General features: G+C 59.9%; 51 protein-coding genes and 1 tRNA gene (2 of these 52 running past the window's edge). 25 read left to right on the top strand and 27 right to left on the bottom strand.

Translation table 11 applies throughout. From position 1 onward, the window contains the following. From RE428_RS01305 to RE428_RS01295, 3 genes are all read right to left on the bottom strand, one after another. On the bottom strand, positions 1-682 hold the 5' portion of the coding sequence (locus RE428_RS01305) for an alpha/beta fold hydrolase (protein WP_004579351.1). Its footprint begins 236 nt before the window's first position; the window shows 682 of its 918 coding nt (coding positions 1-682); it begins with the start codon at positions 680-682; the stop codon falls past the left edge of the window. Between the two features lie 106 nt (positions 683-788). Next, complete coding sequence (locus RE428_RS01300) at positions 789-2,507, bottom strand: ExeM/NucH family extracellular endonuclease (protein ID WP_169334048.1); 1,719 nt, start codon at positions 2,505-2,507, stop codon at positions 789-791. A 609-nt stretch (positions 2,508-3,116) separates the two neighbouring features. Next, the gene (locus tag RE428_RS01295) at positions 3,117-3,983 is read right to left on the bottom strand and encodes a helix-turn-helix transcriptional regulator (protein WP_004579354.1); all 867 of its coding nucleotides are present in this window, start codon (positions 3,981-3,983) and stop codon (positions 3,117-3,119) included. Positions 3,984-4,379: 396 nt separating this feature from the next. Between RE428_RS01295 and RE428_RS01290 the strand changes: the two genes are divergently transcribed. Next, complete coding sequence (locus RE428_RS01290; RefSeq protein ID WP_004579355.1) at positions 4,380-5,678, top strand: MFS transporter; 1,299 nt, start codon at positions 4,380-4,382, stop codon at positions 5,676-5,678. Positions 5,679-5,708: 30 nt separating this feature from the next. Here RE428_RS01290 and RE428_RS01285 read toward each other — a convergent pair whose 3' ends face one another. Then, a complete protein-coding gene (locus tag RE428_RS01285; protein WP_264673093.1) occupies positions 5,709-5,930 on the bottom strand; it encodes a DUF3565 domain-containing protein in 222 nt (73 codons plus the stop codon). A 135-nt stretch (positions 5,931-6,065) separates the two neighbouring features. Here RE428_RS01285 and RE428_RS01280 point away from each other — a divergent pair, with 135 nt between their 5' ends. Continuing rightward, positions 6,066-6,497 carry a MarR family transcriptional regulator gene (locus tag RE428_RS01280; protein WP_004579357.1) on the top strand — a complete coding sequence of 144 codons (432 nt, stop codon included), beginning with the start codon at positions 6,066-6,068 and terminating at the stop codon, positions 6,495-6,497. Positions 6,498-6,527: 30 nt separating this feature from the next. Further along, a complete protein-coding gene (locus tag RE428_RS01275) occupies positions 6,528-7,946 on the top strand; it encodes an MDR family MFS transporter (RefSeq protein ID WP_040882306.1) in 1,419 nt (472 codons plus the stop codon). Here the strand turns inward: RE428_RS01275 and fhuB are convergent. The 4 genes from fhuB to RE428_RS01255 are packed head-to-tail and all read right to left on the bottom strand — an operon-like array spanning position 7,924 to position 12,456. After that, the gene (gene fhuB / locus RE428_RS01270; RefSeq protein WP_004579359.1) at positions 7,924-9,951 is read right to left on the bottom strand and encodes a Fe(3+)-hydroxamate ABC transporter permease FhuB; all 2,028 of its coding nucleotides are present in this window, start codon (positions 9,949-9,951) and stop codon (positions 7,924-7,926) included. The genes RE428_RS01275 and fhuB overlap by 23 nt on opposite strands. Beyond that, a complete protein-coding gene (locus RE428_RS01265) occupies positions 9,948-10,865 on the bottom strand; it encodes an ABC transporter substrate-binding protein (protein ID WP_004579360.1) in 918 nt (305 codons plus the stop codon). The genes fhuB and RE428_RS01265 overlap by 4 nt, the downstream gene beginning before the upstream one ends. A 15-nt stretch (positions 10,866-10,880) precedes the next feature. After that, positions 10,881-11,648, bottom strand: coding sequence for an ABC transporter ATP-binding protein (locus tag RE428_RS01260; RefSeq protein WP_004579361.1), 768 nt, complete (start codon positions 11,646-11,648; stop codon positions 10,881-10,883). Continuing rightward, complete coding sequence (locus RE428_RS01255) at positions 11,641-12,456, bottom strand: siderophore ferric iron reductase (RefSeq protein WP_081614540.1); 816 nt, start codon at positions 12,454-12,456, stop codon at positions 11,641-11,643. Before RE428_RS01255 ends, RE428_RS01260 begins: the two co-directional genes overlap by 8 nt. A gap of 323 nt (positions 12,457-12,779) precedes the next feature. Here RE428_RS01255 and RE428_RS01250 point away from each other — a divergent pair, with 323 nt between their 5' ends. The 5 genes from RE428_RS01250 to RE428_RS01230 all read left to right on the top strand — a co-directional run bounded on the left by RE428_RS01250 (position 12,780) and on the right by RE428_RS01230 (position 17,995). Further along, a complete protein-coding gene (locus RE428_RS01250) occupies positions 12,780-13,361 on the top strand; it encodes a TMEM165/GDT1 family protein (RefSeq protein ID WP_004579364.1) in 582 nt (193 codons plus the stop codon). 379 nt (positions 13,362-13,740) lie between these two features. Further along, positions 13,741-14,700 carry a L,D-transpeptidase family protein gene (locus tag RE428_RS01245; protein ID WP_004579365.1) on the top strand — a complete coding sequence of 320 codons (960 nt, stop codon included), beginning with the start codon at positions 13,741-13,743 and terminating at the stop codon, positions 14,698-14,700. Positions 14,701-14,778: 78 nt separating this feature from the next. Next, positions 14,779-15,531 carry an SDR family oxidoreductase gene (locus RE428_RS01240; RefSeq protein WP_004579366.1) on the top strand — a complete coding sequence of 251 codons (753 nt, stop codon included), beginning with the start codon at positions 14,779-14,781 and terminating at the stop codon, positions 15,529-15,531. A gap of 141 nt (positions 15,532-15,672) precedes the next feature. Further along, on the top strand, positions 15,673-17,142 hold the full coding sequence (locus RE428_RS01235) for an NfeD family protein (RefSeq protein WP_004579367.1): 1,470 nt from the start codon (positions 15,673-15,675) through the stop codon (positions 17,140-17,142). 49 nt (positions 17,143-17,191) lie between these two features. Then, positions 17,192-17,995: a slipin family protein gene (locus tag RE428_RS01230; protein WP_004579368.1), complete on the top strand. Its 804-nt coding sequence runs from the start codon at positions 17,192-17,194 to the stop codon at positions 17,993-17,995. Positions 17,996-18,099: 104 nt separating this feature from the next. On the opposite strand, the gene RE428_RS01225 is transcribed toward RE428_RS01230, so the two are convergent. The 5 genes from RE428_RS01225 to RE428_RS01205 form a co-directional block, all read right to left on the bottom strand. After that, on the bottom strand, positions 18,100-18,384 hold the full coding sequence (locus RE428_RS01225) for an Lpp/OprI family alanine-zipper lipoprotein (protein WP_004579369.1): 285 nt from the start codon (positions 18,382-18,384) through the stop codon (positions 18,100-18,102). Between the two features lie 204 nt (positions 18,385-18,588). After that, positions 18,589-19,134, bottom strand: coding sequence for a L,D-transpeptidase family protein (locus RE428_RS01220; protein ID WP_051079751.1), 546 nt, complete (start codon positions 19,132-19,134; stop codon positions 18,589-18,591). A gap of 109 nt (positions 19,135-19,243) precedes the next feature. Then, positions 19,244-20,251, bottom strand: coding sequence for a CobW family GTP-binding protein (locus RE428_RS01215; protein WP_004579371.1), 1,008 nt, complete (start codon positions 20,249-20,251; stop codon positions 19,244-19,246). Positions 20,252-20,352: 101 nt separating this feature from the next. After that, positions 20,353-22,080, bottom strand: a complete 1,728-nt coding sequence (locus tag RE428_RS01210; protein WP_004579372.1) for a potassium/proton antiporter — start codon at positions 22,078-22,080, stop codon at positions 20,353-20,355. Between the two features lie 80 nt (positions 22,081-22,160). Beyond that, positions 22,161-24,542 (bottom strand): sensor domain-containing diguanylate cyclase, encoded by a 2,382-nt coding sequence (locus RE428_RS01205; RefSeq protein WP_004579373.1) that lies wholly within the window; start codon positions 24,540-24,542, stop codon positions 22,161-22,163. Positions 24,543-24,647: 105 nt separating this feature from the next. Between RE428_RS01205 and RE428_RS01200 the strand changes: the two genes are divergently transcribed. From RE428_RS01200 to RE428_RS01170, 7 genes are all read left to right on the top strand, one after another. Further along, positions 24,648-24,721: transfer RNA gene (locus RE428_RS01200), tRNA-Gly, on the top strand. A gap of 359 nt (positions 24,722-25,080) precedes the next feature. Next, complete coding sequence (locus RE428_RS01195; protein WP_004579374.1) at positions 25,081-26,193, top strand: oxamate carbamoyltransferase subunit AllG family protein; 1,113 nt, start codon at positions 25,081-25,083, stop codon at positions 26,191-26,193. 202 nt (positions 26,194-26,395) lie between these two features. Continuing rightward, complete coding sequence (locus RE428_RS01190) at positions 26,396-27,547, top strand: ABC transporter substrate-binding protein (RefSeq protein ID WP_004579375.1); 1,152 nt, start codon at positions 26,396-26,398, stop codon at positions 27,545-27,547. Positions 27,548-27,623: 76 nt separating this feature from the next. Beyond that, positions 27,624-28,496 carry a branched-chain amino acid ABC transporter permease gene (locus tag RE428_RS01185; RefSeq protein ID WP_004579376.1) on the top strand — a complete coding sequence of 291 codons (873 nt, stop codon included), beginning with the start codon at positions 27,624-27,626 and terminating at the stop codon, positions 28,494-28,496. 1 nt (position 28,497) lies between these two features. Continuing rightward, the gene (locus RE428_RS01180) at positions 28,498-29,544 is read left to right on the top strand and encodes a branched-chain amino acid ABC transporter permease (protein WP_004579377.1); all 1,047 of its coding nucleotides are present in this window, start codon (positions 28,498-28,500) and stop codon (positions 29,542-29,544) included. After that, positions 29,541-30,350, top strand: coding sequence for an ABC transporter ATP-binding protein (locus RE428_RS01175; protein WP_004579378.1), 810 nt, complete (start codon positions 29,541-29,543; stop codon positions 30,348-30,350). The genes RE428_RS01180 and RE428_RS01175 overlap by 4 nt, the downstream gene beginning before the upstream one ends. Next, a complete protein-coding gene (locus RE428_RS01170; RefSeq protein WP_004579379.1) occupies positions 30,337-31,056 on the top strand; it encodes an ABC transporter ATP-binding protein in 720 nt (239 codons plus the stop codon). Before RE428_RS01175 ends, RE428_RS01170 begins: the two co-directional genes overlap by 14 nt. A 35-nt stretch (positions 31,057-31,091) precedes the next feature. Here RE428_RS01170 and RE428_RS01165 read toward each other — a convergent pair whose 3' ends face one another. From RE428_RS01165 to RE428_RS01150, 4 genes are all read right to left on the bottom strand, one after another. Next, positions 31,092-31,592, bottom strand: coding sequence for a MarR family winged helix-turn-helix transcriptional regulator (locus tag RE428_RS01165; protein ID WP_004579380.1), 501 nt, complete (start codon positions 31,590-31,592; stop codon positions 31,092-31,094). Between the two features lie 98 nt (positions 31,593-31,690). Beyond that, positions 31,691-32,827 carry a xanthine dehydrogenase family Fe-S subunit gene (locus tag RE428_RS01160; RefSeq protein WP_004579381.1) on the bottom strand — a complete coding sequence of 379 codons (1,137 nt, stop codon included), beginning with the start codon at positions 32,825-32,827 and terminating at the stop codon, positions 31,691-31,693. After that, positions 32,817-33,629: an FAD binding domain-containing protein gene (locus tag RE428_RS01155; RefSeq protein ID WP_004579382.1), complete on the bottom strand. Its 813-nt coding sequence runs from the start codon at positions 33,627-33,629 to the stop codon at positions 32,817-32,819. The genes RE428_RS01160 and RE428_RS01155 overlap by 11 nt, the downstream gene beginning before the upstream one ends. After that, positions 33,626-36,028 carry a xanthine dehydrogenase family protein molybdopterin-binding subunit gene (locus RE428_RS01150; protein WP_004579383.1) on the bottom strand — a complete coding sequence of 801 codons (2,403 nt, stop codon included), beginning with the start codon at positions 36,026-36,028 and terminating at the stop codon, positions 33,626-33,628. Before RE428_RS01150 ends, RE428_RS01155 begins: the two co-directional genes overlap by 4 nt. A gap of 234 nt (positions 36,029-36,262) precedes the next feature. Here RE428_RS01150 and RE428_RS01145 point away from each other — a divergent pair, with 234 nt between their 5' ends. Continuing rightward, positions 36,263-37,525, top strand: a complete 1,263-nt coding sequence (locus RE428_RS01145; RefSeq protein ID WP_004579384.1) for an amidohydrolase/deacetylase family metallohydrolase — start codon at positions 36,263-36,265, stop codon at positions 37,523-37,525. 102 nt (positions 37,526-37,627) lie between these two features. On the opposite strand, the gene RE428_RS01140 is transcribed toward RE428_RS01145, so the two are convergent. Then, positions 37,628-38,554, bottom strand: coding sequence for a sterol desaturase family protein (locus RE428_RS01140; protein ID WP_004579385.1), 927 nt, complete (start codon positions 38,552-38,554; stop codon positions 37,628-37,630). Positions 38,555-38,647: 93 nt separating this feature from the next. Continuing rightward, positions 38,648-39,955, bottom strand: coding sequence for an NAD(P)/FAD-dependent oxidoreductase (locus tag RE428_RS01135; protein ID WP_004579386.1), 1,308 nt, complete (start codon positions 39,953-39,955; stop codon positions 38,648-38,650). A gap of 377 nt (positions 39,956-40,332) precedes the next feature. Between RE428_RS01135 and RE428_RS01130 the strand changes: the two genes are divergently transcribed. Then, positions 40,333-40,956, top strand: coding sequence for a YbhB/YbcL family Raf kinase inhibitor-like protein (locus tag RE428_RS01130; RefSeq protein WP_004579387.1), 624 nt, complete (start codon positions 40,333-40,335; stop codon positions 40,954-40,956). A 134-nt stretch (positions 40,957-41,090) separates the two neighbouring features. Here the strand turns inward: RE428_RS01130 and RE428_RS01125 are convergent, their stop codons facing one another. The 4 genes from RE428_RS01125 to RE428_RS01110 all read right to left on the bottom strand — a co-directional run bounded on the left by RE428_RS01125 (position 41,091) and on the right by RE428_RS01110 (position 45,287). Continuing rightward, positions 41,091-41,801 (bottom strand): amino acid ABC transporter ATP-binding protein, encoded by a 711-nt coding sequence (locus RE428_RS01125; protein ID WP_227500263.1) that lies wholly within the window; start codon positions 41,799-41,801, stop codon positions 41,091-41,093. A 96-nt stretch (positions 41,802-41,897) separates the two neighbouring features. Next, positions 41,898-42,983, bottom strand: a complete 1,086-nt coding sequence (locus RE428_RS01120; RefSeq protein WP_004579389.1) for an amino acid ABC transporter permease — start codon at positions 42,981-42,983, stop codon at positions 41,898-41,900. Next, positions 42,983-44,170 carry an amino acid ABC transporter permease gene (locus tag RE428_RS01115; protein ID WP_004579390.1) on the bottom strand — a complete coding sequence of 396 codons (1,188 nt, stop codon included), beginning with the start codon at positions 44,168-44,170 and terminating at the stop codon, positions 42,983-42,985. Before RE428_RS01115 ends, RE428_RS01120 begins: the two co-directional genes overlap by 1 nt. A gap of 91 nt (positions 44,171-44,261) precedes the next feature. Then, the gene (locus tag RE428_RS01110; RefSeq protein WP_004579391.1) at positions 44,262-45,287 is read right to left on the bottom strand and encodes an amino acid ABC transporter substrate-binding protein; all 1,026 of its coding nucleotides are present in this window, start codon (positions 45,285-45,287) and stop codon (positions 44,262-44,264) included. A gap of 690 nt (positions 45,288-45,977) precedes the next feature. Between RE428_RS01110 and RE428_RS01105 the strand changes: the two genes are divergently transcribed. From RE428_RS01105 to RE428_RS01075, 7 genes are all read left to right on the top strand, one after another. Next, positions 45,978-46,940 carry a radical SAM protein gene (locus RE428_RS01105; RefSeq protein WP_004579392.1) on the top strand — a complete coding sequence of 321 codons (963 nt, stop codon included), beginning with the start codon at positions 45,978-45,980 and terminating at the stop codon, positions 46,938-46,940. Between the two features lie 60 nt (positions 46,941-47,000). Beyond that, positions 47,001-48,404 (top strand): sodium:solute symporter family transporter, encoded by a 1,404-nt coding sequence (locus RE428_RS01100; RefSeq protein ID WP_004579393.1) that lies wholly within the window; start codon positions 47,001-47,003, stop codon positions 48,402-48,404. Positions 48,405-48,406: 2 nt separating this feature from the next. After that, positions 48,407-49,360, top strand: a complete 954-nt coding sequence (locus tag RE428_RS01095) for a hypothetical protein (RefSeq protein ID WP_040882311.1) — start codon at positions 48,407-48,409, stop codon at positions 49,358-49,360. 235 nt (positions 49,361-49,595) lie between these two features. Then, positions 49,596-50,117, top strand: coding sequence for a diaminobutyrate acetyltransferase (gene ectA / locus RE428_RS01090; protein ID WP_004579395.1), 522 nt, complete (start codon positions 49,596-49,598; stop codon positions 50,115-50,117). A 136-nt stretch (positions 50,118-50,253) separates the two neighbouring features. Further along, a complete protein-coding gene (ectB, locus tag RE428_RS01085) occupies positions 50,254-51,522 on the top strand; it encodes a diaminobutyrate--2-oxoglutarate transaminase (protein WP_004579396.1) in 1,269 nt (422 codons plus the stop codon). Positions 51,523-51,660: 138 nt separating this feature from the next. After that, a complete protein-coding gene (locus RE428_RS01080) occupies positions 51,661-53,103 on the top strand; it encodes an aspartate kinase (protein ID WP_004579397.1) in 1,443 nt (480 codons plus the stop codon). Positions 53,104-53,485: 382 nt separating this feature from the next. Then, positions 53,486-54,583 carry a sigma-70 family RNA polymerase sigma factor gene (locus tag RE428_RS01075; protein WP_004579398.1) on the top strand — a complete coding sequence of 366 codons (1,098 nt, stop codon included), beginning with the start codon at positions 53,486-53,488 and terminating at the stop codon, positions 54,581-54,583. Between the two features lie 39 nt (positions 54,584-54,622). Here RE428_RS01075 and RE428_RS01070 read toward each other — a convergent pair whose 3' ends face one another. The 4 genes from RE428_RS01070 to pdxH form a co-directional block, all read right to left on the bottom strand. Continuing rightward, positions 54,623-55,090, bottom strand: coding sequence for a DUF3429 domain-containing protein (locus tag RE428_RS01070; protein WP_004579399.1), 468 nt, complete (start codon positions 55,088-55,090; stop codon positions 54,623-54,625). Further along, positions 55,087-55,392: a DUF6482 family protein gene (locus tag RE428_RS01065; protein WP_004579400.1), complete on the bottom strand. Its 306-nt coding sequence runs from the start codon at positions 55,390-55,392 to the stop codon at positions 55,087-55,089. The genes RE428_RS01070 and RE428_RS01065 overlap by 4 nt, the downstream gene beginning before the upstream one ends. Positions 55,393-55,546: 154 nt before the next feature. Next, the gene (locus RE428_RS01060; protein WP_004579401.1) at positions 55,547-56,158 is read right to left on the bottom strand and encodes a DNA-3-methyladenine glycosylase I; all 612 of its coding nucleotides are present in this window, start codon (positions 56,156-56,158) and stop codon (positions 55,547-55,549) included. Positions 56,159-56,269: 111 nt separating this feature from the next. Then, positions 56,270-56,905 carry a pyridoxamine 5'-phosphate oxidase gene (gene pdxH, locus RE428_RS01055; RefSeq protein ID WP_004579402.1) on the bottom strand — a complete coding sequence of 212 codons (636 nt, stop codon included), beginning with the start codon at positions 56,903-56,905 and terminating at the stop codon, positions 56,270-56,272. A gap of 502 nt (positions 56,906-57,407) precedes the next feature. On the opposite strand from pdxH, the gene proV reads away from it, so the two are divergent. Next, positions 57,408-57,671, top strand: the 5' end (the start) of a protein-coding gene (gene proV / locus RE428_RS01050) for a glycine betaine/L-proline ABC transporter ATP-binding protein ProV (RefSeq protein ID WP_004579403.1). Its footprint extends 927 nt past the window's final position; the window shows 264 of its 1,191 coding nt (coding positions 1-264); it begins with the start codon at positions 57,408-57,410; its stop codon lies off the right edge, out of view.

Below are 57,671 nucleotides of genomic sequence, written 5' to 3'. Positions count from 1 at the left end.
CCATATCAGAGAAGACATGGCGATTCTGCCCCGCCCGGCGCAGTAGATCCACCCCCAGCAAGCCGGTCATGGCCATACCGCTCAAGGTCGGCTTGCCACTACCCACGTTGTTGAACATCCGGTAGACCCCGGACCAGTCCTCGGGAATAAGGATACTACTGTCGAACACCGGCGGCCGGTTGAGGTCTACCCGTTCATGGGCCGGGATACCGGCGCTATTCATCACGGTCAGGCTGACGGCTCGTTCGCCCATCCTCCCGGCCATTAGCGTGGCAACGGCGGCGCCCATGGAGCTACCCACCAGGTGCACCTGCCCCAGCCCCGCGGCGCCCAGCCATTGGACCATGCGCTCGGCCTGGTCCCGGTAGCGGTAGCTGGCTCCCACCCGGTAGTCACTCTCGCCGAAACCGGGAATATCTACCGCCACCACATGCTGGTCCTTGGTAAAGAGGGGCAACCATGCGCTCCAGTTTTCCTTCATCGCCGCCAGACCGTGAAGGAGCACAACGGATGGTTTGTGGGACTGTCGCCGCCCCCGTTCCAGCCAGACGATACGGTGCTCGTCCACCATCACCGAATGTCGCCGGGCCCGCTGCAGCCAGCGATGGCCGGTGCGGGCTACGGGCCAGGGATTGGGAAGGCGGTTCTGGACGGTGGTAACAATGGGAGTAGCGGCGGACATCGGCAGGACCTCTTGCTGGACGGACGTCAGGGTTCCTTTGAGTCTAACCGGAAAAGCCATTCGGAAAATGGCCGGGTCGTCAATCGACCTCGGCCCATCTGGCAAATCAGCGTCGATCCATGCGCACATCCAGGTACACCGGATCGTGGTCGGAGGATCGCCAGGGACCCGGCCCATACAGGCGATCGGCGCGGCCCGGCGGATGGAATTCCAGGTTGTAGTCCAGCACAGAAGGTTCGTCGGCGTTAATGTGCCATACCCCACCGTCGACCACACGTGATTGGAGATGCTCGTCGACGAGGATGTAATCCAGCACGCCACGCACGCCATCGAACCGGTAGGTGTGCTGACCATCGCCCGTTAATGGTGTCGGCCGCTGGAAGCCTCCACCGGCGAGCAGGGCCAGCGGCCGCTCGCCCACATAGGTATTCAAGTCGCCAACAACCAAGGCGCCTGAGAGGCCCTCCGGTTTTGGCAGTGTTTCAAGCCAGGCCAGCAATTCCCTCGCCGAGCGTTCGCGCACCGGCGCATAACAACCTTCGTCGTCAACGCGGTTCTCTCCCCGTGCATTGCGACACGAACGGGATTTGAAATGATTGACCACGACGCGAATACGATCTTCATTGCCCCTTAACCGGAAGTCCTGGGCAGCCGGCGCGCGGCTGTAGCGGGCGAAAACACCACTCGCGAGCACGGCAGCAGCGCCAGCAGGCTGCGCCCTGTCGTGGCGATAGATCAGGCCTACGCGGATGGCGTCGGTGCCTGCTTCAGGCTGGCGAATATAACGCCATTCGGCACCAAGCGAGCGCGTCAGTTCGGCAATGGCACTATTCTCGCCACTACCGTCGTTTTCCAGCTCCATGAGGCCAACGATGTCTGCCTTTAAACCATGGATCGCGGCGACCAGCTTCTGACGCTGACGTCTTAATTCATGGCCGGTATCCGCGCCGCGGGCCGTGGGGAAGCCATCGCCTTCACCATCGCCGTTGAAAAAGTTCAGGGCATTGAAGGCAGCCACCCGGACCGCGCCTGCCTTCGGCGGTTCAGGTGCGACAGGGCGTTCGTTCGCATCCAGCACCGAGGGCCAGGTTTCAGGCTGTATACGCCAACGATCATACCGGTAATCCAGCACACCCCTTACCGGCTCCAGGCGGCTACCGGTCCTCAGGCTGTTATCAGCGCTCAGGCCCGGCCGAGGCAAGGGAAGAGTTGCCGGGTTCTGCACCAGGCGGCGGTCATCCAGCAGGATCCGGTCCGGCGAACCCATGGTGTCGGGGTTGCGGCGACTGCGGACAGGATCGTCCGCCGCCAGCTCCACTACGCCGTAACGGCCAAGGTCATGGGTGTCGATCACGGTCGGAGCCTCGTCAAATACAACCCGCATGCCTTCAAGCGGTTCCAGGGTCGGCAAGGGAAAGCTGAGCGCAATCGGCTGCGGCGCTGGTGCTCGACCACATACCTTCAGGCGCCCCCGGGCCGCTATTTCGGTCAGTCCGTGATATTCCTTGATCAGCCCCCTGACACGGACATGGTCGCCAACATCACCGCTGCCATCATCTGAGAAGACAAACAAACCTTCGGATGTGGCGGCATCACGATCAGCATCCCCAGGCAAGGATTGCAGGTAGAAACCGGCCAACCCGTCGGGGCCGCCTGCCTCCAGCGTAATCACGCCCTCCACAGCCAGTGTCTGGCCCTGCACCGGCGAGCGATCACCGTCTCCCTGGATCGCCGAAATCCTCGTGTAGGGCGCGCCGCACCCATTCGCAGCAGCAAAGGACACCCGCCCCCCGACCAGCCCCACTAGGATCAGCAACCACGCCAACGCTTTTCGCCGGCGAGTGAGCTTGTATAGTGAATGACGGGAGAGGGAGCCCGAGCGTGGGCTTGTAGCACGCCCGCCTCCGCTCGCTCGTCCATGTCCGGCACGCCTATATGCCAAGCGCCGATAAAACAAAAATTGGGATGCAATGAACACGTCGATTCTGTTGATTCTGGCCGGTGTCGGTTTGATTATGGGGATCATGATCTTACAGCACCGGCGCCGTCGTCGCTCGATGCAGGCCTTATGCAGGGAAGGCTTCCAACCCGGGCAGCTTTCGTATCTTTCGTGCGCGTCAGATCCGGACAGTGGAGGTTATCGGCCAAGAACTTGAATCGGCAAAATACCGTTATACGGTCGTCGTCCATCTGGATGATGCGGATTGCCAAGGTATCGGACTGGCGATCCATAATCGCCGCGCAAAGGCAGACCGGTGGGCGGAGGACATCAGGAAGTGGCGGGAAGCCCACCGGGACGAGGCGGGCCACTGATCGAGGCCTACCCTCCCGGCAAAGCGTTTCTCGTACACCAAGAAAGTACTTTTTAACAAGAAAATACTCTCGACAACAAAGCACTCCCAACAAAAAGTACTCTCAACAAGAAAGTACTCTGTTAGGACAACCAGGTACGTAGTTCGTCCCGGTTGGCGAGCTCCAACTGCTGAACCAACGGATCGCTGTGGGGTGTATCGCCACACAAGCCCGCCAGGGTGAGCATATAGCGCACCAGAGCAGCACGCGTCTCGATTCGCAGGTTGCCGTCAATCATGGCGTAATCGTTGGCAATAATGGATTGCTGCGCCTCGGTCAGCCGCTGGTCCGGCCGCAGCACGATAGCTACCCGCGTATTCCAGGCTTCATCATTGCGCGCCTTGTGGCGACTACGCTCAGGCAGCACCTGGGGCGTACCGCGGAACCGGCTGAGCATGAAGTCCCGGTACTCGCCATGGCGGTCGCACCAGGCCCGAACATGCCAGCGTTGGCCGCTGTAGATCAGGGTATGGGGTTCAAGCACCCGACGTTCGCCTTCCGGTTTGGTCAGCGAGAAATACTCCGCTTCAAGCCGCCGGCCCTGACGGGTGGCCAACACGATCGGCCGGACAATATCCGGTTCAGCCAATCGGCGCGGTACGTGGAGGATTTCGGTGTTGGGTAAACCAAGGTCCAGGGACTCGAAGGTCTCACTCAGGGCGTGATCGCGACCAAGCACTTCAAGGTACTCGTCAGACCGTCCCTGGGTCACTGTCGGCTGAAACCTGTCAGCCGGAACATAACCCTTCAAGTGCCGGTCATACTCGAGGTTACCCGGGGCTACCTCGCGCAGGTAGGTATTGATATCTTTTGATGCCTGCTGCCGACCAATCCCGAACGCGTGGCAGATGTGATTGGTGGTCAGCCGCCCTTCCCATAAGGCGATGATTTCAATCAACCGGTAACGTAATAAGAGATCCCAGCGAATAGGCCAATCCGTTTTTTTCATGATATGCCGCTCTTCATAAACTGATTGGATTCCGATCAATCCCTGATCAGAGCTGATTATGCTATCAGCTTCCCAATGGGCCGCGTGTTACGGCACATTAATGTAAAATAACGTCAAACACTGCACATGTAGTTTGTCGGTTTCCAGATAAATCCACCACTTACATTCAGGTAACGTCGACCCTTCGGTAAGTGCGTAATCGCCCACACGCCGCGCCAATGCTGTAATTCGGGATTGCCCCGGCATGCTCCTTTAGTGGCTGCTATGGTGTGAGAGAACCCTCTTTGGCGATGCTTTGGGGGCGCACTCTTTAGCAGTTTTAACGTTCCCTGTGGTTTTTAACGTTTTCTGTGGCTCTAACGTTCCCTAATCGCTTTAACATTCCGGAGCTGATGTATGACCCGCATGGTGACCTCTCTCTCTGCACTCATACTAAGTACGATCCTGCTGGTCGCTGGCAATGCCTTCCTGATGACACTGCTGGGTGTCCGCCTGGGCCTCGAAGCCATCGATCCGGCAACGATCGGTCGGGTGCTGGTGTGCTATTCCATCGGTTTCGTCGTCGGTACGCTCACGGTCGGTCGCGTTATCGAACGCGTCGGGCACATCCGCGCCTTCGCCGTGTTTTCGGCATTAGCGGCGGTCGCTGCGCTGCTGTACCCGATGGCGGTATCGATGACCTTCTGGGCAATCCTGCGCGCCCTGTCGGGCCTGGCCATGGCGGGTGTGCTGCTGGTGATCGAAAGCTGGTTCAGCAGCCGCGCCACCAATGCCAACCGTGGCACGCTATTCGCGGTCTACCAGATCGTCTTCTTCATTTCCGTGGCCGGTGGGCAGCTCATCATTAACCTGGGCGACCCGGCGGCTTTCCAGCTCTACACCGTCGCCGGCATCCTGTTGGCGCTGTCCCTGGTGCCGCTGTCGTTGACCAAGATGGAGGCGCCCCATATCGAGCAGGTCGAACGCCTGTCGATATTCAAGCTGCTGCAGGAAGCCACGACCGGCGTGGCTGGCACATTCATCTGCGGCGTGCTGATCGGGTCCTTCTATGCCCTGGGCCCGGTATACGCCACCCTGATCGGCCTTGACGTTGCCCAGACCTCTCTATTCATGGCCATCGCAATCATTGCCGCCATGCTGTTGGCATGGCCGATGGGCATCGTCTGCGATCGTTTCGATCGACGGCGGGTACTGTTCACCGTATCTGTGGCCGCAGGCGTTGCAGCTATGGCGGCCGCTTTCATTGGCGTTGACCTGCCGCTGGCCCTGATTACGGCGGTAGGCCTGTTTACCGGTCTTTCCGCTGCGCTCTATCCCATTGCCGTGGCCATCGCCAACGACCGCATGCCGCAGTCTCGTATCGTCGCGGCCAGTGCCACGCTGCTGCTCAGCTACGGACTGGGGAGCGTGCTCGGACCACTGGTCATGGGCGAACTGATCGGGCTGGTCGGACCCATGGGCCTGTTCCTCGGCAGCGCCGGCTTCCTGGGGCTGCTGGCGCTCGTGACCGCGTACTACATCATTACGACCGAAGATATCCCGGTGGACGAGCAGGAGCACTTCGTGACCACCATGCCTGAAGCCATGCCGGTACTGGCTGAAATGGATCCACGTAACGAGGATTTTCACGCGTCATCGGTGGAAGTGGAGCAGGAAGAAGAGGAACCGCCGAAGAAAACCGGCACGGATAATTAGACGCTCGCCTGGAAGAGCCCGTAGCAGGCATTAGCCCACGGGCTCGCCGCGATCGCACTTCAGGCAGTCCAGATACTGTCCCAGCCGCCCCTTCCGGCCGGCCGCCGTCGTGACCCAGGGCCGGTTGACGAAGGGCGGCCGATGACGCACGTGCTGACCGTGACCACACGCCAGACGAGCCACCCAGTCGCCCTCAGAATCCTTGTAGAATCCGCTAATTGGCTGTTCCATAACCACCATGATGCGCATCATGCCGCTCTCGGTTTTCCCTCATATTTATTTTGTTCCTGTATCTGTTTTCATTACAACAGTTAGCAAACTATTATAAACCGTAGCTCTGGATGACTTCCCAGAGTGACACCACCTTTACTTGCTGGGAGCACTCCAATGAGAGATCAGTTTCCTTTTGCCGTTGCCCGGGTCACCCGGCGTTGGCGCAAACTCCTGGATGAACGTCTCAAGGACCTCGGTGTAACACAGGCGCGTTGGACCACTATGGTCTACCTGCAACGCGGCGGCGAAGGGCTCACCCAGCGCGAACTCGCCAACCTGATGGCTATCGAGAACCCCACCCTGGTCCGCCTGCTCGACAGCCTCGAAGGCCAAGGCCTGATAGAACGCCGCCCTTGCAGCAAGGACCGTCGTGCACGCCGCCTTCATCTGACACCGGCCGGCGAAGCGTTTATGGAAGACCTCAATAGCCGCGCCGACAAGCTGCGCGAGGAAATGCTGGAAGGCGTGAACGAAAACGACCTGGCAGTCGCCATGAACGTCTTCAATCGCATCATGATTAACGGGGATCAGCTGCAGAAGCTCTGATTTTCGTCGGCCCGCCCACCGGAGGTTCTCCTGAGCGACTTCAGCCTGCAGGCCCTGCAAGCCCGATACGGACCTAAATGGCGTTGGCTGGCGGTGGGTACGGTCATGCTGGGCACCATGGCTACGGTGCTCAGCGCCACCATCATTAATGTGGCGCTGCCGGATATCATGCGGGATTTCGGTATCGGCCAGGGCCAGGCCCACTGGATGGTCACCGGCTTTATCGCCGCCATGACCACCACCATGCTTACCACCGGTTGGTTACTCGACCATTTCGGCCTTCGCCGCTCCCTGGCGGCGGCCATGCTGATCTTCACCCTGATAGCCATCGCCGGCGGTTTTGCGCCCGGGCCTGAATGGCTGATCCTCGCCCGCATCGGCATGGGTGCCGTGGCCGGCCTTATGCAACCCATGGCCATGTACCTGGTATTCAGGGTCTTCCCCAAGGAGAAACGGGGCCAGGCCATGGGCATTTACGGCATGGGGGTCATTCTCGCACCCGCCCTGGGGCCGGTTATCGGCGGATTCATCGTCGATCAGCTTAGCTGGCGCTACGTGATGTTCGCTCCCGCGCCAGTAACCCTGCTAGGCATCTATATGGTGTACCGCTTCCTGCCCTGGCCGGTATCACGCCCTGAGCCCTACCGTTTCGACTTCATCGGCCTGGCACTGCTCGCCACGTTCATCGGCACCAGCCTGGACGCCCTCAATGCACTGCAGCACGCTGAAGGCCAGGGCCTGCGCATCGCCATCGGCGGCAGTGCAGCGGTCATCTCGCTGGCCCTGTTTATCCTGCGTCAGCGGCGTACCGACCATCCTCTGCTGCACCTGGGTTTATTGCTGCGTCCAGAATTTTTCAGTGCTTGCCTCGGGGCCATTGCCCTGGGCCTGGCACTGTTCGGGTCCACCTACCTGATCCCCCTCTTCGTGCAGTCCGCGCTACATTACTCGGCGACCGAGGCGGGGCTGCTCATGCTCCCCGCCGGCATCGCCCTGGGTGTCACCTTCCCGATTGCCGGACGGATGGCCGACCGACGGCCGGCGCGCCTGATGATCATGGGTGGCATCCTGATCTTTGCGCTATCGACATCGCTGTTCGCCCTATCAGACGTGGGACTCAGCTTTGTCTGGCTGGCGCTGTGGGCCGTCATCGGCCGGATTGGTCTGGGCCTGATCATGCCGGCCCTGTCGACCGGCGCGTTAAACCCGCTCGAAGCCCATGAACTCGGCTACGGCTCCAGCATCATAAACTTTACCCGTCAGCTGGGCGGGGCTTTCGGAGTGAATATCGTCGCGCTCACCATCGAATACGGCGACCATTCAAATGGCCAGCCCACCATCGACGCTTTCCATACCGCGTGGTGGCTGGTAACCGTATTCGTGCTGGTCGCACTCTGGCCTATACGACGCATTGGTCGGACCGGCGCTACCCCAGACGCCGCCGTGTGAGCAGGAAGATGAAGTAGCTGCCGCCCAGAATGGCCGCAATCGTGCCTGCGGGCATCTGCTTGGGATACAGAATCGCCCAGCCCAGCCAGTCGGAGAAGATCATCAGCACCATACCCGCCAGCGGTGCCAACCAGAGTTGGGGCCAGACTTTCCGTGCGCCCATCAGTGTTGCGACATGAGGCGCCAGTAGGCCGACGAACGCTACCGGCCCCATTACCGCCGTCACCAGGGCACAGAGTGCGCAGGCCAGGATCAGCAGCACCAGCCGTGCCCGCCCCGTATCCAGCCCGCGCGCCATGGCGATGTGATCGCCGGCGGAGATCAGCGTCAGCCAGCGCGCGGTGGACAACGCCAGCAGGAACAATACGGCGGTACCGCCGGCAAACCAGAGCGCCTTGGCATCCGACACGCGATAGGTCGATCCGGAGAGCCAGCCCAGGATGGTATACGCCTGGTCGCTTCCCTTGGCCAGCACGAAGTGAACGACGGCCTCGATCAGCGCCCCCAGGGAAATACCAACCAGGATCATGATCCCCGGCGCGTAGTGGGTCCGCCGTCCCAGTAGCAGCAATATGGCCAACACGCCTGCGCTGCCGGCAAAGGCCAGCACCGGTCCGGCTTCATGGATCGAACCGCCTATGAATACGGTGTAGAGCACCAGGGTCAAGGTTGCGCCGGCGGACATACCCAAAATATCCGGGCTGGCCAAGGGGTTACGGATCAGGCGCTGCAGAATCAGCCCGGCAACCGCCATCCCGACCCCCGCACACGCCGCCGTTACCAGCCGTGGCCAACGTAGCGAGAGCACCAGGTCCGTCGGCCACTTCAGGGCGGTCCAGGGCGCACTCCAGGCAAAACCGTCCGGCTTGAAGCATAGGGTCAGCAACACTAGCGCCCCCAGCACCGCGGGCACCAGCACCCACACGCGCCGACCGACGCGCGCTGCTCCTTCTGGCAACTGTAGCGAGGTCTGGTCGCGTGACGACAGCTTGCGACGGGCAAACCAGATCAATGCTGGCGCACCGACCAGGGCTGCCGCCGTCCCGCTGGGCACCAGGTCACTGAACCAGGTGCTGGCTTCCACAGCTACGCAGTCGGTCAGCAGCAACAGCACCGCGCCTAACATCAGGCTGAAACAAAGCTCGTCCCGCGCCGTCCGGGCGCCTGCGGCACGGGCTATATTGGGCGTAATCAGTCCGATAAAACTGATGACGCCCACCGCCGTGATCGCCGAAGCCACCAACCACAGGGACAGCAACAGGAGTACGGCGATAATCGGACCGGTACTCAATCCCCGGGCTCCGGCCCCGGCGTCGCCGAGACGCAGCAGCGTCAACGGGCGCGGCGCTACCAGTAACACCAGTAGCGCGATACTCAGTTTAGGCAGCAGCCAGGTCACCCAGGTCCAGTCCGTCTGGGTCAGGTCCCCCGCGCCCCAGATAAACAGGGTTTCCGTGGCGTACTGGTTGAGCAGCACGAGCGTGGTTGCGATGGCGCCCATCAGGATATGGGTGGCCATCCCTGCCAGAATGACCGGCAGGCCGCTGAGGCCGCTGCGGCCGGCGATCATCAGCACCAGGATCACCGACAACAAAGCCCCGGCCATGGCGAACCACGCACCCCAACTGGCCATTAACTCCGGCGCCCAGACATTGACACAGACCAGGGCCAACCAGGCCCCCGAGGAGGCGCCCAGAGTCATTGGCGAGAGCAGGAGGTTCTGGGTTACCTGTTGCAACAGACTGCCGACCATTGCCATGACTGCACCCACGAGTACCGCGAGCACGACGCGTGGCAGGGCGGCGTAGACAAACTGGAAGTCTTCGAAGGTTTCAGGGGTTCGGCCCCAGAGCAGGGACCACTGGTCAGCCAGGGACAGGGTACTGTTCAGGGAAAGGTGGATCAGCAGGGCCGCCAGCAGCGCCACCCCCGCCAACAGATAACGCGTGAGCGGTGCCCGCAGCCAGCCGCTTTCGGCGCGGTCCAGGGTCGCGGCTACGGTCATTGCGGGTCGATCGTAAGCAGCGCTTCCGTCTGGGCCCGGGCCAGGTATAGCACAGACAGCGCGCCGCCATAGGACCAAGTGGACTCAACTGGCGCGACCCGACCGGCGCGGGCGACCGGCATGGCCTGCCAGAGGGGCGAATCAAACAGATCCTCTACGCCGGGTGCCGGCTTGAAATAGAGCAGGGCGCCATCCTTGATCTTGCTCAGCTCGATGATCTTACGCTGGGCGAAACCCCATTGGCTGGCAGGTACCGTCATGGCGGGCTGGATGCCCATTTTGTTCAGGGCCGCCTGGGACATGGAGTTGGAGCCGTACACCAGGGCGATGGCTTGATTAAAGAAACGAACACCGGTGACCTCGGGCAGGGTTTCACCGAAATGCGCATGCAGCTTGGACTCCAGCTCTCCAAATTCGGCATCCATGGCATTCAGTTTTTCCCGGGCAAGGGCTTCCTTGCCAAACAGCCGGGCCATTTCCATGAAGATATCGCGGGCGGTTTCGGCGTTGTCCTGTTCAGCACTGAATGCGTCGAAGTAGAGAACAGGGGCAATCTGCGACAGTTTGTCGACAAGGCCTTCCTGACCGTTGGAGAGGATAATGACATCCGGCTCCAGTTCCGCAAGCCTCTCGATGCTGGGCTCCTGGCGTTTGCCAATATCCGCTACGCCCTCAGGAATCGGAGGCCGAACAACCCAGGTGGTATAACCCTCGATATCCGCGACACCTACCGGCTCGATGCCCAGTTCGAGCGCATTCTCGGTCATTGCCCAGCTAATGGTGACAATGCGCTGGGGCACCGAGTCGAACGTGTGTTCGCCACGTGCGTCGGTGACCGTAACCGCCAGCGTTTGAAAAGAGGCCAGCAACCCCAGACTGAGAACGACTAACCGCAAAAGACAACGCACTACCATTAAGGACTCCGAAGATCAGGCCACGACAGCGACGGGGCGATCCTGCCCGGGCTGGGGTAAAAGTTGGATATCAATACCGTAGAGATGACTGAGGCGGTCGTGTGAAAGCAGTTCATCCGGAGTGCCGTCGAACACCGCTTCGCCACGCTTGAGCGCAATGATGCGGTCGGCATGACGCGCCGCCAGGTTCACATCGTGCAGAATCACCACCACTCCCCGGCCGCAGGTCTGGTTGAGTTCGCGTAACAGGCCCATGGATTCATACTGGTGGGACAGGTCCAGGGCCGAGGTCGGCTCATCCAGCAGTAGCAACGGCGACTGCTGAGCCAGCAGCATGGCGATCCAGGCGCGCTGACGCTCGCCACCGGACAGCTGATCGGTCAGTTTGTCAGCGTAGACGGTGACGTCCGTACGCGCCATGGCGTCGTCGATGGCCCGGGCGTCCTCGGCCCGCCAGCGCCCGAATAGTCCGCGCCATGGGTATCGACCCAGTGCCACCAGTTCACGCACATTGAGACCGGCAACCTCCGGCAGCCTTTGTGGCAGGAAGGCAATTTCCCGGGCCAGGGCGCGTTGGGAAAACTGCCGGATCGGACGACCATTGAGGCGCACCTCGCCCTCGTCCGGGTCGAGTTGGCGGGCCAGCAGGTTCATCAAAGTAGATTTACCCGACCCGTTATGCCCCAGGATCACGGTAAATTCGTGAGCCGCGATTGAGAGCTGGTCCAGCTTGAGGATGTCTCGGCCATCGCGGTTCATGCGGATCGAATTCAGCTCAAGCATCGTCAATCAGCTCTTGTTTCATGCGTTCAAAGCGCACGGCATCCTTCTGCTTGGGACAGCTGGCGCAGAGATCGCCATCATGACGGCGATAATGCATGCAACAGGCCTTGCGATCCAATACCAGCGACTCAGTGCCATCCGGCAGGCAAACGGGCTTCAGCGCGCTCTGGTTCTCCAGACCGGTCGCCGCCAGCCAGGCGTCGGCCAGGGCCAGTTGGTCACCCCGGGACACCTCGGGAAGCAATCCACCGAGGCGGCCAACGCCGGCCATCAGGCTATCCGCCACCAGACGCCGTGCCGTCAGGGGTTTGATCCGGGTAATCTGCTGTAGCTCGGCAAGCAACGCGTCAACGAGCCAGCGCAAGGCTTCACCGCCACGCTGGATCAACTCTGCCTGATTACCTCCCTCCCAGCGCCCCTGGGGCAGTCGGAAGCCGGCCACCATCTCTCTGCCCACCTTCTGACGCAGCTCCTCCAGCGGCGGCAATTGGCCGGCACCGTGGACGCCGATCAGCGTCAGCACTACCGGCTGCCACACCATGAGTGACCAGCAACGCACCGACCAGTAAGGCATACCCGCCTCAGGACTGGCGATACTCAGGTTGTCGTAGAGGGTTTGGATAATGGCCTGATTGTCACGTCCGGCACGAATGCAGCCGTCGTCGCAGCTGGAACACTCGCCTGCCAACGCCGGAAGGACGCTCGATGACAGCGCGAAGAACCGGTCCAGGTCTGTGCTTTGCGGATGGGCCATGGTGTGAGAAGGATCCGTGAGGATTGCCAGCCGTCGGGCGCGCCGGATCGGCATTCAGATAGCACCGAGTTTACTCAGCATGGCCACACTTCGCAAATGCAAATCCGTATCATTCATTTTTTGAAAAAGGTTGCAAGTGCATCTTTCAGTTGCCCTTTTACCCGGGCTTGAGTAAACTTCCGCGCATCTCCAGGGGAGTAGTCTTCGCGCCGGCCCTGCCGCGCGGGCGACAGTCAACAAACTTGAGGCACATCCTCATGGCTGTCGCGTCCCGTCCAAAGGGATTGACGAGACCTGGGATAACGCGGCCTGCCATGGGGTGGAAGGTCGAGTTGTCCCTGCGTCTACGAAAAATCCGCCCCATTAATGGAGTATTCATGGATGCCTTCCTGGCCTCTACCCTTGCGGTAACCATTGCCGAGATCGGCGACAAGACCCAGCTTCTATCCCTCTTTCTGGTTTGCCGGTATGCCAAGCGCACGCCCATTATCCTTGGGATTCTGGTCGCCACGCTGCTCAACCATGCGCTTTCAGCGCTGCTGGGTGCGTGGCTGGCAAAGGTTATTCCTGCCAGCTGGCTTCCCTGGATCGTGGCTGTCAGCTTCATCGCCATCGCCCTGTGGCTGTTGATTCCCGATAAGGACGAGAGCGAAAGCTCCGGACTGCTGCGGTTCGGCGCGTTTACGGCGACCACCCTGATGTTCTTCATTGCAGAGATCGGCGACAAGACGCAAATCGCCACTGTCGTCCTCGCAGCCCGCTATGACGAAACCTTCTGGGTCATCATGGGTACCACCGTCGGCATGCTGTTAGCGAATATTCCGGTCATCTGGGCCGGGCAGTGGATCATGGAGCGCCTTCCCCTGGCCACCGCCCGCATCCTGGCCTGCGTGCTGTTCGTTATCCTCGGTATACTGACGATATTCGGCGCCGTGAACGGTCTTTCCCTCGGCAGTTGACAGGAACTGGGCTCTGACAGTGGTCGAACCGGGATAACACGCAGCCTGACGCTGAGGCAGGCACTGCAATCGACTTAACGCAAATGAACAAAACGTCACTGCAATAGCCATAAGACCTTACTGCAAGCGACGCATAAGCGCTTGCAGTATGGGATACTTTCGCAGTGACTGGACGCCCGGGAGCGGAGCGGTTAACGTTGGGCCAGTCTATTTATTGCTCAACGATTCACTCGCCAGCGTTGCGACACACCGGAATGTCGCCGCGTGCGAGTTGTGTCGTGCAAAGACCGTCACATAAACGTCGTCAAACAGGTAGTGCTCCACCACGCGAACCACAAAGCGGACGCTGGTCGAGACATTGATTCCAAGGAATTAAGAAATGGCATTTCTCAGACCGGGCCTTATTGCGACCTGGCTGTTACTGACAGCGTCCACCGCCTTCGCAGAGAAGGCGCTTCTGCCGATACAGGGTGACCTGGTGGGCAGCATGGATACCATGTCCACACGCTATGAAGATACCTTCGCCGATATCGGTACGCGTACCAGTATCGGCTACCTGGAACTGGTTCACGCCAACCCGGGCGTAGACCCCTGGCTGCCGGGTGAAGGTACCCAGATTACCTTGCCGCAGCAGCATGTGCTCCCTGACGCGCCGCGGGACGGCATTGTTATCAACCTGGCCGAGTATCGCCTCTACTATTACACCAACGGTGGCGTGAAAACCTATCCGGTCGGCGTTGGCACCGAGCAGAACCCCTCGCCGTTGACCCAGACCAAAGTCACCATGCGCCTTGAGTCGCCGGCCTGGTACCCGCCCGCCAGCGTACGCGCTGAATATAAGGCCTCCGGGGACCACTTGCCACGCATGATCCCCCCGGGGCCGGAGAATCCGCTCGGGCCGTACGCACTCAAGCTCAGCGCCGAGGGATACCTGATTCATGGTACCAACAAGAAATTCGGCATCGGCATGCAGGTCAGTCACGGCTGCATCCGTATGTATAACGAGGACATCGCCGAACTGGTCTACGCCGTACCCAAGGGCACACCGGTAGAATTCGTCAGACAGCCGGTGAAGGTCGGTATGAAAGGCAACGAGGTATGGCTCGAAATCCATCGCCCGAAAGAAGAGATGGATAGCGATACCAAGGATTTCTTGTGGCGTCGTGTTATGGAGCGAATGGATGCCCTGCTCGACGTGCATCCGGGCATCGAGTTCCAGCGGGCCGCCGTGGAGCTGGCTATCGACCAGGCGGACGGCGTACCGCGTCTGGTCGGCGAACGCGTTCGGCAAATGGCCCAGGCCATCGACGACACGGAGCAATCCGCCAAGTCGCTCTGATACTACTGTCCCGCCTGCATTCCGGGCAGTCCAATAACAACAAACCGTCATAACCGACACCGGCGACAGGACACCCCTATGGCCAAAACCGTTCTGATCACCGGGGCCAGCTCAGGTCTCGGTGAAGGGATGGCGCGCGAGTTTGCTGCGCGCGGATACGATCTGGCGCTATGCGCCCGACGCACCGAACGTCTCGACCAGCTACAACAGGAGCTGACACGCCAATTCTCGCCCATCCGGGTCGAGGTCCGGCCCCTGGACGTGAACAACCACGACCAGGTCTTCGAAATCTTCCGCAGCTTCCGGCAGGATTTCGGCAGGCTGGATCGTATTATTGTCAACGCCGGCATCGGCAAGGGGCAGCCCCTCGGTACCGGTCACTTCAATGCCAATCGGCAAACCGCCGAAACCAACTTCGTCGCCGCCCTGACACAGATGGAAGCCGCCATGGAAATTTTCCGCGAACAGGGTCGTGGAGACCTCGTGGTCGTTTCTTCGGTTTCGGCCGTGCGCGGCATGCCCGGAAACGTCACCACCTACGCCGGCACCAAGGCGGGTATCGCAGCCCTGGCCGAAGGCCTGAGGGTGGAACTGGTCCGCAAACGCTCGCCGATCCGTGTCAGCACGCTTTATCCGGGCTACATTCGTACTGAGATCAACGAAAAGGTGAAAAATACACCGTTCATCGTGGATGCCGTCACTGGCTGCAGGGCCCTGGTCAAGGCGATAGAATCGGAGAAAGCGGAAGCTTTTGTACCCGGCTGGCCCTGGCGGCCAATCGGCTTCATTATGAAACGGTTACCTGTGTCCCTGCTCGCGCGTATGGTCTGACCCAAGCCACCGAAACGGACTGACGCAGATCCCGACAGATGCAGGGAACGTATCTGTAAGTGACGACTCTGAAGTGAAAGAAGCCTGACACCGTTGGGCCGATCAAGATGCGCCACGACTTTTGACCAGGAGGTCGCTGCCATGGGTCGAAAGCTACGACCGGCAATGCACCCACTGATGCTGGGCTTTTGGCTGATTTGCCTCGGCCTGGGCTTTGGTCTGTCCATTCATTCCCTCGCCCAGGACGACAGTCCGTCCGCCGATAGCCAGGGCACCGCCCACGTGCTGACCATCAACGGGGCTATCGGACCAGCCACCATGGATTACCTGCTGCGCGGCCTGGAACATGCGGAAGAGCAGCAGGCCCGCCTCGTCATTATCAGGATGGACACCCCTGGTGGCCTGATGACGTCCATGCGCGACATGATCAAGGCCATACTGGCCTCACCTGTCCCCGTAGCCACCTACGTTTCGCCTTCCGGCGCCCGCGCTGCCAGCGCGGGTACCTATATTCTTTATGGCAGCCATATCGCCGCCATGGCGCCGGCCACTCACCTGGGCTCCGCAACTCCAGTCCAGATGGGCGGTGTACCCGGCCAGGATCAACCGGAAGAGAAAAAGCAGCCCACCGATGGCGAAGAAAGTGGCGACGGGCAGGGCAGCGAAGAAAACCAGGAGAGCGCGCCAAGTGGTAGCGCCATGGAGCGTAAGGTACTCGAGGATGCCGTGGCCTACATACGTAGCCTGGCAGAGCGACACGACCGTAATGCCGACTGGGCTGAGCGCGCCGTGCGCGAAGCGGTGAACCTGAGCGCCCCGAATGCCCTCGAGCAGAACGTGATCGACGTGATCGCCGCCGATATCCCGGAGTTGCTCAACAAGATTAACGGGCGCACGGTCGTGATGGCCCAAGGCGAACGGACCCTGCAGACGGCCAACCTGGCCCTGGAACGCTTCGATCCGGACTGGCGTACGCGCCTGCTGTCCGTGTTGACCGATCCCAACGTGGCCTACTTCCTCATGATCATAGGCTTCTACGGCATCATCTTCGAGCTGGCCAACCCCGGCAGCCTCGTTCCCGGCGTGATCGGCGCCATCTGCCTGGTGCTTGCCCTGTTTGCCTTCCAGGTGCTGTCGGTGAACTATGCCGGCCTGGCCCTGATTCTGTTGGGACTCGCGTTCATCGTTGCCGAAGCCTTTATGCCCAGCTTCGGCATCTTAGGGTTAGGTGGAGTCATCGCGTTCGTGGTCGGATCGGTGATCTTGATGGACGGCACCCACCAGGCGATTTCCCTACCGGTTATCGGCGGTACCGCCGCTGTTGCGGCAGGCTTCATGCTGTGGACCGTGACCCGCTTCATGACCGTACGCAAGCGCAAGGTGGTCAGCGGTGTAGAGCAGATGGAGGGCGAAGAAGGCCTGGCCCTGGATACATTCACTGCACAGGAAGACCAGTACCGCGGGCACGCGCGCCTTAATGGCGAGCGTTGGAACGCCATCAGCAGCGCACCCATAGAAAAGGGTCAGACGGTCCGCGTCGAGAAGGTCGAAGGCCTGACGGCCGTCGTCATACCGTTGAACGAAACCACGACACATACTGCGTCGTCCTAGCGGTCTGTTTGAGCAAGGGCTTACCAACCGTCGAATTGGAGGGAACACCATGCTGGGCAACCTGATACCTTACGTCGCACCGATCATCCTGGTGCTGATCATCCTCGGCGCTGCCATCCGCATCCTGCCGGAGTACGAGCGAGGGGTCGTCTTCTTTCTCGGGCGTTTCCAAGGGGTTAAAGGACCGGGGCTGATCATCGTGATTCCGGTGATCCAGCAAATCATTCGTGTCGACCTTAGGGTTATCACTCTCGACGTTCCCAGTCAGGACGTCATTTCCCGTGACAACGTCACCGTACGGGTCAACGCCGTGCTCTATTTCCGGGTAGTGGATCCGGAGAAGGCCATCATTCGGGTGGAGAACTTTGGCGCCGCCACCAGCCAACTGGCCCAAACAACGTTGCGGTCGGTGCTGGGCAAGCATGACCTGGACGAAATGCTCTCGGAACGGGACAAGCTCAATGAGGACATCCAGGAGATCCTCGACGCCCAGACCGAGGAATGGGGGATCAAGGTGGCCAACGTGGAAATCAAGCATGTTGACCTGAACGAATCCATGATCCGGGCCATTGCCCGTCAGGCCGAGGCGGAACGCGAACGTCGGGCCAAGGTGATTCATGCGGAGGGCGAATTGCAGGCCTCGGAGAAACTGGTCGAGGCGGCGAACGTCATGTCCACCAATGCCGCGGCGCTACAGCTGCGCTATCTGCAGACGCTGGCCGACATGAGCAACAACAACAGTTCGACCATTGTCTTCCCGCTGCCGATGGACATCATGGAGAGCTTTGCCAACCGTAAATCCCCAGCGAGCGGTGGCGCCGGTGGCAAATCCGGAGAATCGGGCACATCCTGAACAGGCGCTTGTCGGCCGGCCGAAAAGTGCAAACCTTATTCAGGACGTAACAGACACAAAAAAAGGCCGGTTGAACCGGCCTTTTTGCATCTGTCAGAGCAGAATTACTTCTGGCTCGACTTCTGCAGCATACGCTTAGCACGCTCGTTTGCTTCTTCAGCGGAACGCTGCGCCTGCATGGCTGCGTCCATCGCTTCTTCTGCTTTCTCATAAGCAGCGTTAGCGCGGCTCTGAGCTGCGTTGGCAGTGCTCAGTGCGTTGCTTGCAGTCTGCTCTGCAGAATTTGCAGTTGCTGCTGCATCATCCATAGCGGCCTGGTTGCCTTGGCTGGCACAACCAGCAGTCAGAGCAGTAGCCAGTGCAAAACCTGCGATCATCAACTTACGCATTCTCGTTACCCCTTATTGATGTTTATTTCTTCCTAGACTGCAGAAGTCTTACGGAACCAACTCCCTGTAAGTCCCTCATTTTGGACAGCGAACATCCAAATCGTCTTCGACAGTGTAGAACACTGCGTTACGAATAGTGAACTATAGATGAGTCAATGTTGTTCGCCAATTACCGGTTCGTAACACGTCGATTAAGGTTACGCGTCAGGGGAGTATACGTATAGGAGTGCCGTCCTGGACCAGGGACCAGATTTCATCCATGGCTTCGTTGTTGACGGCAATGCAACCGTCGGTCCAGTCGAGTCCGGCATAGGCGAAGGCCATATCGCCGGCTTCGTTGGGCAGACCATGGATCATGATCTCACCGCCGGGGTCCAACCCCCAGGCTGCGGCCAGTTCCCGGTCGCGATCGTTGGGATAGGAAATGTGCAAGGATTTGTAGAAACGGCTACCGGCGTTACGCCAGTCAAGGGTGTAGTCGCCTTCGGGGGTGCGCTCGTCGCCTTCCCAGAGTTTATGACCCTCCGGATTGTCACCCAGGGAGATACGGTACGTCCGCACCTGCTCATTACCTGCCATCAGGTCCAGACGACGCTTGGCCTTGTGCACCACCACGCGATCGATTTGCAGGTGGCCGTGTTTGGGCGTGGCATAGTTGGTGTCGATCATCGCCAGGTTCTCCGCCAGGACGGCGCCTGGAGAGCACAACAGCGAGAAGAACATCAGTACAGGTAGAACTCGAGACAGCATGCGACAGCCCGGCAGATTGCGTAAATTTAATGCGTTTTGTATAGCACAGCCGCAGGTTACGTTCGACACCTAATCGTAACCCTGGGATCTCTGCTCGTAATAGGATGTATCACCCTAGCGACCCATGGCCTGCAGACCCCACGCTATCACGGAGCTGCATATCGAAACAGGCGGCGTCCAGCATGCCGTCGGCGATGAGTTCCAGCCGGTTGGCAGCCTGGGGACTGATCGGATAGCGCTCGAGAACACCATCCACGGCATTCAAAGCGAGCCAGCCCTGTTCGGTCCGGAGAACGCCCTTGGCCCTCGCCAATCGCGATTGCGCCAGCAAAGCGTAGAGCCGGGTCGTTTCGAACCGGGTTTCAGGCTCGATCACCCATCCCAGACTATAGTAGCCATCGCCCTGGTTGGCCCAATGCTGCCACGGCCGATTCCCGGTCACGGCCGGGTTATGGGGAGCAAGTGCCGTGTGACTATGATCGTGCCGGTGGGCATGCGCATCGGCAGCTACAAAGCTTGGAACACCGGCTGAACCTTCGAGCCAAGCCGGATCAAGCCGACCGTGATGAGTCTGGGCCAGATGGCGTTTGGGCGGCTCCAGCGCTTCTGCCCAGGTCCAGAATGCCGCCACCTGTTCGGCGCTGCAAAGATCGGTCTTGTTGGCGACCAATACGTCACCCGCCGCCACCTGGTCCTGGAAATGCAGGTTTCCAATGACTCTGGGGTCTTCCAGGCGCCTCGGGTCGACCAGGCAGATATTGGCCTGCAACGCCAACACATCGCGGTAGAACTCACCTCCGAGGGTTTCGAGGATCTGCGCCGGGTGACCCAGCCCAGTGGGCTCGATCAGCAGCCGATCAGGCTGGGCCTGGCGAATCAGCATATTCAGGCCCATCTGCATCGGCAAACCGGCCACACAGCACATGCAGCCTCCGGGAACTTCCCGTACTACGGCGCCCTGACTGGCGAGCAACGCACCGTCGATACCTACTTCACCGAATTCGTTGACCAGCACCGCCCAGGTTTCATTGGCCGGCTTCCTCTGCAGGAGATCAAGGATAGCCGTGGTCTTACCGGCACCCAGGAAACCAAGGATCAGGTGAGTGGGAATGCGCATGAAAAGAACTCCGGACCGAAAACGTTACACTATAACATTTTTTCCAGTCATAAAATTCAGGGCCGCCAGCCGCACATGATCAGCGTCGCCAATTCCCGAAATCAGGTTTTCCCGTGACTCGCATCGTCCATCTTCAGGCCCACCTTGGTCACGCGGTCGGCTTCGGTATCCCTGGCCACGAGGGTGACCGGTCCCAGCACAACCCGGTCGCCCACCACCGGATGGCCTTTGGTGCGTCGAGCAAAGCAATCGGCCAGGGACAGGTCCGGCGGCAGCTCGTCGAACTCGATGCCATAGACCTGCTCCACGTCACCCAACAGTGCATCGCCATTCAGGACGAAGTCGCCGAAGAAGGCCCGTTCCATCAGGTGGCTAGGGGGCTGGCGACCACTGAGAATGTGGCCGAGATCCGTGAGACTGTCGGACAGGGCGAATACCGCCAGCACGTCACCGCGCTGCACCATTGTATCTTCCGAGGGCGCCAGACACTGACGATTGCGGAAGATGCCGGCCAGAGCCGCATTGGCCGGCAAACGCAAACGACCCACTGGACGCGGGTCTTCCCAGCGTTCCCCACGCAGCGGAAACAGCATCAGCTCATGGTCGCCGGCAGCCGAGACATCCAGCGGCAGCCGGCGATAGGGTTCTTCAGGCGCCGGCACTTCCAGCTTGAGCCAGCGGGCGATCCGCGCCAGTGAGCTGCCCTGGACAAGCAGCGACACCAGCACCACGAAGAAAGCGATATTAAAGATGAGCGGCGCTTCGGGCAGGCCGGCCATCATCGGGAACAACGCCAATACGATCGGCACCGCACCCCGCAGCCCCACCCAACTAATGAACGTCAACTCGCGGCGATTGAAACTGAATGGCCAGAGCGTGGCGAAGACAGCCAGGGGACGGGCAAACAGGATCAGGACCAGCGACAGGACCAGCGCACCGCCGGCCAGCGGCATGAGTTGACTGGGGTTGACCAACAGCCCGAGGATCAGGAACAGGCTCATCTGTGCCAGCCAGGCCAACCCGTCGTGGACCTGCAGGATCATCGGCATCATCCTGACCGAGCGGTTACCCATTACTACGCCCGCCAGATAAATCGCCAGGAAACCGCTACCCGAGAGGGCATTGGTTGCGGCAAATAGCACGATCCCGGCCGCCGCTACCAGTAGCGGATAGAGCGCCGGCATCAACCGCACCCAGTTCACCATTCGCACCATCAGGCGACCGCCCAGTAACCCCATGACGGTACCTATCCCGAATTGCTCTACCAACAGCCAGAGGCTGCCTATCAAACCCGATTGCTCCCGGGTCATGATCGCCAACAGCATCAAGGTCAGGAAAATCGCCATCGGGTCGTTGCTGCCCGACTCGATTTCCAGGGTAGCGCCGACCCGCTCGTTGAGGTGCAAACCCCGACCCTGAAGCAACGAGAACACCGCCGCGGCGTCCGTGGACGAGATGATCGCGCCAACGAGGAAGGCCGTCATCCAATGCAGGTCGAATAACCAGTGGGCCGCCAGCGCTCCAACGCCGGCTGTAACCAGGACGCCGACAGACGCCAGCAGCAGTGCCGGTTTCAGGCCCACGCGGAAGGTCTCTGACCGTGTCCGCATACCACCATCCAGCAGGATCACGGCGAGGGCCAGGTTCCCGACCATAAAGGTCAGTTCGAAATCGTCGAAACGGATGCCGCCGGGGCCGTCTTCCCCCATCAGCATTCCCACGCCGAGGAATATGAGGAGAACCGGCATACCAAGCCGGCTGGAAAGTGGGCTGAGAAGGATGCTGACAACCAGCATCAGGGCGCCGATCAGGGTAAGGGTTGGGTCCATGCTATCTCCAGTCCATTCAAGGGCATGATAGCAGGTCCCACAACGAGAACGAGTCGTCCTGGAGGGAGAACGGCGTAGTTTTAAGCGATGGGTTCCATCGGCGCTGCCATGACCTGGTTGCGGCCATTCGCCTTGGCTTCGTAGAGCAATGCATCCAGGCGTTTGAAGGCTGCTGGCATGCCCTCGTCGGCCAAAACCTCAATGACGCTGAAGCTCGCCGTCACCCGCAGATCGGAAGGCATGACGAGTTGGCGAAGCCGATCCAGCAGCATTTGGGCCAGCTCATGGGCGCCCCCAAGATCCGTGTCCTCGCACAAAACCAGGAACTCCTCCCCTCCCAGGCGATAGACGACATCCGTGGAACGTACGTCTTTGCGCAGCATGCGTCCCAGGCGGATCAGCGCCTCGTCGCCCATGTCGTGGCCATAGGTGTCGTTAATATGCTTGAAATGGTCGATATCGAGCATAATCAGGGAGAAGGACACGCCCTTGCGCTGGGTACGGGCAATTTCGCGCTGCCAGTGGGTTTCCAGGTGACGGCGGTTGAAGGTGCCGGTGAGTGGGTCGATAGTCGCCTGTTCACGCAATTGCAGTTCCAACTTCTTCATCTCCGTTACATCGGAGATATAGCCGTGCCACAGGGTACTTCCATCATTGAGTCGACGTGGCCGGGATTCCCCCCTGACCCAACGCTCGCCATGCTCCGGCAGTTGAACGCGGAACTCGATAACCCAGGGCACCAGCCCCTGGCGCGACTTCTCAACAGACCTCTTGACGGCCTCAATGTCCGACGGATGAACCCTTGCCAGCGCCGTCTTTGCACTGCGATTGGCCTCCCGGGGCGATACCTCGAAGATTCGCTGTACACCGTCGCTGATATACGGGAAACAGCTGGTACCATCCGGACGCATCAAGTACTGGTAGATCGCGCCGGGAACATTCGCCGTGAGGTTCTGCAACAAGCGATTGTTGTCTTCCAGCGCATCGACAGCGCGAAGGTAGTCGGTCATATCCACCGCAATACCCAGGTAGCCTGCAGCCTCACCACCCTCATCGCGCATGACGGAAAGAGTCAACTGGACGATACGGCGTTCGCCGTCTTTACGTACGTACGTCCAACGCTGGGAGCGTTCGAAACCCTGTTCGATGCAGGCGACAAAAATATCGAAGCCCTCAACCCTGCGTCCGGCATTCTCCGTCAGTTGCTTGGACCAAACCTGCAATTCTTCCGGCTCATGGAAGACGATGGGCGTTTGCCTGCCTACTACTTCGTCCGCTTCATAGCCTAGCAATCGCTCCGCACCCCGATTGAACAGGGTAATCGTCCCATGTGAATCGCTGCTGACGATGGCCACATTTTCAGCCGACTCGAGGATACCGAAGAGAAAGGTGTTCGTCTGTCGTAACTCTTCGGTGCGCTCGCGCACCATTCGTACGGCTCGCGAACGCTGAACCAGTAGTAAAGCGAGGTAGGCTGCCGCGAGGCCTGACGCGACGATACCAATCAGCCATACAGCCCACTGTGTCGGGCGTGGTGCCCAGTCTTCAGGATGCCTCGGCAAACCCACAACCGTCACGGCGCCATCGGCAACTTCGACTTCGCGAACGAAGGAGAGCGACGCGGGGATACCTCCTGGCGGCGGAAAGCCTACGCTGTGGCCCGAGCCGTTGCTTATGAATTCACTAAAGTACAGATCGATTTCAGCACTGTTGCCATGCACCTCACTAACCAAGGCCGCCAGGTCATTGAGACGTAGCCCCAAAGCCACAAAGCCCCGCAGACTGCCGTAATGGCGATCGGCAGCAGAAACACCCTCTCCCTGGTGAAATACTGGCGAAAACACCAGAATGCCTGTCTTGTCATTCGGGTCGTCCAGCGTCCGGATACCCGCGACCAACACGGCGGCGCCGGTGGCCATGGCCTGCTCGTACGCCTTTACACGCGTGGGTAGGTGGCTGGTATCCATACCCACCAGATCGGCGCCGGGAACACTGGTTTTCTGGTATGTAATAGGAAAGTGGCGCGGAACATCGCCACCACCCAGAGGTTCAACGGAAGGAGGTAACCGTAACCGGTACTGGTTATCGTAGTAGCGGGCCATCCGGTCAAGGTAACGGTCCAGATGACTGGCCGACACATTCTCGGTCCAGGCCATGGTCATCTCGACATGGCCCGAAAGGCGCGTCAATGCCTCGAATTCCTGACGGGTGAGTTCAGATTCCAGGGTAATGAAACGGCGTAAGGCATCGAGTTCGCGAAGCTGCGCATCGATAAGCTGCTCGACCAGAAGAATGCGCGAGCGAGCCGCCTGATCGAACCGGGATTCCACGATCTGGAGTTCCGCCTCGGCAGCCTGCCGGGCGAGAATAAATGTCAGCAGAACTCCTGCAGCAAGTACCAGCAGTACCGGCCATCCCTGGACCAAAGCGCGGCGGAAATTCAAGCGCGAAGCAATGGCCAAGTTACACTCTCGAGAATGGATAAAGACAAAAGAAGTCTAGCACAGCAACTGCGGGGCAAAGCCTTGCCTGACAAGAGTTGACAATCTATATTGGCTGCGTGCCCAGCGGGTGTAGCTCAATGGTAGAGCAGAAGCTTCCCAAGCTTACGACGAGGGTTCGATTCCCTTCACCCGCTCCATCCTCGCTCCTGGCAACTGCAAGTCGTCCCATAGCTCAGCGCCGTCCCTTACCACGACTGGATTGCATGCAAATCAAGCGAGCGGCTTTTCAGTTCAGTTCCGTCCATAGCCTCTTGGTTCTCACATCCAATTACTAGAACAAGGTCCCGCCGAACCTGGCCTTTATTTGGTGCATTGATCAGTGTACTGATCTTATTTGGACCATAGAAGGAATCAAAAAACGACTCACCCGGAAAATAACTGAAAATAATTTATCTCTAATAATCAATAATATATACAAATAAGAATCCAATTTCACGCGTCTGGCACAGCTTGTGTATGCAAAGTGTATAAACACACAAATGCACGCGAAAACGCCATGACCCAAATTCCCGACAACCGGTACCGACGTTTTGAAAACCTTCGACTCGAAGGCGTCGCCCGTCTGGGGGACGTGGTTCCCGATGTCCATACCCGGCTCTTGCTGCATGCAGGGCCTCCCTATATGGCAGGTCCCTTGCCGGCCCCGGTCCGTAACGCTGCCATAAACGCCATTCTTTTCGAACGTCTTGCGGACAGTGCGGAAGACCCCGCTGCCATGCTTGACCGAGGGGATTTCAAACTGAGTCCCGCCCAGGATGTCGGCGTAACTACACCGCTGGCCCAGGTGGTCTCGGCGTCGATGCCCGTATTCGTCATTGGCGATGGCGACCGCCATATATACGCCCCTCTGGTTGAGGGTGCACCCCCAGCTCTGCGCTTCGGCTCGCCTGACTCACAATGCGTCGACAACCTTCGACTGCATGCGCGTTTCGCTGCCCTCGAGCTGGCGGCTTCCCTGGACAAACACCCCGTTCCACTCGCCAGGGTCATTGAGTACGCCCTGGCCAACGGCAACGACTGCCATACGCTAACGGACCAGGCTAACCAAGCGTTGCTGAGCCACGTGAGTGACCTCTCCAGCAGTTATCGCACGTTACTGGAACAGAGCCCGGGGTTTGTTCTACCGGTGCTGATGGGCGCCTGCGGCTGGCTGTTGCGTTACGGCAACAGCCCCATCTCCGCGGGTGGCGGCAATGGCCGGGAGTTCGGACTTCGCCTGAAAGGCGAGAGTCATTGGCTGACGACAGTCGCCGAGCCGCCAACCGGTCCAAGGTTCCCCGCTCAGGCCGGCAAGACTGCCCTTGGGGCCATCGGCGACAGCGCTGTCATCGACCTATGCGGCCTCGGTGGCCAGGCCCTCGACTGCGCGCGCCCTCTGGCGAACGAATGGCGGGACCTGCTCCCCGACGACTGGGAACACCGCCCCGATGCCGTGCTTGATGCGAACACCGGGGTCGTCAGCCCCGCAGAGGTGGTTCGCCACCAAACACCGCCCATCATCAACCTCGCACTGGTTGGGGCTGATCAGGACGGCGGCATACTCGGTAAGGGCTTTTACCTGCCGCCACTGGCCCTCTTCCAGCAGTTGGCGGCAAGGATGGCCCAATGACGATCCATACCTTTCGACTTCACTGAGATCCTGGAGCACTCCCGACTTTCCCCGTTCTGCGCGCATACCTCCGGGGAAGGTCCTGGGCAGCCAGGTGATCGAATGCTTCCCCCGTCTTTTCAGGCTGGCCGGGGAAAACAAACAACAACCATGTCTGAGAAAGCGCCAACCAACACATCGTAAAACACGAGAGGAACGACCCATGTTAAGTACAAAGCGCTTACTGGCCTCGCTGCTGGTCGGTACCCTGGCATCCACCCCGGTCTTTGCGGCCGATCCCATCAAGATAGGGGTCTCGCAGCCACTGACCGGTTCGGTGGCCGCATCGGGCAACTACGTGACGAACGGCGCGAAGATTGCGGCGGCTAAAATCAACGAAGACGGCGGTCTGCTGGGTCGCGAAGTGGAGTTGATCATCGAGGACAACAAGTCCAACCCGCGAGAGGCGGTTAACGCCGCCGAGAAACTGATCCTGCGGGATGAAGTGCCCGTCATCATGGGTGCCTGGAGCTCCACGTTTACTCTCGCCACCATGCCCAAGCTGGAGGAGTACGGCGTGCCGATGGTGGTCGAGACCTCGTCATCGAGCAAGATCACCAAAGCAGGCAACCCCTGGGTGTTCCGTATCGCTCCCACATCAGAGATGGAAGCCCAGGCCTTCGCCAAGAAGCTGGAGACGTTCGATCCGCCCATCAAGAAAGTGGATTTCCTATCCGTGAACAATGACTGGGGGCTCGGCGCGTCCCAGGAATTCGAGGAGATGTTCAAGGAGCATGGCATTGAAATCGGCCGCAAGGAGACAGTTGCTCCCTCCGCCGTCGATCTGTCCGCTCAACTCTCGGCCCTGAAAGATACCGGTAGCGACACGCTGATCATGACCTCCGGTGTCGAGCAGCTCACCCTCGGTATCCGTCAGGCGGCGGAGCAGCAACTGCCGCAGCGCATCGTCACGACAGGCGGGTCATTCCCGGAACCCCTGCTCGAATCGCCAGGGCCGGACGGCTACACCAGCACCCACCTCCTGTTCTTCTCACCGTGGACGGCGGACAGCGCGGTCTATCCCGAGGTGGCAGAAGGCTTCGTCAAAGCCTGGAATGACGCCGGCTACTCCTTCCCGGGCCTGAGCGAAGGGTTCCGTGGCTATGACGGCATCATGACCATTGCCGCCGCCATCAAGGATGCCGGCGCCGCCGAACCGGAGGCGATCCGTGATGCGCTCTGGGGCGTCGAGGTCAAGGGCGTCAATGGCGACATCAGCTTCGTCAAGGACGGCCCGGAAGGCAAGGAAAGTGGCCAGAACGAGCCCAACGTCTACGTCGTTCAGCTCAAGGACGGCGAAGTTTCCGCTCAGTAATTCTTAAAAACCATGCACGCGGGTCCGTTCGACGGGCCCGCGTGTGACCGCCAGAACCATCTCCGGGAGCGGGCAAGTGGACGAAATCTTTCAACATATCGTCAATGCCATGGTGCTGGGCTCGACCTATGCGCTGCTGGGCATTGGCCTGACCATTATCTTCGGCATCATGCGCGTGGTGAATTTCGCCCATGGTGAGCTTTATACCCTGGGGGCCTATGTTGCGTATGGCATGGTGGCCCTCCTTAAGCTGGACTTCTTTTCCTCCATCCTGGTCGCCGCAGCCGTCGGGATGCTGGTGGGCGCCCTCATCGAGTTCGTTTTCCTGAGACGCAAGGACCTCAAAAATATCGATGAAGTGATGCTCATCATGATCGGCATCATGATTGTCATGCAGAACCTCGAATTGCTGGCCTGGGGAGGCGTTGCCAAGATCATCCCCACGCCGTTTTCACAGGAGCCGATTTCGTTCGGTTCGATTTCGATTGCACCCACACGCCTTTTCGTCTTTGGGGTGGCCGCAATCCTCCTGTTTATTTTCTACCTGGGCATCGAACGAACCCGCTTCGGCCTGGCCATCCGTGCGACATTCCAGGACCAGGATGCGGCGAGAATCGTCGGCGTGAACGTCAAGCGCATCTACACCCTGACCTTTGCCCTGGGCTCCGCCATGGCCGCAGTCGCCGGCGCGCTGCTGGCGCCCATGTTCGTCGCTACCCCGATGATGGGCGACCTGGCGAGCCTGAAGGCTTTTGCCATCGTCATCCTCGGTGGACTGGGCAACCTCGGCGGTGCAGCCCTGGGGGGCTTCCTGCTCGCGTTTATCGAAGAGTTCGGTGCCAGCTACATCTCCAGTGCCTACCGTGACGCGTTCGGTTTCCTGGTCATCATTATCGTCATGCTGTTCCGCCCTCAGGGGCTGTTCTCGGTCAAGGAAAGGGTGGGCTGATATGAACTGGACCCTGTTTTTTGTCTTTGTGGTTGTGCTCTGCCTGTTGCCCGTGGTCTGGCCCGACCCTTATGTGCTTTCAGTCATGGGCTCGGCAGGCATTATGATCATCGCGGCCATCAGCCTCAACCTGCTACTGGGCTACACCGGCCAGCTGTCCCTGGGCCACGCGGCCTTCTTCGGTATCGGCGCCTACACCAGCGCATTGATGTCGCTCGGTTTCAGCATCGACCTGGGCTTCGGCCTGACCTGGCAGGTGGACGCCAAACCTGTCTGGATCGCCTTCCTTACGGCGATTGTCGTCACCGGCTTCTTCGGTTGGCTGGTGGGCAAGCTGGCATTCAAGGTCCGCGGTGCCTATTTTGTGGTCATCACCATCAGTTTCGCCCAGGTCATGCGGATGATTTCGCTGAACTGGACCGACCTGACCGAAGGCCCCATGGGCCTGATATCGATTCCGGCACTGACACTCTGGGTGCCCGGGGAAGGCATCATCTCGCTCACCTCCAAGGCGGCCATCTACTGGCTGGTACTGGCCATCGGTATCCTGGCTTACCTGCTGGTCGCCATGTTGGTCAACTCCCGCCAGGGCCGCGCCATGATTGCCCTGCGGGAGAACGAAACCCTGGCCACCTCAGTCGGGATTCCGGTGACCTATTACCTGGCCCTGGCCACCATTATCTCCGCAGCGATCGCCGGAGCCGCAGGTGGCCTCTACTCGCACACGGTCCGTATCATCGATCCCGACGTCTTCCTGTTCATCTACACGGTCACCATGGTGATCATGGTCATTGCCGGCGGCAAGGGCACCCTGGGCGGCCCGGTGATCGGGGGCCTGATCTTTGGCTTGATGCCCGAACTGCTGCGGGGTGTCGTCGGGCCGGAAGTCCAGTGGGTGATCTATGGCGTCACGATGATCGCGATCCTGCTCTTCCTGCCGAGAGGCCTGGTGCCTGCCTTTTATGATTTCATCGCCTGGCTGCGCAAACCCGGCACGGAACAGCCGCGCAAGTCCAAATCATCACTGGTCCAGGGAGCGAAATCATGAACAGCGCGACCGAAGCCGACCAGCCGGGCCGCACCGTGCTGTCACTGGACGGTATTACCATGAAGATCGCCGGCCTGGTGGCACTGGACAACGTTACGTTCAGCATTCCGGCGGGCCAGATCGTCAGCCTGATCGGCCCCAACGGCGCCGGCAAGACCACCGCTTTCAACGTGATTTCCGGGTACATGCCGCCCACGGCCGGCAGCGTGCATCTGTTCGATGCGGATATCACCGGCCACTCGCCCCATAGCATTGCCTCCCGCGGACTGGTGCGCAGCTTCCAGCGGACCAGCGTGTTTGACGATCAAACGGTGTTCGACAACCTGCTGACCGCCTACCACCTGCAGGGCCGGGCTTCACTGCTGCAATCGCTGCTCAGGTTAACGGCCTTCCGCAAGGAAGAAGCCGAACTGCGCACCAAGGTGGACGGCATGCTGGATTTCCTCGACCTGCGCCATCGCGCGGATGAACGGGCAGGGTCGCTCTCCTACGGCGAGCAACGCATCCTCGGGGTTGGAATCGCCCTCGCCGCCAGTCCAAAGATCCTGCTGCTGGACGAGCCGGCAGCGGGACTGAATCCGTCCGAAACCGATGCCTTCAAGGCCATGATCCGCCGTATCGGCGATTCGGGCGTAACGGTGCTCCTGGTGGAGCATGACATGCATATGGTGATGTCGATTTCGGACCATATCGTCGTACTCAATCAGGGCAGGGTCATTGCCGAAGGCGATCCTCAGGCTATCCAGACCAACCCGGATGTTATCGAAGCCTATCTGGGCTCGGGGGTGAAACGTGCTCAAGCTTGAAAACGTAACGGTCTGCTACGGCGCCACCGTGGCGGTGGACAATGTATCCATGGACGTGAATGAAGGGGAATTCGTGACCCTGATTGGCGCCAATGGGGCCGGCAAGTCCACCACGCTCCGGGCGATCAGCGGCCTTGAGCCCGTGCGCAGCGGCCGCATCCTGTTCGAGGGCGACCCGATCCAGAATGCCGCGCCGCAGGACATCATTCGCCTGGGCATCGCCCATTGCCCGGAGGGCCGACGGGTCTTCCCCCAACTGACGGTTCGGGAAAATCTGGAGATGGGCGCCTTCCGGCGCTACGACCGCCAGGGTATCAAAGCGGACATCGACCGCATGCTGGGCATGTTCCCCCGCCTGGCCGAGCGGATCCGCCAGTCAGCTGGCACGCTCTCCGGTGGTGAGCAACAGATGCTGGCCATTGCCCGGGCGCTGATGTCACGTCCCCGTCTGGTGATGTTCGACGAACCGTCCCTGGGACTGGCGCCGAACTTCGTCGAGCAGGTCTTCAAACTGGTATCGGAAATCTGTGAGGGCGGGACGACGGTCCTGATGGTGGAGCAGAATGCCTACGCCGCGCTGGAACTGTGTGACCGGTCGTATCTGCTCAGTACCGGCGAAGTGATGCTCAGTGGTACTGCGGAAGAGATGCTGGCCAACCCCGATATCCGGCGGATCTACCTCGGAGGGGAAGCCGCCAGCGCCTGACACGAACGGCCCGCCACGCGGGCCTTTATCCTGCCTCAGGGCAACTTCAGTGACGCCCGGCCATGATCGTTATTGGCGCTGACGATCTTGCTCATATAGCGGATGAAACGTTCGCGCTCCGCTTTGGTCAAGGGTTCTATCGTCCGTTCGTGGGCGCGGCGGGCGCTGTCCTCCACCTCCGCCAGCAGCGATTCACCAGCAGGCGTCAGGCGTGCCAGCTGACGGCGGGCGTCTTCCGTACATTTGCGCCGCTCGATCCAGCCGGCCTTATCGAGCCTTCGCAATACTTCCGTCGTCGTGGCACGGTCGATACCGACCCGCTGACCCAGCCGTTTCTGATCCAGCTCGTCCCCCTGCAAAGCCGTCAGCACACTGTATTGGACCGGCGTTAGCCCATAGGCTTCGCACTCATCATGGAACAACGCCACGTGAATCTGGTGAAGGCGGCGGATCAGGAAGCCGGGACGCTCCGCGAGAATACCGAGGCGGTCCTCCGGCGCCATCTGCGATGCACCGGCCTTGGCTGTCTTTGGCATGGGCGGAACCTCTATTTCCTTGTCGGGGCCTAATCTAAGGGGCCGTCATTGTTACCTATACCGACCCGCCAACGCCAATTCATAAGTCTATACCGGCGTTAGAAAATACGCCGCAGCCAACGCCTTAGCGCCATCCAGGCAAGCTGGAAAAGCCCCAGGGAGCGGGTCTCCAGAGGCGCCTCACCGGCCATGTGACGATCAAAATTAGCCTGGAACTGTTCAATCAGCACACTAACGATTTCTTCCACCAGGCCGCCCCGACTGAACTGGGCCAGGGCACCACTCATCTCAAAACTGATGGCGACCGTCATCTGGCATTGGGCATCACCCGCCGCCTCCAACTGAAACGACAGACTACCCTTGGCTCTGGAGTTGGAACGGCTGTCCGAACCCTGGCCGTCCACCCGGCCTTGCCAGGTGTCATCGTCGAACGTCGCGGTCCCTTCACCAGCAATACGTGCGGCCACGGGGCCCAGCTTGACGTTGAAGAAGCCAGCAAGCGTACCGTCGTCGTCCAGGCGGGTCAGCTCCGCGCCGGGTAAACAGGCAACGACGGAGGGCAGCTCGTCACGCAGGACGGTCCAGACGTATGCCGGCGGATGGGGCAGCTCGAACGTCGACTCGATACGACGCCCATTACCGTCCACCTGGCTACGGGTTGCGGCCCGGCCTGCTGCGGATGCGCCTTCCTCGACCGGTATGGCATCGAGATCACCGAGATCCAGTGTTTCCAGCGCCCCCACCGGGGCGACTTCGGGTTTCTCGTCCTGATAACTGGCAAGCACGCGCTGGATCGCCCGCACGATACCGACGTAGCCGGTACATCGACATAGATTGCCGCTCAACTCGTAGCGGATTCGCTCATCGTCGATCGTCTGTCCGGCAAACCGGCGGACGATATCCTGGGCCGTAATCAACATGCCCGGGGTGCAAAAACCGCATTGCAACGCGTGCTCGGCCGAAAAAGCCTCACGCAGGCGAGTCATCACCGGATCGTCGTCGTAGGCCTCTATCGTACGGACATTGCTGCCCTCGCAGCCTACGGCCCACGTCAGGCACGAGCGTACCGGACGCCCATCCCTGACCACCGTACAGGCCCCACAGATGCCCTGCTCACAGCCAACGTGGGTGCCGGTCAACAACAGATCCTCCCGCACGAAATCGGCGAGGTTACGCCGCGGCTCGACATCCAGGGGCACTGCCCGGTCGTTGATGGTCACGACTTTACTGTTCATGGATCTGACTCCGCTTCAACGCCTTGTTCATCACATGCAGGCGAACCGTGATATCCGCCTCGTCCATATCCGGGTACCGTTCGGCCAAGGCGCCGCGCCACGACTCCTGATCGAGCGCATCGCTGCCCGCCAGCAGCAAGGGCGCTCCCGGCAGTGCGCCGAAAACGACGCGTTGTCCATCCCCGTTGGCGGCACGAAACACCGCCCCCATGGCGTGAGCCAGCTCGCCGGTCTTGCGGCACAGCTTGAAGTAACCAAAGCGGCTATCGGCGGCCACATCCGGAACAAACACCGCGACCAGCAACTCGTCGGGTGATAGCGCCGTCTGCATGGCGCCGGTCACGAAATCATTGAGGTACATGCGCCGGGTACTTCCCTGCGACGATGGCCGCTGGAGGATGACCTGTGCGCCCAGGGCCGTCAGCGTGGTGATCCAGTCCGCAGCCGGGTCGGCATGTGCGAGGCTGCCGCCCATGGTGCCGCGACTGCGCACGGCACGATAGGCAATGCCCCGCGCAATTCGCGGCAGGATACCTCGAGTGTTATCGGGCACGAGTCCGTCTTCAATCTCGGCGTGGGTCACTGCCGAGCCGATCAGTACGCCTCCGGTTATTCGTTGGCAGCCACGCAGTTCCCGCAGGATGGCGACGTCCAACAACGCGTCCGGCCGCGCCAGGCGCAGATTGAGCATGGGACCGAGGGACTGACCACCCGCGATGGGTCGTACCTCCCCGGCAGTCATCTTCTGGCAGGCATCGGCAAGGTCATCTGCCCGATAATAGTCAAACGCCTGGGGTTTCATGATGCGGCCTCCACGGGGCTGGCCTCTTTCTGGGGCGTAACAGAGGCCCGGGCAATCGCCCGCAGCAAACGCTGCGGTGTCACCGGCACCTCACAGATTTCCGCGCCCAAGGGGCTGAGGGCATCGTTCACCGCATTGACGATAGCAGCGGGCGGTCCAATAGCGCCGCTTTCACCGATACCCTTCTGGCCGAACTCGGTATAGGGCGAGGGGGTCTCCATATGATCGATCTCCACCGCCGGCACTTCGGTCGCCCCTGGCAAAAGATAATCCGCCAGCGTTGAGGCTAGAGGCTGGCCGTTTCGATCAAATGGCATTTCCTCATACAGGGCAGTGCCGATGCCTTGGGCAATGCCACCGTAGATTTGGCCGTCTACGATCATCGGATTGACCAAAACCCCACCATCCTCGACCACCACATAATCCAGTATTTCGGTGGTTCCAAGTTCCGGGTCCACGGCGACCACCACGGCATGACACGCATAGCTGAAGGTGCCACTGTCCCGATCGGCCTTATAACCCAGAGTGACCTCCAGGCCTCCGGAATCCACGTTATCGGGCAGGTGCTGGGGTCTGAGATACCAGGTGCGTGCCACCTCTTCCAGGCTGACAGTCCGCTCGTCCTGGCTATTCGATACGATGCCATCGCCGACCGTGACTGACTCCGCCGGCACATCCAGCAGGCAGGCCCCGATATTTGCCACCCGTTCCGCCAGCGTTCGGCAGGCCCTGGCCACGGCGCCGCCTGCCATAACCATGCAGCGGGATCCCCAGGTGCCGGTAGAATACGGCGTCAATGCCGTGTCGCCATGAATGACCCGGACACGATCCGTGTCGATACCGAGGATTTCTTCGGCCACCTGGGCCAACGTGGTTTCCAGGCCCTGGCCGTGGGAATGGATGCCCACCCGCACCTCAAGGGCACCATCAGGGGTCAGGCGCACGACAGCCTGCTCATGGCCGGGCACCATGGGAATGCCCCATCCGGCATAGACCGATGTACCGTGGGCGGATTGTTCACAGAAGATGGCCATACCGACACCGATCAGCCGGCCGTCTTCCTCAGGCGTCTTCTGGCGCTCGCGCACCGCCTTGAGGTCGATGGCTTCAACGGCCCGGCGCAGGCACTCGGGGTAATCGCCACTGTCGAAATGCTTACCTGTAATGTTGTCAAACGGCATGGATTCAGGGCGGATCAGGCATTCCATCCGCACATCCGAGGGCTCGCGTCCCGCCGCTCTTGCCAGGGCATCCATGGTCAGCTCCATGGCAAAACAGACCCCTGTCCGGGCCACACCGCGGTAGGGCAGGATCGGCGGTTTGTTGGTGGCTGTTGACGTGGTACTGCAACGGTAAGCTTTAAAATCGTAGGGCCCTGGCAGGATACTGGCGACCTGGGCACCTTCCAGGCAGGCGGAAAACGGGTAGGCGGAGTAAGCTCCGGCATCCACCACCGCTGTGGTGTCCAGGGCCAGCAAGCGTCCCTGTTCATCACCGTAAGCCGTGACGCGGTAATGATGCTCGCGGCAATTGGCATTGGCCGTGAGCTGCTCCCGGCGATCCTCAAGCCAGCGGATCGGACGGCGCAAATGCATCGCCAGCCAGGCGGCGCAGACTTCCTCCGGCAACAGAATACCTTTGTACCCGAAACCACCACCTACATCAGGAGCAACCACGCGAATCTGCTCGTGACTGAGCCCCAGGCATTCACAAAGTCCGGTGCGCACGATGTGCGGCATCTGGGTCGAGGTATAGACTTGGAGCTGCTCCAGGCGATTGTCCCAGAACGTCACCACACCGCGGCCCTCCATGGGCGACATACACTGGCGCGACGTACGGTACTCGCGCTCAATCCGTATCGCCGCTTCCCGGCGGACAGTCTCGATATCGCCATCGACCAGGGTGTGCTGGAAAACGTTATCCCCCCAGTGTTCGTGAATCAGCGGTGCCTGTGGCTCCAACGCCTTTAGCATATCCGCTACCGCCGGCAGGGTTTCGATATCGAGGCCGGTTGCATCGATCAGGTCCTCCGCGTCCGCCCGGCTCGTGGCAACGCAGGCGGCGACCAACTCGCCGGCGTAGCGCACCTTATCCCTGGCCAGGACGGGCTGTTCGGACGACTTGAATCCGGGCAGGGCCGAATCGGCCAGGATAGCCTTCACGCCAGCAAGATCGTCAGCCACGAAGACACGATCTTCCGCGCCTGCCGGCTTGGTCACCGTCTTCAGCTTCCCATGTGCCACCGGGCTGCGCAGGAAGGCCAACTCAAGCATGCCGGGAAGGGCCATATCGCCCACATACTCGCCTCGCCCTCTCATGTAGCGATCGTCTTCCTTGCGCACCTTTCTGGCCCCGACCCCGCGGGTCACCATAGCCTTATCAGCCTGCTTGTCTTGCACCTTTGCCTTCCTCCGGAAACCGTCTTCCGAACTCATTAAGAATCAGCTTTCAAAACGACAACTTACTGTTAATAGAGAAAATCAATTCATAAAATTAGTCAGTACACTGTGTATTTTTACGGAATCACTGTATACCATTAATCAGTGTGCTGCATATTTTTTTAAGCCTATCGGCGCCTGGAAGGGTTCAAAGGCACAATCCATGCCTGCCGTCAGAGAAAGAGGAGAACGTTTATGGAAGGCAGACCCTATGATCTGCTGTTAAAAGGAGGCCGCGTCGTCGATCCGGCGCAACGCCTTGATCGCATGCTGGATATCGCCATAAAGGACGGCCGGATTGCTGCTTTGGAAGCCGGGCTGGCACCGGAACTGGCCAGCGAGGTGATCAACACTGAAGACAAGCTGATCGCCCCTGGCCTTATCGATACGCACGCTCATATCTTTGAGCACGTCACCGGTAGTTTCGGGCTCAACCCTGATAGCTGCGGCGTCCGCGCCGGGGTCTCGACACTGGTTGATCAGGGTGGTCCGAGCCTGATGACCCTGCCCGCTTTCCGTCATTATGTCGCCGAACCAGCAGCCAGCCGTGTACTGTGCTTCCTCTCGGCTTACCTGGTGGGTGGCCTCGAAGGGCATCACTACCCACAGCTCTACAGCCCCGAAGACGTGGACGTGAAACGCACTATCGAGATTGGCCTGGCCAACCGCGATCTGGTCAAGGGCATCAAGGCGCATGCGGAAGTGGGTGGCAAATCCCGTTGGGGCATGGAAGTGATCAAGCAGGCACGGGATATCGCACGGGGCATTGGCGTCCCACTTTACATCCACCTGGGCCAACTCTGGCCAGAGGCAGGCAAGGGCATCGACGACCCCGACACCGTGATCGAAGAGCTCGTTCCGCTGATGCAGGAAGGCGATATTCTTGCTCATCCGTTTACCCGACACCCCGGCGGATTTATCTCCTGCAAGACTGGCGAACTCCATCCCATCATCCGCGAAGGACTTGACCGTGGCTTGCGGGTAGACGTCGGCCATGGTTCCCATTTCAGCTTCGAGATGGCGCAGAAAGTCATTGAAGCCGGCATCCTCCCCACGACTTTGGGGGCGGATATGCATGGCTACAACACTGACGCCGGCCAGGTGAAAGCGACGAACCGGGAGTCCAACCCGTTCTTCGGCAAGACCCGGTTCTGTCTGACCCATGCCATGACGGAACTACTGGCCCTGGGCATGCCGCTGACAGATGTCGTAGCTACAGTCACCAGCAACGCCGCCGGGATGCTGGGTATCGACGACGAAATCGGCAGCCTTGCGGTCGGGAAGACTGCGGATATTGCTGTATTGGAGCGCGAAACCGGACGTTTCACGCTATCGGACAACAGCGGCATGACCGTAACAGCAACGGAAGCAATTCGCCCCGTATTCTCGCTGCGCGAAGGGGTTCGCTATGACGTCGACAGCCCCGTCGTGGTTGAGCCGATGGATCTGGCCAGCTGATTCGACATACACGTAGGCACACAGAGCTGCGCTGTGCCGCAATGGACCTCTAGCGGGAGAGCTCGCCCTCTTGCTAGAGGCCCTCGCCTCGCCCACTTGCCTTCAGGCCACCTGCTGAGCTTCCGTCGTGTTGTCCTTCGAATCGCACCGCAGACGTTGCCCGGCGTACTCCGGCGGGCCGAACAAAACCAGCCAGCGCTCCTTGAAGGTTAGCCCCGGCGTGGTTGCGTCACGGTACATATCCCGCCACTCATGGAAATTCAGCGTTACCGGGTTGTGAGTACGGATCTGCCGTGGGATACCGTAGTCTGGCTGTTCGTTCTCATCTTCCTCGACGAAGGTGCCGAACAGGCGATCCCAGATGATCAGGATGCCGCCGTAATTACGGTCGATGTACTTCGGATTGCGACCGTGGTGGGCGCGATGGTGGGAAGGGGTGTTGAGCACCCATTCCAGTGGCCCCAATTTGCCAACAGTCTGGGTGTGGATAAAGAACTGGTAGGCAAGACTGATGGCGACCGCGAAAATCACCGTCTCCGGCGGAAAGCCAATCAGCACGATCGGCAACCAGAACAGCCACATGCCGGTGATCGGATAGGTGACACTCTGGCGGAACGCGGTGGACAGGTTGAGCTTTTCCGACGAATGATGCACCACGTGGGAACACCAGAACCAGCGCACGCGGTGATGGGCACGGTGGAACCAATAGTAGACAAAGTCCTGGATGATGAAGAGCAGCACCACCGACCACGCCGTGAAGGGAATCTCGAACAGACGCACGTCAAACAGGGCGTTATAGACAACGATTGTCAGCAAAGCCGCCAGCACGTCGCTGGCCTGATACAGGCCCGCCAGCATCATGTTGCTCAGGGTATCGGCCCAGGTGTACGTCGCCGACGGGTAGGCCCCCTGACTGCCTCGCAAATGCAGCCACTCACCCGCCATGGCCAGCAGGAAGACCGGCGCCAGGGCAAGGGTGACCAGGTGAGGGTCGAAACCGAGAAGATCCGTCAGGGGTGTCGGGGACATACTGGCTCCAGTAGCATCTACACTGGAGCCAGTATGACACCGGCTTGCGCCGGAACCGCTGGCCGATTCCGACGGATTGACTGGCAAATTCCGTCAGTGCAGTTTCAGGCGCGGGTGCATGGCGCGGCTGATGCGGTCCATCAGCCAGATCACACCGGTGCGAAGCAGACCGTGCAGGGCCACCTGATGCATGCGGTAGAGGGAGATATAGAACAGCCGCGCCACCTTGCCTTCGATGTACATGCTGCGACCGGACAGGTTGCCCATCAAGTTACCGACGGTGGTGTAACGACTGAAGTTGATCAGCGAGCCGTGGTCGTTGTAGACGAAGGCCACCGCGTCCTTGCCCTGCAACCGGTTGACCAGGGTCTCAAACAGGGCGTCCGCCTGCTGGTGCGCAGCCTGGGCCCGGGGCGGCACCGGTCGGTCGGAGTCCGGCTGTGGGCAGGCAGCGCAATCGCCCAAAGCAAAGATGTTGACGTCGTTCGTGGTTTGCAGGGTCTGTTTCACCACCAGTTGGTTCCCGCGATTGGTTTCAAGACCGTCGAGTTCGGCCAGGAAGGCCGGCGCCTTGATGCCAGCAGCCCAGATGGTCATTTCCGAGGGAATTTCCGTGCCATCTATCACCAGGCTTTGCGGTCGGATCTCCCGCACGGGATCGCCAGTGAGCACCTTGACGTTGAGCCGCTCAAGCTCCCGGGTTGCCCCCTTGGAGAGACGCGTCGGAAGTGCCGGCAGGATTCGGTCTGCGGCTTCGATGATGGTGATACTGACGTCTTCCGGTCGTAGGTGATTCATGCCGTAGACGGGCAACTCGCGAGAAGCCAGACGCAGCTCTGCCGCAAGCTCCACCCCGGTCGCACCTGCACCGATAATCGTGATCGGCAGGGTGTGGGGGCGTCCCTCCTGCGCTTCGTGGTTCTTGCGCAGGAAGGCATTGAGCATCAGGTTGTGGAAGCGCCTGGCCTGGCGCAGACTGTCCAGGAACAGGCAGTGCTCCTGGGCGCCTGGAGTGCCGAAATCATTGGCGGTGCTGCCTACAGCGATGACCAGGGTGTCGTAGGTGATGTGCCGTGCAGGAACGACTTCTTGCCCCTCTTCATCATGGAAGGCATCGATCACAATCTGGCGCTTGTCGCGATCCAGCCCACCCATGCGGCCCAGTTGGAATTCGTAGTGGTGCTTGCGGGCGTGAGCCCGGTAGTTTATCTCGTTGGCGCTGGCGTCCAGGGAGCCGGAGGCCACTTCGTGCAGGAGCGGTTTCCAGACGTGGGTGAGGCCGGAGTCGACCAGGGTGATGCGGGCCTTTTTCTTCTTTCCCAGCTTGTTTCCCAGGCGCGTGACAAGCTCAAGACCACCGGCGCCACCGCCGACGACCACGATGTGGTGCAGAGTTTCCATTGTTTAGATTCCATAAGAAAAGACAGCCAAACGCTCTGCCTTCCGTTCCAGACGGAGGGAAAGCCTTTGGCTGTCTTCACTTGCGCAAGGGCCGGTAACATCTGACATTATCGTAACCAGAGGCTACAGGCGGCTCAATGCGACTTCCGAGGGGCATGGTAGCGATCTGCCACCGCGATGCAACGACTGCCGATGATCTGAACAACGCCGTAAACACTAGACATAGAGAAAATCGGACTGATAAAACATAAGCAGATTTACCAAGGAAGCCGTTGGTTACGTCCTGAACCCTTTCTACCTCGTGTTCAGGGCGTAACCAAATTTCCCGAGATCACAGCATCCGGAGTGCACGAATCAATCCCAACAAGGAGCCAACCGTGAAACTTACAGTGAAAGGCATCACCGACGGACAGCCAGTTCCGGAAACATTCGCCTTTGGCGTATATAGCGAAGAGGACCATATGAGTTTCGGTCCCAACCGCAATCCGGAGCTGGAGTGGTCGGATGCGCCCGAAGGCACCAAGAGCTTCGTGGTCATCATGTTCGACCCGGATGTGCCCAGCAAGGCGGATGACGTCAACCAGGAAGGCAAGGTGGTGCCCAGAGATCTGCCCCGGGTGGATTTCTTCCACTGGCTGCTGGTGGATGTTCCGCCAGATATGACCCGGATTCCCGAAGGCGCCGACAGCGATGGCGTTATCCCCAAAGGCAAGCCGCCCGGATCCGGTCCGATAGGTGTCCGTGGTGTTAACACCTTTACCCACTTTCTTGCAGGCAACCCTGACATGGCCGGCACCTACGGCGGCTATGACGGTCCCTGCCCACCCTGGAACGACGAGTTGGTGCACCATTACCACTATGAGGTCCATGCCCTCGACGTCGAAAGCCTGGGTCTGACCGGAGAATTCGAGGGCGACGCCGTGCGCGAAGCCATGAAGGACCACGTACTGGCCTCCGCCCGTGTCACCGGCACTTACACCCTGAACCCGGATTTGCGGTAATTAAAGCCGACAGGTCGTATGATCCAGTCGAAAAATCCTGAAAAACAAAGGGCACGCTTCCGAGCGTGCCCTTTGTCTATCCGTCCGGCGAAATCTCCACCGCAAGAAGGGGACCTGACCGTCCGGCGCAGTCCTCAGTGATGCAAGATCTGCTGCAGGAACTGCTGGGTCCGTGCTTCCTGCGGATTGCCGAAGAAATCATGGGGCGGCGCCGATTCGACGATCTCGCCGCCGTCCATGAAAATCACCCGGTCCGCGACCGTTTTGGCGAAGCCCATCTCGTGCGTTACGCAAATCATGGTCATGCCGCTACTGGCCAGTTCGATCATGGTGTCGAGCACCTCCTTGATCATCTCTGGATCCAACGCTGACGTCGGCTCGTCGAACAGCATGATCTTGGGCTTCATACACAATGCACGGGCGATGGCGACCCGCTGCTGCTGACCGCCGGATAGTTGGCCCGGGTACTTGTGGGCCTGGTCCGGGATCTTGACCCGCTTGAGGTAGTCCATTGCGGTGGCTTCGGCTTCCTTACGCGGCGTCTTGCGAACCCAGATCGGCGCTACGCAGCAGTTCTCCAGCACAGTCATGTGTGGGAACAGGTTGAAGTGCTGGAACACCATGCCGACTTCCCGCCGCACGCTGTCGATCTGGCGCACGTCGTCGGTCAGTTCCACATCATCGACGATGATCTTACCCTGCTGGTGTTCTTCCAGCCGGTTGATGCAGCGGATGAAGGTGGATTTACCCGAACCTGACGGGCCACAGATGACGATCCGCTCGCCCTGGGAAACATCCAGGTTGAGGCCCTTGAGCACGTGGAAGCTGCCATACCACTTGTGCATGTCTTCCACGCGGATGATGGTTTTCTCCGCCTTGGCGGAATCCACGACCTGCTGGTCCTGCGTACTTTGCGTCTGTTCACTCATGTTTCGTATCCATCAGGTCCTGTGACCGGTATCAAGCTTGCGTTCAAGGTTCTGGCTGTAGCGGGACATACCGAAGCAGAACACCCAGAAACAGAAGGCGACGAAGACATAGCCCTCGATCGCAACGTTCTGCCATGCGGGGTCAGTGACTGTCGACTGGACCGTTCCGAGTATGTCGAACAGGCCGATGATCAGCACCAGGGTGGTGTCCTTGAACAGGGCAATAAAGGTGTTGACGATGCCGGGGATGACCAGCTTGAGTGCCTGGGGCAGCACGATCAGACCCATCTTGCGCCAGTATCCGAGACCCAGCGCGCTGGCTGCCTCGTACTGGCCGCGAGGGATCGCCTGCAGGCCACCACGGACCACTTCCGCCATGTAGGCTGACTGCCAGAGGGTAATCCCGATCAGCGCACGCAGCAGCTTCTCGAAGTTCATCCCTTCAGGCAGGAACAGCGGCAACATCACCGAAGCCATGAATAGAACGGTGATCAACGGCACCGCCCGCCAGACTTCGATAAAGACCACGCAGATACCGCGGATGATCGGCATATCCGAGCGCCGGCCCAGCGCCAGCACGATACCGATCGGCAGCGACGCCAATATCCCGACATACGCAAGGATCAGCGTCAGCATTAGTCCGCCCCATTTATGGGTAGGAACCGTTTCCAGTCCGAACCAGCCACCGCTGATCAGGAAATAGCCGACAATGGGCAGACCGCTCACTGCAAACAGACCGAGCCAACGCCGGGCCGGGAAGCCCTCGATGAACTGCGGAACGATGCAGATCGCCAACAGGGCGAACATGATGTTGACCCGCCACTGTTCGTCGCCGGGGTAAAACCCGTAGATGAAGAAGTTCAGCCGCTGGTTGATGAACACCCAGCAGGCCCCTTCGCCCACACAGGCTTCCGGCGAATCGCCGATGAAGTTGGCATCGAGGAACAGCCAGTTCAACAGGGGCCCGACACTGGTGACCAGCAGATAGCCGATCACCACCGTCAGCAAGGTGTTGTACCAGGTGTTGAACAGGTTCCGGCGCACCCACTGGACCGGGCCGACGGTGCGCTTCGGAGGTGACATTACTGACTCGGTCATCATCTCTCCTTAAGCGCGACGGCGCGGTTGTAGATGTTCATGAACAGGGAAATCAGCAGACTGATCGTGAGGTAGACGCCCATGGTCATGGCGACCACTTCCACCGCCTGGCCGGTCTGGTTCAGGGTCGTGCCCATGAACACGGACACCAGGTCCGGATAGCCAATGGCCGTCGCGAGGGACGAGTTCTTCACCAGGTTCAGGTATTGGCTGGTCAGGGGCGGGATGATGACGCGCATGGCCTGGGGGATAACCACCAGACGCAGGGTCATTCCGGATTTCAGCCCGAGTGCCTGCGCGGCTTCGGTCTGACCCTTGCTGACCGCCATGATGCCGGAACGAACGATCTCGGCGATAAAGCTCGCGGTATAGATCGACAGGGCGAACCAGAGCGCGGCGAGTTCCGGGATCATGGTGATGCCGCCGCCGAAGTTAAAGCCTTTCAGCTCGGGAATATCCCAGGAAATAGGCCCACCCGCTGCCAGGTAGGCAAGCAGCGGCAGTCCGATCAGGACAGCAACGCTCACCTTGACTGTCGGGAATATCTTACCTGTTGCCATCTGCCGACGCTTGGCCAGGATACGGATGATGACCACGGCAGCGATGGCAATGACAATCGCTGCGGCCACCCAGCCAAAACCGGGCTCAGCCACGGGATCGGGAAGATAGAGGCCCCGGTTGTTGAGAAACAGCAGGCCACCCACATCGACACTCTGTCGGGGTGATGGCAGGTTCCGCAACACGGCGAAATACCAGAAGAAAATCTGCAGCAGCAGCGGGATGTTTCGGATCACCTCAACATAGACCAGCGCGATCTTGGCAATCAACCAGTTGCTGGAGAGCCTAGCAACGCCGATGATGAAGCCCAGAACGGTTGCAGCGATGATCCCCATTCCGGAGACCAACAGGGTATTGAGCAACCCGACCCAGAACGTTCGGCCATAGGACATGGTCGCGTCATAGGGAATCAGGCTCATGATGATGCCGAAGCCGGCGGACTGGTTGAGGAAATCGAAGCCGGTACTGATACCGCGGCTTTCCATATTGGCCAGCGTATTATCGATTAGCGCCCAGCCAGACCAGAAAACCGCAGCAATCGCTACGGCCTGGAAGATGAGTGCGCGTACCCGTGGATCATTCCAGGGCTTACGCCGGGTTTGTTCGTAATGGGGGTTAGAGTCGTTCATGCAGAATCCCGAAAAGCACCCTTGGGTAATGCGTTATTCAAGGCACAAACCGACGGACAGGCGTCCGCCGGTTTGCAGTTGCTATCGGGTATTAGCGCAGCGGCGGCGCGTACATGATGCCGCCTTCGGTCCACAGGGCGTTCAGCCCACGCTCCAGGTCGAGCGGGGTCCCCGGGCCGACGTTGCGGTTGTACATTTCGCCGTAGTTGCCCACTTCCTTGACGATGTCATAGCCGAACTCAGCCGGCAGACCGAGCTTCTCACCCATATCACCGTCGGTGCCCAGCAGACGCTGGATATTGGGGTTGTCGGACTCTTTCATCTTGTCGACGTTCTCGGAGGTGATGCCCAGCTCTTCAGCGTTGATCTGCGCGAACAGGACCCACTTGACGATGTTGAACCACTGGTCGTCACCCTGGCGCACCACCGGGCCCAACGGCTCCTTGGAGATGGTGTTCGGCAGGATCACCGCGCTAGACGGATCCGACAGCTTGGAGCGAAGCGCCGCCAACTGGGAACGGTCGGAGGTCAGTACGTCACAGCGGCCTGAAGCGAAGCCCTGTACGGTCTGCTCGGAGGTGTCGAAGACCAGCGGCTTGAACTCCATATCGTTGGCGCGGAAGTAATCCGCCAGGTTGAGCTCGGTGGTGGTGCCGGCCTGGATACAGAAGGTGGCGCCGTCCAGTTCGGAGGCATCGCTTACGCCAATTTCCTTACGTACCAGGAAACCCTGACCGTCGTAGTAGTTGGTTCCCGTGAAGTTCAGACCCAGGGATGCATCACGCGTCAGGGTCCAGGTGGTGTTACGGGATAGCACATCGATTTCGCCGGACTGCAACGCCGTGAAGCGCTCCTTGGCCGTCAGCGGGGTGAACTGTACCTTGGCGCCGTCACCAAAAATTGCCGCGGCTACCGCGCGACAGGTATCCACGTCGATGCCGGTCCAGTTACCTTTGTCGTCCGGTTGTGAAAAGCCCGGCAGACCGGTGGTTACACCACATTGAAGATGACCTCTATCTTTCACGCTTTCCAGGGTGGTTGCCGCCATGGCATTACCGGCTGCCAGTGTGCCAATCAGCGTAGCCGCTCCCGCAGCGAGTGTTATCAGTTTTTTCATTATGAGTCGTCTCCGAATCTCGGTTGTGTGCATAGCAACCCCGCAACAGCAAGGCCTAAGCCAAGCTTTGCAAGTTGTTGATTTTGTTTTATTTAGATTACGCTATCGCGCAAAACCACAGCTTTTGGCATTCATTCGGGGAGCAAAACTGCCCCTTATTAGTGCGCGGTTTGAAAACCTGACCAATCATGAAAGCCTGAGTACAGAATAGGGGAAAATTTCAAAATTGCACCGATTTGGTGAACAGTACAGTTGAAATCTGTACCGGCGGTTTGCCTGCCTGACCCGGAAGATGGTTTTCGAGCTTAATTTAGTGACGCTGCATTGTGGGGCAGGCCGCTCCAGGATGGGTCACTCGCCCTACCCCCACGGCTGGCAGACGTACGCCCCTGGTGCAAGGGCTCACAGTGCCAGCAGCGCGCCAACGCTATGTTTAAAGGCTACCTATTCAACGCGCCTCTTCACTGACTACCTGGTGTCGGCTGGCCATGAACATGAACGCAAAGGATCAGAGGCGGCATCGAACGACGGCCGCTTTGACCGGTCACACCGCCTGAGTCGCTTTTTTACCGTCGATACGGAATCGTTATAACTACGTGATACGTATGTTCAAAGCATCCGATAATGTATCGCCTTGAGTGTATAGGCATGTCTCCATGCCATGAGCACCAGTCACCCGATGGAGCCCATATGTCCGTAACAGCCACGCGCCTGAAGCGTATTCCAGTCAAAGAACTCGTGGCGCCCCGCCATATCGATAGCTGGACCCATACTCGCCAGGGGGAGCCCCGGGGCTATATCGATGCCGATCAACTCAAGGAGCTCTGGATTCATACCGGCACTGCCTGCAACCTGGCCTGCCCGTTTTGCCTGGAGGGCTCGCACCCCGGGGATGGGCGCATTCCCGGCATGAAGCTGAGCGACGTCAAACCCTTCATCCATGAAGCAGTGGAGATGGGCGTCGAGCAGTTTTCTTTTACCGGCGGCGAACCCTTCGTCATCCGCGACTTCATCAACATCCTCGATTACGCCAGCCAGCACCGGCCCTGCTTCGTACTGACCAACGCTACCGATCCGCTGCTGAAGCGGACGCACCAGTTGCTGCCGCTACGGGACAATTCCCACCCGGTTCGTTTTCGCGTCAGTCTGGATTTCCCGGACCGCGCACGGCATGACGTGGATCGCGGCGAGGGGAGTTTTGATAAGGCACTGGAGGGCATCCGCTGGCTGCATGACAACGGCTTCCATGTCTCCATCGCTCGCCAGAGCGATGCCGAGGAAGATCCCGAACAGGTGGAAGCAGCGTTCCGTAATATCTTCCGTAAGGCGGACATTCCCGAAGACCTGGCCTTTACTGCCTTTCCGGACTTCGGCACACCGGGTTCGGAAGACGGCAGCCCTGAAATTACCGAAACCTGCATGGAAAAGTACCCAACCGGGGAAAGCCGCGCTCACTTCATGTGTACCTATACCCGGATGCTGGTCAAGAAAGACGACCGGGTGCGCGTCTACGCCTGCACCCTGGTGGACGACGACCCGGACTATGACCTTGGCGGCAGCCTGAAGGAGAGTATGGACACCCGCATCATGCTGCGCCATCACCGCTGTTTTGCCTGCTACCGCTTTGGCGCCAGCTGCAGCTCGCCAGGCTGACCTCGGCGCCCGCCATGGCAGCCGAGAACCGACCAACTCCACAAGAAGGAACTTTCACGCATGTCGTTCGCCGAAGCGGGCCTGTTCTGGGGCTTTCTGATCGTTTACGGCGTGGTGATGTACGCCCTGTCGCCACGCAGCACCAATCCGGCCTCCTTCTACCGGGGTGCCGACGAACGGGGCAACCCGGTGGGTCAATGGCAGCTCACAGCCAGCATCTTCATCAGCTGGATCTTCGCCAAGTCCGTCACCAACGCCGCGAACCTGGGCGCAGCCTATGGTGTGGTGGGCGGCCTGGCCTATGCCACCTATTGGCTGTCGATTCCCGTGGCGGGTTACATCATTTACCTGATCCGGACCCAGACCGGCGCGACCAGCCTGCAGGACTTCCTCACTTCGCGCTTCGGCCGGTTGGCCGCCCTGGCCTTTGCGGCGGCGATCCTGATTCGCCTGTACAACGAAGTCTGGAGTAATACGGCGGTGGTCGGCGGCTACTTCGGCTTGCCCGGCGACTGGCAGTACTACACCGCCGCCATGCTATTCACCGCGTTTACCCTGGCCTATAGCCTGAAGGGCGGGCTGCGTAGCTCGATCTTCACAGACGTAATCCAGGCCGTGCTGTTCGTTTTCTTCGTGGCTGCAGTGCTTTTCCTGATCGTTCCCGCCAACGATACCGGTACGCTGCTGACCACCGGCGAGTTCCGCCTGGATGCCGGGGCCGACTTGTTGCTGGTGGCGGGGCTGCAGATCTTCAGCTACCCGTTTCACGATCCGGTACTCACCGACCGGGGCTTCGTGAACCGGGAAAAGACCATGCTCAAGAGTTTCGTCGTCGCCGGCCTGTTGGGGTTCGTGGCGGTGTTTATCTTCAGTCTGGTGGGCGTGCACGCCCAGCTCAACGGCATTGAGGCGGGCAGCAACGCGCCGGCGGCGGTTGGTGCGGCCCTGGGGCTGACGGCGCTGTTTTTCATGAGCGTGGTGATGATGACCTCCGCCGGCTCGACGCTGGATTCCACCTTTACCTCGCTGGCCAAGTCCATCGCGGTGGATCTGCCGCGCCTGGCCCGCCGCGCTTCTGAGAAAATTCCCTCCATGCGCGCTGGGGCCGTGGTGATGGTCGCCTTCGCCATCCTCGGCAACCTGCCGATGTTCGCTGGCACCGACATCCTTAAGGCCACGACCATTTCCGGCACCATGGTGATGGGCCTGGCACCGGTGTTCCTGTTTTACGGCTTCACCCGCTGGTCGCCCTGGAGTTTCCACCTGAGTTTCTGGAGCGGGATTGTCCTGGGCGTGTTGCTGGCAATCGGCCTGATCCCCGCCAGCTGGAATATCGGCGAAGGTAAATACGCAGCGCTGTTGGGCGTCAATGCCTGGGGCATCCTGATCTGCACCGCCGGCTTCTTCCTGCCCATCATCGCCCAGCGACTGTTCGGACGCCGGGCGGTTTCGAGGGAAGCTTGATTGTGACCGAAAGGCCAGGGCGCACTTGCCCGATCCACTACCGCTACCGGCCTGAACAGCTTTGTAAGGCGCCTGACCCGGCCGATGCCGATGTGATCTATATTGTCGGCGGTCTGTATGGCAATCCGTTCGCGCTTGATGCCATCGAGGCCCTGGCCGACCAGGAACGCGCGCAAGGCCATCGCGTGCGACTGGTCTTCAATGGCGACTTCAACTGGTTCAACCGGGACGCTGAGGCTTTCCAGCAAATCAACAACCGCGTGCTGGCACACGACGTCGTGCTCGGCAACGTGGAATACGAACTCGCCCACCCCAGCCCGAACGCTGGTTGCGGCTGTGCTTACCCCGACTTCGTCGACGACGCGGTCGTTGCTCGCTCCAACCGGATCATGCGGGCGCTGCAGGCCATTGCTGCGGACTTTCCGGAGATTCAGTCGCGATTGCGTCGCGCACCACGCTGGCAATGTCTGACCCTGGCGGACCAGCGCATACTGATCCTGCATGGCGACCCGGAGTCCCTAGCCGGGTGGGGCCTGGCCCATGAAGTTCTGAGTCAGCGGAAACACGACGTACGGGTTGCGGACTGGTTCACTCGCACCGATGCCGACCTGATCGCCTGTACTCACACCTGCCTTCCGGCGATCTGGCAAGATGATTACTACACCGTCACTAACAATGGCTCCGCCGGCATGGGTAATCTGAAAGACGATCATCGCGGGTTGGTGACCCGCATCGCGACGAACGTGGCTTCAGTGCCGCCAACCGATGCGCTCATGACGGTCCACCAAGGGCCGTTGGCCGTATCATTAATGCCCGTTCCATTCGATCTCGAGGGGTGGCTGTCGCTGTTCGACCGCTGGTGGCCCACTGGCAGTGATGCGGCACTCTCCTATCGTTCGCGTATTCTGTGGGGAACGCCGCTGGACGCCTTGGACCTCGTTTTCCGGCGCTCCTGATGGGAGGACACCAACGGCAAAAGGGTTGCGTAGTCGCTGCAAGGCAACCTGGGTTTATTTGATTTTTATTTCGTGGTCTATATAATTACAGCACTAAAGATTAAGTCGATTGCCCACTTAAACGTTCGGAAACAGCCGTTTAGGCGGTTTTTAAAGCGTGCGCCGACGGATAGCCAAGCGCACACTGTCGTGGCAATTGAATTCAACTCTAAATGACTGAGTGCCCGAAACGACTATGACCACAGAAGGTTCGAATACCACCGCCATCACCTTTCGCACACCGACGAAGGATGATGGCTTCTGGCTCCACAACCTGGTAGGCGAGTGCCCGCCGCTCGACCCCAATTCCGTCTACTGCAACCTGTTGCAGACCAGCCACTTCGCCGAGACCGGCGTGGCCGCCGAACTGGACGGCGAACTGGTTGGCTTTATCTCCGGTTACATCCCCCCGCAGCAGCCCGACACCATCTTCATCTGGCAGGTGGCGGTCCACGAGAAAGGTCGTGGCCAGGGTCTGGCGAAGCGCATGCTTAAGGAAATCGTTAAGCGTGATGCCTGCAAAAACGTCAAATATATGGAAACCACCATCACCGAGGACAACGAGGCGTCCTGGGCGCTGTTCCGCTCGTTTGCGCGGGACCTCGGTGCGGAGGTCACCTATACCGAGCATTTTGAGAAAGACACCCACTTCGGTGGGAAACATGACTCAGAATTCCTGCTCCGGATTGGCCCCTTCACCAAGCCTGTAGACGGTTAAGGCCGGCCCTGCGACGCCGGAGCCCTTCTGATTGACGAGGCTCCGGCAACTAACCCGCAGTTGCCGGCGAATGCGACCGAAACCGTATCTCCGGCGCTGCATTCACCTCGAACCTGAAATGCTAAGAGGCAAGACAATGGAAATCTTCAAGACGACCGAATCCGAAGTCCGCGTTTACTCCCGATCTTTTCCGGTGATCTTCAACCGGGCCAAGAACGCGCACCTGTACACCGAAGATGGCAAGGCCTACCTGGACTTCCTGGCTGGCGCAGGTTCACTGAACTACGGTCACAACAACGATATCCTGAAGAAGGCACTGCTCGAGTACATCGAGAGCGATGGCGTTAGCCAGGGCCTGGACATGTTCACCACGGCCAAGCATGACTTCATGGAAGCCTACAAGAAGTACATCCTTGAGCCCCGCGGCCTGGATTACAAGATGCAGTTCACCGGTCCGACCGGCACCAACTGTGTCGAAGCGGCGCTGAAGCTGGCGCGCAAGGTCAAGGGTCGCGACACCGTGATCTCCTTCACCAACGGTTTCCACGGCGTATCCCTCGGTGCCGTTGCCGCAACCGGTAACAAGCACCACCGCGGCGGTGCCGGCGTACCGCTGGGCGGCGTCAATTTCATGCCGTACGACGGCTACCTGGGCGATGACGTCGACACCATTGCCATGATCGACAAGATGCTGAGCGACGGCTCTTCCGGCATCGAAACCCCGGCGGCGGTCATCGTCGAGGCGGTCCAGGGCGAAGGTGGCCTGAACGCGGCCCGCGCCGAGTGGCTACAGAAGCTTGAGAAGCTGTGCCAGAAGCACGACATCCTGCTGATCGTCGACGACATCCAGGCGGGCAACGGTCGTACCGGTGAGTTCTTCAGCTTCGAGTTCGCCGGCATCAAGCCGGATATCGTTACCGTCTCCAAGTCCTTGAGCGCCTATGGCCTGCCGATGGCCCTGGTCCTGTTCAAGCGCGAACTGGACGTGTGGTCCTCAGGCGAGCACAACGGCACCTTCCGCGGTAACAACATGGCCTTCGCCACCGCCACGGCTGCATTGGAGACCTACTGGAAGGACAACAGTTTCGCCGAGGAAGTGAAGAAGAAAGCGGGCATCCTGAACAAGGGTCTGAAGGCAATCAGCGATCAGTTCAGCGGTCAGTTCAAGGTCAAGGGCCGCGGCATGATGCAGGGTATCGCCTGTCGCGATGGAGACCTGGCCGGCAAGATTTCCGCCAGGGCCTTCGAGAAAGGCCTGATCATCGAGACCGCAGGTCCCGACGATGAAGTGGTTAAGTGCCTGATGCCGCTGACCATCAGCGAGGAAGACCTGCAAAAAGGCCTGGACCTGTTGAAGGAAAGCGTCGAAGACGTTATGAAGGAAGATATGAGTCAGGCATCCTGAGTTTATTGACGTTGATGCCTGCTGCCTGACATGACGTCAGGCCCGGAGGGCCGACTGACGGCCGGGACGCCACCAGGCGCGTTCGGCCCTCCGCTCTAATACTCCCGGCGCAAATTCAAGCGACCGAAGACGATAACCATGACTAGCCAACAGCACACAGTAGAAAAAATCGGCGGTACGTCCATGAGCGACTATCACGCCGTACGTGACAACATCGTTGTCGGTGATCGCAGCACCGACGAACTCTACCAACGGATTTTTGTGGTTTCCGCCTATGGCGGAGTGACCGACGAATTGCTCGAACACAAGAAGACCGGCGAGCCCGGCGTCTATGCCCTGTTCGCGGACGCCGAGTCGGATTGGGCCTGGGGTGACGACCTGACCAAGCTGGTCCATTTCCTGACCGACATCAATGGCGAACTGTTCGACGACCCAATGCTCAAACAGCAGGCCGACCAGTTCATCATGGACCGCGTGGAAGGTGTTCGCGGCTGCCTGATCGACCTGCAGCGCCTGTGCTCCTACGGCCAGTTCCAGCTCGAAGAGCACCTGCTTACCGTGCGGGAGATGCTGGCCGGTATCGGCGAGGCCCACAGTGCCTTCAACACTGCATTGAAACTGCAGGCCGAAGGCATCAACGCCCGTTTTGTCGACCTGACCGGGTGGCGCGATAACGAGCTGCTACCGCTGGACCAGAAGCTCAAGCAGGCGCTGGACAACATCGACCTGACCCGGGAACTGCCGATCTGTACCGGTTATGCCCAGTGTCAGGAAGGCCTGATGCGCACGTTCGACCGGGGTTATAGCGAGATGACCTTCAGCCGTATCGCGGTCATCACCAACGCCCGCGAAGCGGTTATCCACAAGGAGTATCACCTGAGCTCCGCGGATCCGAAGATCGTCGGCGAAGACAAGGTGGTGCCGATCGGCCGCACCAACTACGACGTGGCGGACCAGTTGGCCAACCTGGGTATGGAAGCCATCCACCCGCGCGCTGCCAAGGGCTTGCGCCAGAACGACATCCCGCTGCGGGTGAAGAACACCTTCGAGCCGGAACACACCGGTACGCTGATTACCCGCGACTACATCAGCGAGAAGCCCCAGGTCGAAATTATCGCCGGCGAAAAGGGCATCTTCGCCGTCGAGGTGTTCGATCAGGATATGCAGGGTGATCCCGCGAGTGAACGCCGCATCCTCGAGGTGCTGTCCCGGTTCAAGGTGCGCTGCGTGACGAAGGACACCAACGCCAACACCATCACCCATTACGTGGACAGTACACTCAAACATGTGAAGCGTATCGTGCGCGCGCTGCAGGAGGATTTCCCTAACGCGGAAATCACCACCCGCAAAGTGGCGCTGGTATCCGCCATTGGTAGCGATATGCAGGTGCCGGGCGTCCTCGCTAAAACGGTGACCGCGCTGGCCGATGAAGAGATCAGCATCCTGGCCCTGCACCAGTGCATGCGGCAGGTGGATATGCAGTTCGTCATCGACGAGGACCACTACGAGAAAGCGATCGCCAAGCTGCATGCCACGTTGATCGAGCCGCACAACCACGGCTACGCCATCGTCGCTGCCTGACGATGGCGCGTCCCGGCCAACCGGGATGACAAGAATTATCGTGGCCGGGATCGGTCGCCCTGGCTGCGGTAATGGAGGACGTCTTGCCTCCTGATCGGGCCGCCTGAACTGCGAATTTCAGGCGGTACCCGGTCACCCTCCCTTACGTTTCCCCTCCACCGTTCTTTGCTTTCCGCGCTCTACATTCGATCGCTGGCGCCGCACCTTACCTTCAAACCTGTATGGGCTGTGTCCTCTTTACCAGAGCGCGTGCAACTTTCTATCCTGCCGTTGGAATCCACCGGTCTGCTGGAATCCGGCAGACGACCGCCATCGTAAACACTACAGTAGCGCAACGCGCCAGATACCAACCTATCGGTTTCAAACGACGACAGACAGCCCTATGCGATATGAACCCTGGCCCGAAGCCGCTTCGGCCATCGCCTATGAAAAACGGACAGGGCACACTGAAACGACGGCAGAGAGTGCCGCTGCAGGAAACACCGCGCCCATACAGCTGCCTGACGGTATGCTGGGAGAGGCCAGCGGTGACACGCCGTCGCTGGTGGCTCACTATTTCCGCGATGCCCAGCGGCATTCGCTGCTGGGCGAAGCGGCGGAGCGCCGCCTGAGTGCGCGACTGACCCGCGCCCTGGATATCCTGGCGCGCCATCGCAACCTGCCCGAAGGCACACCACAAACGTTGCGCGACGTGACCGAGGATCTGACCGAGGCGGATCTTGCATCCACCTATGCCCGGCGAGCCCTGCGTATTGCCATGGCCTGCCGCCACACGCTGATCCAGAGTAACCTGCGCCTGGCCGTGCACCTGGCCCGCCGACATACCAACCGCGGCATCCCGCTAACCGACCTGATCCAGGAAGGAAACGTCGGGCTGATCAAGGCGGTCGAACGTTTCGCCCCAGGCAAGGGGTTCCGGTTCTCGACCTACGCCTACTGGTGGATCAGCGAAGAGATCAAACGCAGCCTCAAGCGGGGCCGACGTGTGGTGCGAACCCCGGAGCACGTGGTCGATGAGATTCGCGCGCTGCAGGCCGCGATGAACCAGCTTTATCGACAGCACGGGCGGGCACCCAGCCAGAAGGAACTGGCCCGGCACCTGAACATTCCGGCCCAGCGTGTGGGTGAACTCCTGGCCTACGCCCAGCCCGAGATATCGACCGCGACGCCCCTGGGAGAAGGCGATGATATCCACCTGGGCGAAGCGCTGAGTAGCGAAGATGATCGCGACCAGCCGGAAGCCTCGCTGCTGCCACGGGACCAGAAACGGTTACTGACCGATATCCTCTCCAATCTCGATGAACGCGAGCGGGATATCCTGTCACGCCGCTTCGGGCTCGGGCTGCCGGAACCGGAAACCCTGCAGATCATTTCCGATAACTTGGGTATCAGCCGCGAGCGCGTCCGCCAGATCGAGAAAGGTGCGTTGGCCAAGCTGCGCGAGCGCTACGCCAACCTGGCCGATATGGCCGGTAATTAGGCTTCCGTCTGGACGACTCCTGGACCGACGGTCCGTCGCTCAGGCCGAAGCCGCGATAAGCGGGTGCGTCAGCAGCCAGAAGCCTGCAATGGCCTGGCAGGCGCAAGCCACCAGCGTCAGCACTGCTCGTAGACGGCGATACCAACCCGGCCAGTACAGCCGCATCCAGCGAACATCCACCAGGTAGAGTGCGACATAGGCGACCGGATAGACCACAGCCTGGCCTTCGATCGGCAGCAGCAACGATAGGCCCGCCGACAGGAAGAACACTTGGCTGATGACCAATGTCGTGATTGGGGAAAGGGGAAAGCAGCGATGCTCGAGCTGCAGGGCAATAGGCCAGTACACGCCGGCCATGAACGCCAGCACGCCGGCACTGTAGATATAGAAGAGTTTGACGCAGGTCGCCTGGGCGTCGGGCCAGAGCAGGATAGCCAGCATCCCGAAGATAAACGGGATCAGCCCGGCCAGGCCAATCGCCGTCGCCAGTCGCGCGACCGCAATCATCTACGGACTTCCTGTACCTGGATCCGCAAGGGCTCCACAGCATCGGAGGACAGGCCCACCATCTCGCCATAGGCGGAGGCGTGCACCACTTCCGTACGTAGCACGTCGAACGATCCGAGGATGTCCTGCACCTGCCAGGCGCTTTTCATCAGCCGGGTCTTGCCCCCGTCATCCGACAACACCCTCATCCCATCGCCCATGTGCAGTCTGGCCATGTAGAACTGGCCCTCCAGGGACAGGATTTCCAACAAATCGATACGGGGATGTTCGAGCGCGCGCAGCTCTGCCAGGGTGATACGCAAGTCGAGCCCTCCAGGATAGGTGAAGCTTTTCGTTGGGGTTGTACGGGCTTGCTTTACCAGCCCACCACAGGACCCACTGTGACTTACGTGAAAGAGTTACGAAAGGATCAGACTTTTGATGCTATCGACCCAAGCTATGACACCGACGAATGCACTAGGAACTGGCCGCGCGCGGGAAGTCGTGCTCCCCGGCCAGATCCATGCAAACCTCGCGGGAGGGGCACGTCAGCAGGTGGTCGTTCACCATCCCCACGGCCTGCATGAAGGCATAGACGATTGTTGGTCCTACGAAGTTGAACCCGCATTTCTTTAGCGCACGGGACATGGCTTCTGCTTCCGGCGTGGTTACGGGTACGTCGCTCAGGCTTTCCCAGGCGCCCTGGATCGGGCGGTAGTCGACGAAGGACCAGAGAAACTCGGAGAAAGAACGGTCCTGGTCCCGAAGGGCCAGGAAACCTCGGGCATTACGGATAATGGACTCTACCTTGAGCCGATTGCGGACGATGCCCGGGTCCTGCAGCAAGGCTTCGATCCTGGCGTCGTCATAGCGGACGATCGCCTCGGGATCGAAATCGTCGAAAGCGGCCTCGTAGTTCGCCTGCTTGCGCAGGATGGTGATCCAGCTCAGGCCCGCCTGCTGTCCATCCAGGCAGAGTTTGGCGAACAGTTCCTGGTCATCCGAAACCGGCCGGCCCCAAACATTATCGTGGTACGCCACGTAAAGCGGATCCGTGCCGCACCAGCCGCAGCGTTGGTTAGAGTCCATGACTGTTACTCCCTGTGATGGCCTGGTGGACGGAACTCATAAAGGGGGCGCCTGAAATTGACGAAGCGAGCGCCGGCAAGCCCAAGGTTCCATCATAGCGTAGAGCTGGTCTCAGGGCTGCAGGCGCTGGATCTGCCAGTGCTCGCCGTCCTTAAGGTATTCAAAGCGGTCATGCAGACGACTGGGGCGCCCCTGCCAGAATTCGAAACGCTCCGGCACGACACGATAGCCGCCCCAGAATGTGGGCAGGGGGACTTCGCCGTCCTGAAAACGCTGCTTGATCTCTGCCACCTTTTGCTCCAGCAGGCCGCGGGTCTTGATCACCCGGCTCTGCTCTGAAACCCAGGCTCCGATCTGGCTACCGCGCGGGCGGGACGCAAAATAACGCAGGGATTCCGCCTTGCTCACTTTCTCCACCCGGCCCTGGATGATGACCTGGCGGTTGAGCGCTATCCAGGGGAACAGCATGGCCGCCCGTGGATTCTCGTCCAACTCATGCGCCTTGCGGCTGCCATAGTTGGTGAAAAAGACGAAACCGTGGTCATCGAAATACTTGAGCAATACCGTACGCAGGTTGGGTTGGCCATCCGTGCCGGTCGTGCCCAATGAAAGTGCATTGGGTTCGAGGATGCCCGCCTCCCGTGCATGATTGAACCAATTGGCAAACTGGCCGACCGGATTTGCATCCAAGGCGTCGACATCGAGGCCCTCGCTCTCGAAATCCCGCCGCATATTACTGATATCCATTATTTTTTCCTGAAATCAAACACCAATGGACCTGAACTTACGTTGTAGCCGTCAGTTGGGTTCATGCCCGGACCCCGGCACAGTCGTTGCTGTGTGTCGCTATAGAACGCAACCGACTGCCAAAGTAGTGCAGCCGGGAACAGGGCAGATGCCTCGATCGGACGCCCAAAGATCACGGCACCTTCATCATACGGGCTCCGGTCCATGAACTGTATGGTTGCCGCCGTTTGCCGGGAACGGCAAGCCGATTCGGCCCAAAGGGCAGTCGAACAAAATTATTTAGAAAACAAAGTTATTTTTTGTTTTACAGATGCTATTTTGGAAGGATCTGTCATGTACTTCCGGGAGACGCATCGTTTTGGCGCTGCAGTTGAGCCCCTGGTAACGTGCATAACAGACTGAGCCAGGGCGGACGGCCAAAAAGCGTTGGATTGCAAATTTTTACTATACTGAATAAATAACGATGCCTTAAGCCGGCAATCGCTCGCAGGATCCACACTGAATGAAGCCGAAAGTAGTTGTAAAGCACCTCTTCAAGGTCTTCGGGGATAACCCGGAAGAGGCGATGAACCTGCTCAACCAGGGCATCGGCAAGGCCGAAATCTTCGAACGTACCGGCAAGACCATCGGTGTCATGGACGCCTCCTTCGAAATCTTCGAAGGCGAGATCTTCGTCGTCATGGGTCTCTCCGGTTCCGGCAAATCAACCCTGGTGCGCTTGCTCAACCGCCTTATCGAACCGACGTCGGGCGAAGTCTGGGTAGGC

This window comes from Marinobacter nanhaiticus D15-8W, assembly GCF_036511935.1.
Classification (GTDB): Bacteria; Pseudomonadota; Gammaproteobacteria; order Pseudomonadales; family Oleiphilaceae; genus Marinobacter_A; species Marinobacter_A nanhaiticus.
Note: the sequence above shows the minus strand (reverse complement) of the source record. Positions and strands in the feature narration are given on the sequence as shown.

Excerpts from the sequence above, each read along its gene's own strand:
- RE428_RS01155 (WP_004579382.1), bottom strand. The coding sequence starts at position 33,629 with ATGAAACCCCAGGCGTTTGACTATTATCGGGCAGATGACCTTGCCGAT.
- RE428_RS01280 (WP_004579357.1), top strand. The coding sequence starts at position 6,066 with ATGAGAGATCAGTTTCCTTTTGCCGTTGCCCGGGTCACCCGGCGTTGG.
- pdxH (WP_004579402.1), bottom strand. The coding sequence starts at position 56,905 with ATGGATATCAGTAATATGCGGCGGGATTTCGAGAGCGAGGGCCTCGAT.
- RE428_RS01115 (WP_004579390.1), bottom strand. The coding sequence starts at position 44,170 with ATGAACGACTCTAACCCCCATTACGAACAAACCCGGCGTAAGCCCTGG.
- RE428_RS01225 (WP_004579369.1), bottom strand. The coding sequence starts at position 18,384 with ATGCGTAAGTTGATGATCGCAGGTTTTGCACTGGCTACTGCTCTGACT.
- RE428_RS01235 (WP_004579367.1), top strand. The coding sequence starts at position 15,673 with ATGGGTCGAAAGCTACGACCGGCAATGCACCCACTGATGCTGGGCTTT.
- RE428_RS01110 (WP_004579391.1), bottom strand. The coding sequence starts at position 45,287 with ATGAAAAAACTGATAACACTCGCTGCGGGAGCGGCTACGCTGATTGGC.
- RE428_RS01105 (WP_004579392.1), top strand. The coding sequence starts at position 45,978 with ATGTCCGTAACAGCCACGCGCCTGAAGCGTATTCCAGTCAAAGAACTC.
- RE428_RS01265 (WP_004579360.1), bottom strand. The coding sequence starts at position 10,865 with ATGGTAGTGCGTTGTCTTTTGCGGTTAGTCGTTCTCAGTCTGGGGTTG.
- RE428_RS01250 (WP_004579364.1), top strand. The coding sequence starts at position 12,780 with ATGGATGCCTTCCTGGCCTCTACCCTTGCGGTAACCATTGCCGAGATC.
- RE428_RS01230 (WP_004579368.1), top strand. The coding sequence starts at position 17,192 with ATGCTGGGCAACCTGATACCTTACGTCGCACCGATCATCCTGGTGCTG.
- RE428_RS01260 (WP_004579361.1), bottom strand. The coding sequence starts at position 11,648 with ATGCTTGAGCTGAATTCGATCCGCATGAACCGCGATGGCCGAGACATC.
- RE428_RS01060 (WP_004579401.1), bottom strand. The coding sequence starts at position 56,158 with ATGGACTCTAACCAACGCTGCGGCTGGTGCGGCACGGATCCGCTTTAC.
- RE428_RS01145 (WP_004579384.1), top strand. The coding sequence starts at position 36,263 with ATGGAAGGCAGACCCTATGATCTGCTGTTAAAAGGAGGCCGCGTCGTC.
- RE428_RS01285 (WP_264673093.1), bottom strand. The coding sequence starts at position 5,930 with ATGATGCGCATCATGGTGGTTATGGAACAGCCAATTAGCGGATTCTAC.
- RE428_RS01245 (WP_004579365.1), top strand. The coding sequence starts at position 13,741 with ATGGCATTTCTCAGACCGGGCCTTATTGCGACCTGGCTGTTACTGACA.
- RE428_RS01240 (WP_004579366.1), top strand. The coding sequence starts at position 14,779 with ATGGCCAAAACCGTTCTGATCACCGGGGCCAGCTCAGGTCTCGGTGAA.
- RE428_RS01195 (WP_004579374.1), top strand. The coding sequence starts at position 25,081 with ATGACCCAAATTCCCGACAACCGGTACCGACGTTTTGAAAACCTTCGA.
- ectA (WP_004579395.1), top strand. The coding sequence starts at position 49,596 with ATGACCACAGAAGGTTCGAATACCACCGCCATCACCTTTCGCACACCG.
- RE428_RS01180 (WP_004579377.1), top strand. The coding sequence starts at position 28,498 with ATGAACTGGACCCTGTTTTTTGTCTTTGTGGTTGTGCTCTGCCTGTTG.
- RE428_RS01100 (WP_004579393.1), top strand. The coding sequence starts at position 47,001 with ATGTCGTTCGCCGAAGCGGGCCTGTTCTGGGGCTTTCTGATCGTTTAC.
- ectB (WP_004579396.1), top strand. The coding sequence starts at position 50,254 with ATGGAAATCTTCAAGACGACCGAATCCGAAGTCCGCGTTTACTCCCGA.
- RE428_RS01165 (WP_004579380.1), bottom strand. The coding sequence starts at position 31,592 with ATGCCAAAGACAGCCAAGGCCGGTGCATCGCAGATGGCGCCGGAGGAC.
- RE428_RS01290 (WP_004579355.1), top strand. The coding sequence starts at position 4,380 with ATGACCCGCATGGTGACCTCTCTCTCTGCACTCATACTAAGTACGATC.
- RE428_RS01075 (WP_004579398.1), top strand. The coding sequence starts at position 53,486 with ATGCGATATGAACCCTGGCCCGAAGCCGCTTCGGCCATCGCCTATGAA.
- RE428_RS01255 (WP_081614540.1), bottom strand. The coding sequence starts at position 12,456 with ATGCCGATCCGGCGCGCCCGACGGCTGGCAATCCTCACGGATCCTTCT.
- RE428_RS01080 (WP_004579397.1), top strand. The coding sequence starts at position 51,661 with ATGACTAGCCAACAGCACACAGTAGAAAAAATCGGCGGTACGTCCATG.
- RE428_RS01210 (WP_004579372.1), bottom strand. The coding sequence starts at position 22,080 with ATGGACCCAACCCTTACCCTGATCGGCGCCCTGATGCTGGTTGTCAGC.
- RE428_RS01295 (WP_004579354.1), bottom strand. The coding sequence starts at position 3,983 with ATGAAAAAAACGGATTGGCCTATTCGCTGGGATCTCTTATTACGTTAC.
- fhuB (WP_004579359.1), bottom strand. The coding sequence starts at position 9,951 with ATGACCGTAGCCGCGACCCTGGACCGCGCCGAAAGCGGCTGGCTGCGG.
- RE428_RS01070 (WP_004579399.1), bottom strand. The coding sequence starts at position 55,090 with ATGATTGCGGTCGCGCGACTGGCGACGGCGATTGGCCTGGCCGGGCTG.
- RE428_RS01175 (WP_004579378.1), top strand. The coding sequence starts at position 29,541 with ATGAACAGCGCGACCGAAGCCGACCAGCCGGGCCGCACCGTGCTGTCA.
- RE428_RS01190 (WP_004579375.1), top strand. The coding sequence starts at position 26,396 with ATGTTAAGTACAAAGCGCTTACTGGCCTCGCTGCTGGTCGGTACCCTG.
- RE428_RS01120 (WP_004579389.1), bottom strand. The coding sequence starts at position 42,983 with ATGACCGAGTCAGTAATGTCACCTCCGAAGCGCACCGTCGGCCCGGTC.
- RE428_RS01135 (WP_004579386.1), bottom strand. The coding sequence starts at position 39,955 with ATGGAAACTCTGCACCACATCGTGGTCGTCGGCGGTGGCGCCGGTGGT.
- RE428_RS01160 (WP_004579381.1), bottom strand. The coding sequence starts at position 32,827 with ATGAACAGTAAAGTCGTGACCATCAACGACCGGGCAGTGCCCCTGGAT.
- RE428_RS01220 (WP_051079751.1), bottom strand. The coding sequence starts at position 19,134 with ATGCTGTCTCGAGTTCTACCTGTACTGATGTTCTTCTCGCTGTTGTGC.
- RE428_RS01140 (WP_004579385.1), bottom strand. The coding sequence starts at position 38,554 with ATGTCCCCGACACCCCTGACGGATCTTCTCGGTTTCGACCCTCACCTG.
- RE428_RS01125 (WP_227500263.1), bottom strand. The coding sequence starts at position 41,801 with ATGCACAAGTGGTATGGCAGCTTCCACGTGCTCAAGGGCCTCAACCTG.
- RE428_RS01215 (WP_004579371.1), bottom strand. The coding sequence starts at position 20,251 with ATGCGCATTCCCACTCACCTGATCCTTGGTTTCCTGGGTGCCGGTAAG.